The sequence below is a fragment of the Streptomyces sp. NPDC050121 genome (assembly GCF_044460385.1).
Lineage (GTDB): Bacteria > Actinomycetota > Actinomycetes > Streptomycetales > Streptomycetaceae > Streptomyces > Streptomyces soliscabiei.
Window position 1 is genome coordinate 1 of sequence record NZ_JBITJV010000017.1, and the last position, 56,049, is coordinate 56,049.

The window sequence follows — 56,049 nt, forward strand, 5'->3', positions numbered from 1 at the left end:
GTACGCGGACGACCCTCCGCCTTGCGATGCACCGCACCAGACGCCGCGGGCCCCGCCCTCCGGGCGGACGACGCTACTTTCGAAACACGCCCTAGGACCTGTCCGGCGGAGCGTCACGCGTCCTTGAACTCCTGGCGTTGCCTGCCCAGCCCGGAGATCTCCAGCTCGACCACATCCCCGGCCCGCAGGAACGGCTTGGGCTCGGGTGCGCCCAGCGCCACCCCCGCCGGCGTCCCGGTGTTGATGACGTCGCCGGGGTACAGCGTCATGAACTGGCTGACGTACCGCACGACCTCCCCCACGGGAAAGATCTGCTCGGCCGTCGTCCCGTCCTGCTTCAGCTCCCCGTTGACCCACAGCTTCAGGGAGAGCGCCTGCGGGTCGGGCACGTCGTCCGCCGTCACCAGCCAGGGCCCCAGCGGGTTGAACGTCTCGCAGTTCTTGCCCTTGTCCCAGGTCCCGCCCCGCTCGATCTGGAACTCCCGCTCGGACACGTCGTGCGCGACGGCGTACCCCGCGACATGCGCGAGCCCCTCCTCCGCCGACCCCAGGTAGCGGGCCGTGCGCCCGATGACGACCGCCAGCTCCACCTCCCAGTCGGTCTTCGCGGACCGGCGGGGGACGAGCACGGTGTCGTACGGCCCCACCACCGTGTCCGCCGCCTTGAAGAAGATGACGGGCTCGGCGGGCGGCTCGGCCCCCGTCTCCCGGGCGTGGTCGTGGTAGTTCAGCCCGATGCACACGATCTTGCCGATCCGGGCCAGCGGCGGCCCGACCCGCAGCCCGGCCGGGTCCAGGACGGGCAGCTCACCGGAGTCGGCGGCGGCCCGGATCCGGCCGAGGGCCTCGTCGTCGGCGAGCAGCGCGCCGTCGATGTCGTCCACGACACCCGTCAGGTCGCGCAGCGTGTCGTCGGCTTCGAGCAGTGCGGGGCGCTCCACGCCCGCCGTACCGACTCGCAGCAGCTTCATGGTCCGTCACCGTCTTCCTAGATCGCGGAGCGTCCGCCGACGGGTGCAGCCATCGGATGACTGGCCGATCCTCCAAGCTGGACGTCCGCTCCGCAATACCCGGTTCACGTACTGGACCGTCACCTGTACAGGACGGCTCGTTCGACGGCGCTCCAGGTCGAGCTGGTGATCACGTACAGCGCGGCGGCCAGCGGTACGACGGCCACGGTGATCAGGGTGAAGAAGGACATGAACGGCATCACCTTGGTGAGGGCGCCGACCCCGGGCACGTCCTGGCCGCCGGTCTCGGGCAGCGGCGTCCGCTTGGCGCGCACGTAGTTGAAGGAGGCGACGGCGGCGACGAGGGCGAACAGCACGAGGTAGACCACGCCGGCCCCGCCGACGAGCCCGGCCCCGGCGAGCGCGTCGGTCCAGCGGTCGCCGAGGGGTGCGGCGAGCAGCCGGTGGTCGAGCAGTTCGTTGCCCGCGCCGTCGATCGAGGAGCTGGAGAAGAGGCGGTAGAGCACGAAGAACGCGGGGAGCTGCAGCAGACTGGGCAGGCAGCCGGACAGCGGTGACACCTTTTCCTCGGCGTGCAGTTCCAGCACGGCCTTCTGGAGCCGGGCGGGGTCCTTCGCATGCTTCCTGCGCAGCTCGGCGACCTTCGGCTGCAGTGCCGTCCGGGCCTTCTGACCGCGGGCGGCCGCCCGGGAGAGGGGATGGACGAGGAGTCGTACGAGTGCCGTGAACAGGACGATCGCGGCGGCCGCGGCGGATGCGCCGAACAGCGGGTGAAGCAGGTCGGCGAGGTGACCGACCAGGTCGGCGAAGACGGACATGAGTACGGACATGGGTGAGGAGCCCTCCGGGGGTTCTCGTCGTGCCGGGATGGGTGCCGGAATGTTCCGGGCATGGCGGCAGGACGACCCGCGCGGGGCCACTAGGTCGGGAGTGAGGCCCTACGCGACGGTCGTCGGGAGGGCGTGGCCGGGCGCCCTGGGGCGGGGCCGGCCGGAGGCGTCGGGGTCGCGTTGCGGCAGGAAGGCCGTACGGCGGGCCCGGTCCCTGATGGCCGTGCGCACCCGGGTGGGCGGGACGGCGGGGGCGCTGCGCGCGGCGACGAGCGTGCAGACGGCGAGCGCGGAACCGGCCGCGGCGGTCGCGGCCAGCGCGACGGCGGCGGAGAGGCTGCCGGCGTCGAGGAGGAGGACGTCGAGCACGAGGAGGAGCAGGAGCGGCGCGGAGCGCGCGGTGAACCGGTTGCGGATCACGCTGCTTCCCCCCTCCTTCCTCGATCTGATCTCCCTTCGTTTATACCTCAGTTGAGGCATCCGAGGGATGACAGCCGGCGGGATGAAGTCCTCGCTTGTATCAAGTGTTTGACACAAGGTGCGGTCGACGGCATCTTGTACTCACCACTTGATACAAGCGTCACGCTCATCGTTCGCATGACTCACCGGGGGACTCGACATGCTCGACACCGTCTCGCCCGAAAGACTCCTGGCCCGCGCCGATCTCTGCGCCCGCTGGGCCGGGCTGGCGTTGGGCGTCGTGGTCGCCCAGGCGCTGGCCACCATGGACAGCGACGACATGGCTATGCCGTTCGTCTCCGCCGTCACGGCGTTCGGCCTGTGCGCGGTCGGCGGGGTCCTGCTCGGCGACTCCCTCACCCCCGCCCCACTGGAGGCGGTCCGCACCGCCGTCCTCGCCCCGCGCCGGGTCCGGGACCACGTACCGCCCCGCATGGCCCCCCTGCTCGTCTTCCAGACGGCCTGCATCGCCGTCCTGCTGACGATCGGGGCCGCCGCGGCCTCCCCCGACAGGGCCGGCCGGACGGGCCGCACCCTCGCCGTCACCTGCTCCACCGTGACCAGGCACCTCGGCCCGTGGCCCGGCCTCTACTACGCCACCCCGGTCCTCGTCTCCCTCACCCTCGGCACCGCCGCCTGCGTCTGGTCGCTGCGCCGCATCGCCCACCGCCCCGGGGACAACCAGCAGCGCCACGACCGCAGTTGGGCGATCACCGGAGCCTGGGGACTGCTGGTCTCCAGCCAACTGCTGCTCGTCGTCGGGATGATCGCCAGAGTGCTGTTCTACTCGAAGTGCGCCGGAATGCTGGGCAATGTCACGGCCCTGGTGATCTACCCCCTGGGGCTGCTGAGCCTGTTCGCCCTCGGCTGGTCCCTGTTCACCATCGTCGCGCCCCGGGCCGTGGACGATGAGTGAACCCGCCGTCCGCGTCGACACCACCAGCCAGGTGCCGCCGTACGAGCAGATCCGCGCCCAGCTGGCCTCGTTCATCGTCACCGGCCGACTGGTGGAGGGTGAACGACTGCCGACCGTACGGCAGTTGGCCGCCGATCTGGGCCTGGCGCCCGGCACGGTGGCCCGCGCCTACCGTGAGCTGGAGGCCGCCGAGCTGATCCGCACCCGCCGGGGCGCGGGCACCCGGGTCGCGGCCCTCCCCGCCGAACCCCAGCACCCCGACGCCGACCGACTCACCACCCTGGCCCGCGACTTCACCTCGGCGGCCCGCGCCCTGGGCGCCGGCACCGAGACCATCCTGAACGCCGTACGGGAGGCGCTGGAGCAGCGATCGTAGGCCGGGTTCGGGTTCGGGTCCGGGTCCGGGTCCGGGTCCGGGTCCGTGAGCCTAGGATTTCGGCTTCGTGGAGGTCAGTTCGCCCCAGACGACCAGCCGGTACCGGGAGGTGTACTCGGGGGTGCAGGTGGTGAGGGTGACGTAGCGGCCGGGGGTGTCGTAGCCGTAGGCAGGCTTGGTGAGGGAGCGGGGCACGGGTCGGATGACGCCCGAGTCGCGCGGTGAGGTCTGCGGCAGGATCTTGTCGACGGTGTAGGTGTAGGTCGCGTCGCGGGTCTCCACCTCCACCTTGTCGCCCTTCCTGAGGTGGTTGAGGTACCGGAACGGCTCACCGTGGGTGTTGCGATGCCCGGCGACCGCGAAGTTCCCGCCCTGGCCCGGCTGTTGGGTGCCGGTGTAGTGACCGACGTACCCCTTGTTGAGCACGTGCTGCTTGCTGGTCCCCTCGGCGACGGGGACCCGCAGGTCGAGGCGGGGGATGCGGAGGACTGCGTAGGCCTGGGAGGAGCGGGGGGTGACGGCGGACGACGACCCGTTTCCGTCCCCGTTCCCTGTGCCGTCGCCGCCACCGGACCGCCCGGGCGAGCGACCGTCGTCGGCGCCGTCGGCAGCCGAGCCGGAGCCGGAGCCGGATTCACCGCCGTCGCGCCCGTCGCCGCCGGCGTCGGCGGCCCCCCACTCCCGTTCCAACGCCTCCACTCTCCGCTCGGCGCCGTCCTTCGCCTCCCGGTTGGTCCACCAGAGCTGGTGCACGACGAGGAGCAGGACCAACACCCCGGCGGTGACGAGCAGTTCGGCACCGCTCCAGAGCACCCGCCGGTACCGGGCGCGCCGTCGCCGGGTGCTGTGCCGTACGAGGGGAATCCGCACGCGGGGCACCATAAGGGGTAGGGGACAAGGTCTCCAGAGCCGTACATACGAGACCTGTCCCGTTCGCCCTGCCGAACCCCTCCCCGCCCTTTCTCCACAGGTTTGAGAAAGGGCTGTCAGAACTCTCGACAACCCCAGGCGTCGCACCTGATGCTTCGTGTCGGCCGAACGGGACCGGCCTCGACTCGAAGCGGAGAAGCCATGATCCGACGCAGGACACTGCTGGCGGCCACGGGCGGCGCGCTCTTCGGAAGCGCCCTGGCGACGGGCACGGCCCACGCCGACGCGACGATTTCCGTCAATCCGTCGACGACGTACGGCACGTGGGAGGGCTGGGGCACCTCCCTGGCCTGGTGGGCGAACGTCTTCGGCGCCCGGGACGACTTCGCCGACATCTTCTTCACGACCAAGTCGGTGGCCTACAACGGCAGGACCCTCCCCGGCCTCGGCCTCAACATCGCCCGCTACAACCTGGGCGCGTGCAGCTGGAACACGGTGAACGGCGCGTCGATGGCGGTCTCCGCCAACATCCCCGGGTTCAAGCAGATCGAGGGCTACTGGCAGGACTGGAACAACGAGGACCCGACGTCCTCGGCCTGGGACTGGACGGCAGACGCCAACCAGCGGGCGATGCTGCAGAAGGCGACGTCGCGGGGCGCCACGACGGAGCTCTTCGCCAACTCCCCCATGTGGTGGATGTGCCTGAACCACAACCCGTCGGGCGCCTCGGACGGCGGCAACAACCTCCAGTCCTGGAACTACCGCCAGCACGCGTCGCACCTCGCGGCGGTGGCGCTGTACGCCAAGAACAACTGGGGCGTGAACTTCGCGACGGTCGACCCCTTCAACGAGCCGTCGTCGTCCTGGTGGACGGCGACCGGCACGCAGGAGGGCTGCCACATGGACGCGACCGTCCAGTCGGCCGTACTGCCGTACATGCGCAGCGAGTTGGACAAGCGCGGCCTGACGGGGACGAGGATCTCGGCGTCCGACGAGACGAGCTACGACCTGGCGCGTACGACGTGGAACTCCTTCTCGTCGACGACGAAGGGGTACGTGAACCGGGTCAACGTCCACGGCTACCAGGGCTCGGGCGGCCGCCGCGACCTGCTCTACACGGACGTGGTGACGACGGCCGGCAAGGCCCTGTGGAACTCCGAAACCGGTGACAAGGACGGCACCGGCCTCACGATGGCAAGCAACCTGCTCTACGACTTCCGCTGGCTGCACCCGACCGCGTGGGTCTACTGGCAGGTCATGGACCCGTCGGCGGGGTGGGCGATGATCGCGTACGACCCGAGCACGCTGGCGGCCGGCGCGGTCACGACGAAGTACTACGTGATGGCCCAGTTCAGCCGTCACATCCGCCCCGGCATGACGATCCTCGACACCGGCGTGAGCTACGCGGCGGCGGCGATCGACAGGACGGCGAAGCGCCTGGTGATCGTCGCGGCGAACACGTCGACGTCGGCCCAGACCCTGACGTTCGACCTGTCCCGCTTCACGACGGTGAGCGGCGGGTCGGGCGGCCTGGTCCCCCGCTGGAACACGGTGACGAGCGGCACGGGCGACCTCTACACGTCCCACTCGGACCTCCACCTGAGCGGCAAGACGATCAGCGTGCCGTTCGCGGCGGGCGCGGTGCAGACGCTCCAGGTGGACGGGGTGACGATCTAGACGACCTGGAGGATCTGGAGGATCTGGAGGATCTGGCCGATCTAGCGGTGACCGTGAGGTGATATGGGCCTCTGGCCTGCAGATACCTCTCTTTCGTCACCCGGCGGCGCTACGGTGTCCCCCATGCGCCCCGACACGCCTGCCGAGAACGTCGACCACACCGCCGAAGCGGCACGCCTGGAGCGGACCGCCGGCCTGTATCCCGAGGACGCCGAAGCCCTGCTGCTGCAGGCCGCGGCCCATCTGGAACTGGCCGGCGACCGCCCCGCCGCGACGACCCTCTACGACCGTCTGCTGTCCGCCCCGGGCGGGCTGGACACCCCCCACCTGGTCCGCGCCCTGAAGGCCTCCAACCTGTGGGAGTACGGCCACGAGGCCGAGGCCCGGGCGATCATCGACGGCATCCGCGCCGCGGCCCCCCGCGACCCGGCCCCCTGGGTGATCGTCGCCGAGTCCCTGGAATCCCACGACGAGCTGGAAGCGGCGCAGAAGACGTTCACCGAGGGCGTCAGCCTGCTCCTGGCGGACGCGCCGGAACCCCCGCACGCGTCACATGCGCTGCTGTTCGGCCGCCACCGGGTCCGCAGGATGCTCGGCGTGGCCCACGACGAGTGGGACCTGCTGGCGGACACCCTGCACTCGCTGCCCGTCTCCCTGGACGAGCTCCACGACCCGAAGCGCGTCTGGTCCCTCGGCTCGGACAACCCGGCGGAACTGGAGGCCGAGATCTCCCGCCTCCGCGCCGAGCTGGGCGCCTACCGGGAGGAGCTGTCCCGCCCGTTCCCGGTGGCGGTCCTGCACTGGCCGGCGAGCGAACTGACGGAACTGGTCACCGCCTACCCGACCCTGGAAGCGGAGTACCCCTCCCACGAGACCCACCTCGCGACGATAGAGGCCTCACTGAGGGAACTGTCGGCCTCGGGGACGGGCAACCTCGGCATCGTCACGGGCACGGTCCCGTCGTACGAGGCCTTCGCGGCCTCGGAGGCGACCTCCCCGGGCGACGCCGACCTGCTGCCCCAGTACGCGACGACGCTGGCGGCCCGGGGCCGGGCGGTCGGGTGGCCTCCGGAGCGGGGCGCTGGATGCTGGTGCGCGTCGGGGACGGCTTACCAGGCGTGCCACGGGGTGGGGGCGTAGAAAAGGCTCAGGCGACGCTCGGTCCGTCGGGCCGCAGCGCGTCCGAGATGGACTTGACGCCGCCGTGCGCGCTGAAACCCCCGTCGACGGGGATCTCCGCTCCCGTGATGAAGGAGGACGCCTCGGAGAGCAGGAAGACGATCAGTGGCGCGACGTCGTCGACGGTGCCGCTGCGACCGAGTGGCGTCTCCCGGATGGTCGTCTCACGGAAGGCCGGGGTCGCGGCGGCGGTCATCTCCGTCTCGATGTAGCCGGGGTGCACGGTGTTGACCCGGATCCCCCGCGGCCCCAACTCCGTGGCCGCGACCTTCGAGACACCCCGCAGCGCCCACTTGCTGGCGGTGTAGGCCACCGGGTAGTAGCCGGTGTACGCGGTGGACGACCCCACGTTCACGATGGACGAGCCCGGCGGCATCAGCGGCGAGAGGTACTGAATGCCCAGCACCGGCCCGACGGTGTTGACGGCATGAACCCGCCCGAAATCCTCCGCCCGCACCTCCCCGAGCCGGGCCCGATGAATCACACCCGCGTTGTTGACCAGCCCGTGAACATGCCCATACGTCTGGCGAAGTTCGGCGGCCAGATCCGCCCAGTCCTCTTCACTGGCAACGTCGAGCCGCCGACAGTCCCCTTCGGGACGAACGTCAGTGGCGATCACCGTGGCGCCGGCGCGGACAAGGGCCTCGACTTCGGCGGCGCCCTGGCCCCGGGCAGCACCGGTTACCACTACGACCTTGCCGGTGAGGGGGCGAGAGGGGTCATCGCCTTCGGGGGTGCGCGTCATGGCGGACAACATAGCTTCGGCATCGACGCCACCGGCGACCGGACCGCCACCCCGTCACGGTCAACCACCGGAGGGCACCCCTTGACCTCCGGCCCGTTGCCGGATTCGTCGGTCTCTCACCCGGGGAGACCTGTTGAATGGCGTGGCTGAAGGTCCGTCACTCGACTGGTCACAGGGGGCTGTGGATGTTGTCGGAAATCTTGGTCGCGCTTGCCGCTTCGGGCGGAACGGCGGTGGTGACGGCGGCGGGAACCGACGCCTGGATCGAGACCAGAACCACGGTGGCCCGGCTCCTGGGCCGAGACGGCCAACGCGAAGAGGTGGTGCTGCAGCGCCTCGACCAGACTGCCGCCGACCTCGCACGGGCAGCCGCCGGCGACGACGCGGAGAGAGTGCTGGTGCGCATGCGCGCCGACCAGGCGGGCTCCTGGACGACGCGCTTCAGGGACCTGCTCCAGGACCTCCCCGAACGGGAGCGGAACGAGGCCGCCAGGGAGCTGGAGTCGCTGGTCGAGCATGTCCGACGGCACGGTCCCGGCTCCGGCGCCTCGGCCGGGACCGGCGGTGTCGCGGTCAACGGCGATCTGCACGTCGAGGCCACAGGCGGATCGGTGGCTGCCGGTGTGATGCAGGTGCAAGGAGGCGTACACCTGGACCCTCCCAGGCCGGGGGCGGCCCAGGACTGACCGCCCCCGGCTTGTCAGGTCCACAGCAGTCGAGCCGCAGCCGTACGCCTTCCGGAAGGCTGCGGCACGCTTGGGGCTTCGGCGCGCACGACGACGGCGGCCGGGCCCCGCGCATCACCGCCCACACCGCCGTCACCGCCTCCCGCGGGGGCGTGGCGATCGGCCACGCCGAGAACGTCGCCATCACCGAGAGCGTCGCCGGCCGGGACCGGCGCGTACGCCGCCTGCGCATGGTGATCGTCCCGGTCGTCGTGGTGGGCGGCACGATCACGGCCATCGTCCTCCTCCCAGGCCTCCCGGACTCATCCCCCGGATCATCAGGCCCCGAGCGAACTCTCCCGACGCCCTCTCTGTCAGCCTCCACGTCGGCCTCCCCGTCGCCGTCGCCTTCCGGATCACCGCCCGCCACCCGCTCCCCGTCGGCCCCGGCCGCCGCCGGCTCGAGCGGCTCCGCGAAGCCCGTGGTCCAGCCCGTCCAGACCAGGACCAACCCCAGGTCCAACACGGGGAGCACTCCCGACGCGGGGACACCGCCCCCCGCGAAATCCGAGTCCGCCGCACTCTCCCCGGGGTCCGTGTCGACCCTCCGGAACGCCTCCAACGACCAGTGCGTGTACGGCACCGACGGCGACGTCTACCCCGGCTTCGGAACCTGCAGCTCCAGCGACGCCTACACATGGACGCTGCGCTCCACCGGCGGCGGCACCTTCGAACTGGTCAACCGCGCAAGCGGAAAGTGCCTGTCGGCGCCCTTCAACAACGACTACACGACCCAGCTGGAAGCCTGCGACGCCCCCGGCGGAACCGGTTACGTCAAATGGAGTCTCGGCACCTCGACCTCGGCAGGCCGGCTCCTGAAGAACACTGCCACCGGCCACTGCCTGGAGATCGCCGCCCCACCCTTCGGCGGCACCAAGCAGGTCATGGTGACCACCTGCAACAGCACCCGCCGGGAACAACTGTGGAAATAGACCGGAGCCAGCCCGTGCGGGCCGAGCCGCAACCGCCTGCGGCCACCTCGGCCGCTAACGGGTCTCGGCACCCCTGAACGATCTCGTCGAGGTGTAAAGAACCGAACCGGCCCGTCACCAAGGCTCAGGCGACGCTCGGTCCGTCGGGCCGCAGCGCGTCCGAGATGGACTTGACGCCGCCGTGCGCGCTGAAACCCCCGTCGACGGGGATCTCCGCTCCCGTGATGAAGGAGGACGCCTCAGAAAGCAGGAAAACGATCAGGGGCGCGACGTCGTCAAGGGTGCCGAGAGGGCTGATCGCCTTCGAGGGAACGAGTCATGCGGGACAACATAGCTTCGGGTGACGTGGGGGTGGTCCCGTCTTGTCCGACAGCTTGGACCTACGTGTCGGATCCACTGCAATCTCTGACCCACGGCAGGCAGAGTTTGGGCATGACCGACAGCACGCCGGCAGAATGCTGCTGTGTCTGGTGCTGTCCCATCCTCCCCGTCCGTCTCCGCCCGCATGAGCCGCCAGGGCTCCCGCGATACGGCCCCGGAGGTCGCGGTCCGACGACTGCTCCATGCGGCAGGACTTCGCTACCGGGTCAATGTTCCGGTCCCGGGCATGCCCCGCCGCACAATCGACATCGCGTTCACGAAAGCCAAGATCGCCATCTTCATGGATGGTTGCTTCTGGCACGGTTGCCCGCAGCACGCGACCCAGCCCAAGGCAAACGCAGAGTGGTGGCGGGCCAAGCTGGACAAGAACATGGCTCGGGATCGGGAGACGACCGAGCATTTGCAGGCGGAAGGATGGACCGTCCTTCGCTATTGGGAGCACGACGTGCCAGTGATGGTGGCGGGAGAGGTGCAATCCGTCGCTCTGCGGGTGTCGGGCAAGACGTGATCAGGCCAGTTCACCGATTCCCGTACACCTGCCATCGACACTGCGGACGATCACGCCTATCGTCTTGGCATATTCGTTGATCCATCAGGGCGGGGAGACTGTATGAGGAGACTGACATCGGTCGACGTGTGTTCCGGCGCAGGAGGCCTCGCGCTAGGCCTGGAACGCGCTGGATTCGACCCGGTTCTCCTTCTGGACAACAAGCCGGTGGCCTGTGAAACGCTACGCCTGAATCGGCCGCACTGGAACGTCGCCGAGATGGACCTCCTGGAATTCGACCCGATCGAGGACCCGGAGCCCTACGATCCCGATGCCTTCGAGGTCGACCTGCTGTCCGCCGGGTTGCCTCGCGTAAAGTCGTCGGCGACGACAAAGCGAGTGGAAACCGGCTTGGAGTTGCGCCTGCTGAAGGCGACGGTTCTCTTGGCCGCCCACGTTGTCCAGCCCAAGGCCCTCCTGATCGAAAATGTGCCGGAGCTCGTCACAGCGCCAGAATTCGAAGAAGTTCGCGACTTCATACAGAGTGAGCTCGTACACCTCGACTACAAATTCCACTGGTTCGTCATCAATGCTGCCGACTTCGGCGTTCCGCAGGACCGGAAGCAAGGTGTGCTCGTCGCACTCAAGAGTCGCTTCTTCGACCATTTCCACGCTCCGGCGCCCACCGTCACCCGCCACATAACAGCGGGCGAGGCTCTGCTGCCGTCGATTTCTGCCCGCGGTTGGATAGGTGCGGCGGAGTGGGCGGCACAGGCGAACCGGGTCCCCCCGACCCTCGTCGGCGGGTCCGACAACCGAGGCGGCGCCGACCTCGGTCTGACGGGGAGCAAGAAGATCTGGGCCCAAATGGGGATCAACGGCGGGGCACTGAGCGACGAGGTCCCGGATCGGGACGGCATCCAGGAGTCGGACACGTCCGGCTCGCCCCTCAAGAAGCTGACTGTGAAACAGACAGCGATCCTGCAGTCCTTTCCGGACGACTGGACCTTCGCGGGCAAGAAGACGCGCCGTGCCCGGCAGATCGGGCACGCCTCGCCGCCCCCGGTCGGTGAGGCTCTGGGTCGAGCGATCGCCGAGGCCCTTCGGGATTGATCGCGCCGTGCCGACGGTGCCCGCATCCTGAGTCCGACCCAGACCACCACCCGTGCCGGCTACACTTCGGTGCCATGACCCCCGTACAGCCTCAGTCACCTCAGCCTGCACTTTTCCGCGTCGTGGACCTCTTCGCAGGTCCGGGCGGGTTGGACATGGCGGCCGAGGCACTTGGCGTGGGGAGTATCGGCGTCGAGTGGGATGCCGGCGCGGTCGCCACTCGGACAAGGGCAGGACTGCACACCGTGCATGCGGACGTCCGCGCGGTCAAGCCGACCGACCTCGAATTCGAGGGAGCCAACGTCTTGGCGGGGGGACCTCCCTGTCAGACGTTCACCGTCGCCGGCACCGGTGCGGGGCGTCGTGCCCTGGACCTCGTGTTGAAGTTCGTCCAGCGGCTCGTGGACCGCGACAAATGGTCCAACATCGAGGCGGATCTGGCCGAGCTCAAGGACGAGCGCACCGGACTGGTGCTGCAACCCCTCCACTGGGCCCTGGAAGCAATCGACAACCCAACTCTCAGCCCCTACCACGCCATTGTGCTGGAACAGGTCCCGGCGGTTCTCCCGGTATGGGAGGCCTACGCCAAGGCGCTCAGCGACGAATACGAAACCGATTACGGGGTCCTGCACACCGAGGAATTCGGTGTGCCGCAAACACGTAGGCGCGCCGTCCTTGTCGCACGGCGCCGCAACGGAGACGCCAACCTGCACAGCCATCACCCGCTGAGGCTGCCCAAGCCGACCCACCAGCGCTATCGCGGAGAGAACAGCCGGGAGGACGACGAGGGATTCGCCTTCGTCGACTCCATGCCCAGGAAGTGGGTGAGTATGGGTGAGGCGCTCCCGAAGCGCCGCGCCCCCTTCACCGTGATCTCCAATTACGGCACTGGAGGCGATCCCAAGGCCCGCGGGCAGCGCCGATCCGATCAGCCTTCGGCGACCGTCACCGGAAAGGTCTCCAGGAACCGGGTCGTCGGGCCCGACGGCAAGGACGACCGTTTCTCCGTCTACGAAGCAGGCCGTCTGCAGACGTTTCCGGCGGCGTACCCGTGGAGCGGCAAGGACGTCTCTCAGCAGATCGGCAACGCGGTGCCACCGCGTCTCGGCATGCACATCATCAGTGCGGCCCTGGGACTCGGGTGCCCCTCGAAGGAGGCGTTGGACCGGCTCGCCTCGTGGAAGCCTCCGACGCCGGGGGACGACGGTGACACGGAGCCGACCGGCTCATAGGCTCACGAACTCCTGACTGCTGCGTAGTCGTCGAAGAGCTCTTCGAAACGGACGACGAGGGTGTCGATCGAATCCGAAGGGACAGGGCCGTCTTCGGGTCCCTTCGGAAGGAACTTGCGCGGCACGGGCGGTGCCGATTCGGCCTCGCGGATCCACTCCTCCAGAAGGCTGCCGTCCACTCCGTCGTCCTCGGCGAGCACGTCGTACATCAGAGTGCTTGCCGAGGCGTTGACCGCCCTCGCCAAGGCGTTCACTTCACGTCCGGTCCGCACCTTGTTGCGTGCCACCATCCGTATCAACGCCTGGGCCGTGGGCCGGTGGTCGATGACGTCGAGGCGGAGAACGGTGTTGAGCACATCCTGGTTCCCACAGGCCACCTGTACCGGTCCGTAGTCGCTACCGTCCCTGAACAACTCGGCTGCCCACCACAGACGGGAGAAAGCCTGCGTGTAATGGGCCCCGCGAAAACGGCTCGCGGCAACCATGGGGGGAAGTCCGTCCTTGGCCTTGGCCGGTAGGTGGCGCCAAACCACGTAATCGGGAGCCACCGCAAGCGCAAGGAAGTTCCACAACCTGCTGTCGGCCGCTTCTCGGCGCGTCAGACGCAATGCGGCGTGCAGCCTGGGAGCAAGCCAGGCATCCGCCTTCGTCGGAGTGTCGTGACGATAAAGGTGCATCACGTCGTCGATGAGGTCCCTAACCGGAACGACCTCCGAGCGCACCTGAAGGTCGTCGAGCGGCTCGGTGACCTTGTTCAGCGCGATGTACGGCGGTGACTCCTGCCCGGAAAGCACTCCCGTGCTCAAGTACTTCGCCGCATTGATATCGGAGAGCAGTGCCAGTCGCTCCGGCAGGTGTTCGGGCTTTTCCGTCATGTTCAGCTCTCCCGCTGGGACACATCGAGGGTTCGAATCGCCGTACCCAGGTTCCTGGCCACTTTCGCACGGCGGCCCGCCGCGTAGTTGATGCGCGGCTGAAGCTCGTTCCAGGCTGCCGACTCAGCGCGGCGAACATGGATCTCTCGCAAGGCGTCGACTTCGGAGTGGTCGGGAAGTATGTCGGCGAGCATGCCCTGCAGTACGCCGTCGCGCCAGCCTCCGGGCCACAGCGGCTCACCACGTTCGTCCGTTTCCAAGTCACTGACGAGGGAGTGGAAGACCGCTGTCCAGACGTCGGAAGCGATCTGCGCCGCGAGCATGTCGCGAACCGCCCTCTCCAAGGGGCTGCCCGTGGAATTGATCAGCTCCGAGACCCCTTCGAACCCTTTGTTCAGATGCACGGTGGGAAGGTCACCCGAGGTCTCGACAATCCAGGGCGCGTCCTTGAAAGGACGCAGCCACTCCGGCCCCACGGTGAAGTCGATCTCGTTGACCACCATCTCGCGCTGACGAGTGGGGGTGGTGGCCGTCAGGTCGACGACCCACGACTCCTCGGCTTCGCCGATCATCCGTCCCGATACGCCATCCACCGTGGCCACGGCCACGATCGTCAGCTCGGCCCGGCTGCGGTAGGCCGACCGCCAGAAGCGCAGGTGTCCATACCAGTTTGCTTCTGCGCCGTCGCCCTCCCGCATGAGCCGGACCGTCGTCCGCGAATTGGTCGCCTTCTCCGTCAAAACCGCGACGACCGAGACGTCGGACCACGGGCCGTCGGCAAGTTCCTTGACCGGTAGTGCAGCGGAAATCGTGAGGCGGACGCTTTCCCAGTCGTCCCGATCCACCTGGTGCAGTGCCACGACACGCTCCTGGGTGGAGAAACTCCGGGTGTCCAGGTCGTGTTGGTAGCGACCTTCGAGCTCCTGGCGAACACCCGTCACTTTGAAGGCGATCTCGCCGGTCAGCCGCCGGTACGGATAGACCTTCACTGCGAAACCTCCCTCGACTTCTGCAGCTCGACGATCAAGCCGGCCAGTTCGGCCCGGACAGGATGTGTGGACACCTCGGTAACCGCGCTGAAGGAGGCACTGCGGGCACCTGCCTTGAAACGCAACTTGCCTTCGACGAGTTCGCAGTTCTGCCCCGGTACGACTTCCGCCCACCCGACGGAGGGCCGTCCGCCGGAACGAACATCGAACTTCGCGACGGGCACCAGGAGCCAGGGGTCCTGACCGGCCGGCAGTTTGACCTCAGCCCTTACTCGCCAAGCACCCGACGCGTCGAGTTCCGCGTCCAGGCCACGAATCGTCGGTACTTTTCCTCCACGGACCGTCGAAGGTGCCGATCCTGTGTCGAGTCCCAGGAGGTCGCGCAACACCTTCGAACCGCTCTTGTTTCTCTCCCGGGAACGTCCCACGAGTTCCCGCACAGCCGTGTTGGCGGCCCGCGTGAACTCGCTGATCCTTCGATGAGCAGTCGCCGAATACAGGGCACGCAGCTCATCGGTCTGCCCCCACTTGTTGTGCTCTGGAGGTTCCGACGCCCGGAGAAACGCCTCCGCCAGATCCGCGTTCTCGGAGCCGTCTCCTGCTGCGTGACCGACGAGCAGTACGGCTTGGAAGGGGTTCGTACCCAACGGCAGGTCCGGCACCCGGGCCGACCTGATCACCATGCGGTTGCCGCGCATGCCGACGATCTGGTTCGGCTTGCCGTCCATATCCTCGGCCGAGGTGATCAGGAGAACGGCCTCGTGCTCGACCACTCCGCCCTGGCCGCGCAAGGGCGGCACCTTCAGCGGCACACGCACTTGGGCGACCTGCCCGGTTTCGGTCAGGCGATCGACGGTCTCCCCGTCCAGGTATGCCTTGAGCGCGCGCGTGCGGGACGGCTGTACACGCTGTGGCTCGACACGTTCCTCGTCGATGACCACGTGTCCGTTGCGTAGGGTTGTCACCGATGCCTCCAGGAGAGGGGTCTTGTCCCTGCCCACCGTCATGGCGGCCCAGAAGTTCCGGCCGAGCGCCTCCACGAGGCGCTCGTGCATCGACTGCACCGTCTCTTCTTCCTCCGCGGTGTCCGCGCCGTTGGGCGATTCGGCGACCAGGCTCGCCGCATCGTGCGCACCGACGATCAGGAAGGACGTGCCGGGATCTGCGCTCTCCCGGGTGAGGTGCAGCCTCGCCACCGTCTCCTCGTCCGCCCACCAGGAACGAGCCACGCCCTCGTTGCCGGGTGACGTGTCGGGCTCACCGAGCCAGGCGGGTCCGGCCCAAGGCTCATCGTCCACGATGCGCCACGGCAGTTCGAGGCGCCCGATCAGGCGACGCTCCGTCCGCCCCTCGTGCTGCTCGGAGAGGGTGGAGTTGACGAGGACCATGCCGAGCCGGCTGGTAGCCCAAAGGGTGGCCTTGCCCAGGCCGTACGAGCCACCGGCGCTCGCGTCGGACTTCCGACTGTCGAGCTGCCGCCGCATGACGGCGGCGAACCTGCCGTCCTCATAGTCGTCACCGGTGAGGCCCGAGGCGTTGTAGTCGTCGACCCTCAGCAGAACGAGGCGGTCACGCTCGTACATGTCGCGCAGGCCTTCGGCGATGACGCGCCCCACCTTTTGCTCCTGCGCGGCAGCCGCCTCGTAGTGAGGGAAGAGGTCGTCCCAGCCGATGGCCTCACGGAATCGGGCGAGGGACTCACCCGTCAACTCGTGCAGGGTGTAGCGGACGCGGACGGGCTTGGTTCGATCGAGCCGCTCGTCAAGGCTGTTCTGCGTGGCCTCGCGAGCCAAGACCTCCACATCAGCCTCAAAAGCGAACGTGGCAGCGTTCCCGAAGTCCCGGCCGCCGTCGGCGTAGGCGGGGCGGTGGTACCAGGTGACCGGACGGCTGCCCACCACGTCGGTCGTGCGCGTGTGCACGCTCACGTAGTCCACATCGAACACGGCGGCGATGGCTCGCATGGTCTCTTCGCGAGGGGTGGCTCGTCCTGTGATCCAGGCCGAGACAGCAGCTCGGGTGAGGCCCACCTGCTCCGCGAGATCCGCTTGATTCATGTTCGCCCGGCGCAACTGCCGAGCAAGCCACGGACCGAAGTCCTCTCCACTGACCACGTACGGCTCCCCCACCACATCAGCTCCAGGTCAGAGCACTCTAGCATGCGCCATTTGACATCTGGAGATTGCGACAATATTTGTTGACAAGCCTCGACGGGTCACCCCGCAAGGGCCTCATGGGTTAACTTCTCCCCGTTTGTCCATTCCTGACGCTTTAAGTCCACTTTCGCCGCCCCATGCCCCAAGATTCGGAGTCAAGGATTCCGAATGTAGAGATCCGAGAGGCTGCAGAATCGATGTTGCGGCACTCTTGTCGGCGCCGCTACGGTTTGAAACATGGCCCCCGTAGCCCCACGGGAAACAACCGTCACGATCTGCGGGTGCCTAGTTTGCTGTGCCCACACCCCCGGCACGCCAACAAGATCGTAATTCCGCACCGCCCAAGCACGAATAACCGATCTCAACAACACCCATAGGGGGCCTGCCGTGAGCAGTGACCTTGACGACCCTTCCGGGTCAAATTCCGATTCGCCTGAAATCGCGAGAATGCGTCGAATCCTCGCCGAGTATGACGCGATTGAGGATCCCGTCCTGAAGTCCGAATACCTGGACGCGCACGGGCGGAGCTTCGCGACCATCATGACCTACCGGAAGATCGTCGCTCGCGCCGACCGTCGTTCGGCCCCGGCGCCCGTCACTGCCACGGTCCGTATCCGCGCGACCCGCCGTCGCACCCGTCGCGGCCCCACGTCCCCCTCCTCGCGTGCGTACGAGACCACTCGGCCGGGCGACTCGCCGCGGAACCGCGGTGGCCGTGACCGCGTCACTGTCGTCATCATCTTCGACTTCCCGTCTCCCTAGCCCCTCGGGCTGGTCATCTGGATCTTCTCTCTCCCCCCACGCCTTCCATCGGCCGGGGTCGGCTGTGCCGTCGTGCACGAAATCCGCCGGCCCCGGCATCGTCGATCACCAACAGAACGGACTTCTTGTGAGCCAGCAGCCGTTGTCGAGCGCTTCGTCTGCAACCCCCGTGATCGCCAAGATTCTCGAACAGTCGGAACGCGTTCTGGAGACCTACCGTGTGGACCCCGGGCTGGTCCAGGAACACGCCAATGGGGAACGTCGCATCGCGCAGGGTGGATACGGGGACAGGCAGCTTTTCGAGCTTGTCCAGAACGCCGCTGACGAAATCGCAAACGAACCGGGCGGGAAGGTTCACGTCGTACTGACCGAGTCCCATCTGTACTGCGCCAACACAGGAACGGAAGTGACACCCGACGGCGCCGAGACCATCCTTCGGATGAGCGTCTCCCGAAAACGCGGTGGCCAGATCGGTCGATTCGGTGTTGGTGTGAAGTCGGTGCTCGTCGTAACGGACGCGCCTCAGTTCTTCAGCACGTCGGGAAGTTTCGGTTTCGACCGCGACTGGTCCCACTCCGAAATCTGTCGGGCCATCGGTGTCCAGTCGGACCCCGACGTGGAGACCCCCGTTCTCCGCATGGCCCGCCCCCTGAACGAAGCCGAGGAACGTCGCTCCGACCCCGTTCTCGACGAGCTGCTGGGCTGGGCGACCACTGTGGTTCGTCTTCCTCTGCTGCAAGGCAAGGCCGACCGCCTGGGCAAGGACATCTACCTCGCCAAGGACGACCCCCAGCAGGAGGAGTTCCCCGCTCTCTTCCAGCTCTTCTCGCCGCACGTGAGCACGGTGACGTTGGAAGACCGTCGGATCGGCAACGGGCGCAGCAAGGTGCGGCGTGTGATCACGGTGGAGCAGGACGGCTTCCACCGCACGATCCAGGAGTGGCGCCCCGGGGGAGGAGCAGCCAGCAGCCGCTGGAAGGTCTTCGGCCTCACGCACAGACCGACCGACGAAGCCCGTCGAAGCGCCGGCGAGATGCACGACCGGGGCACGATCGACATCGCCTGGGCTGTCCCGGAGTACATGGGAGAACCTCCGTTCTCCACGCCCAAAGGACGCGGACGGTTCTGGTCCTTCTTCCCGACCAAGTACGAGATGACGCTGAGCGGAGCGCTCAACGGCGCCTGGAAGACAAACGAGGATCGCCAGAACCTGCTCGACTCCACGGCATTCAACAGAGAGTTGATTCAGGTGGCCGCCCGCCTGGTCGTGGAGTCGCTGCCTCACCTCTCGCCGCCGAGCGATCCCGCCGCGTATCTGACACTTCTGCCGGGCCGCCCACGCGAGTCGGAGACCGTCAGTTGGGCCGACCTCCTGCTGACCCGGAAAATCTGGGAGTTGGCCGCACAGCTCCCGTCCCTGCCGGACCAGGAGGGTGTTCTTCGCGCACCCCGCGATCTGCGCTTCCCGCCGGTCGAGGGCAAGGATGCCACCAAGATTCTCAAATCCGACTGGCTCCGCATGTGGAGCGCCTACCCCGGTCGCCCCTCGAACTGGGTGCACCCGTCCGTGGACACCACGGGCCGCCTCCGGTCCGGCAAGGTCGAGCACATCCTGAACGAGGCGAAGCACCCGCGTGCCACGGTGCGCGAATGGCTGGAGGCCCTCGTCGGCGATGGCACAGCCGAGGCTTCAGCCACCGCAATCCGCATCTTCGCCGAGATGGTCGCGGCCGGCTCGCCGTTCGTGGAGGAGGCCCGGAGGGCACGTTTCGTCCTGACCGAATCCCACGGGATGGTGCCTCCGGTGCCCAACAAGGTCTGGCGCCGCGTCGTGCAGGACGGCCTCAAGGACGATCTTGTCTACGTGGACCCGAAGCTCTCCGACGATCCGACATTGCAGAGTGCCCTCAGCAACATCGGGATCCGCGAGGCAGACGACCGAGGTCGTTTCTCCGGAGTCCTGGACCAGGGGTTCGAGGCATACGGACCGCGTGACTGGACGCGTTTCTGGGAGCTCTTCCGCAGCGCAGGCGGCACGCACGTCACCGCCGAAGTGCGGCGCCGATTCCCGGAGCCGCTGAAAACCCTGCGCGTACAGACGATCGACGGGCGCTTCCACCCCATGTACGACTGTCTGCTGCCGGGGCCGATCGTTCCTGACGACGGCTCGCGCGACACGTCCATCGCGGTGAACGTGAAGTTCCACTCGGACGACTTGGCAGTCCTGCGTGAGTTCGGCCTGCACGACCGCCCGGTCGGTGGACATGGGCCGGAGGAGGAAATCTGGTTCGAGGAGTACCGCAACTACCAGTACGAAAGCTACTGCCGGACCCTCGGTCCCCGGGACAACCGCCCCCAGATCATCCGGATGAACCTGAGCGGGTCACCCGTCGCCAGGTCCCTGCACCTGTTGCTGCGGCTGTCCGACGAAGGGAAGGCGGCCTTCGTGAGGGCCCTCCCGGACGCGTATGTCGTAGACGCGTGGACCATGCAGTTCGGTGCCCAGGCCCAGACCCGCCGAGCCATCTCGTCACCACTGCGTTGGATGGTCCGCCGGTACGGTTTGGTCCCCACCTCTCAGGGCGTGAAGCGCCTCGCGGAAGCCGTCGGGCCCCAGCTCACCTCGTACTCCGATGTCCTTCCCGTCGCCGACATCAGTCCCGAGAAGGCGCGCAAACTCCGGTTGCCTCTCACGGTCGACGCCGTCCCGGAGGACCAGTGGGAAAGGCTCATCGAACAGCTCCTGCGCAGCGAGGACGATGTCTTCGTGGGCAACACCTACGTGCTGTTGAATCGTTTGGACGTTCCCTTCCCCGAGAACGTCCTGACCCGCTGCCGCATCGGCGACGAGTGGGGCAGCCGGGAGGACGGCGAGATCGCGGTCGCCGCAACGGCCGACGAGTACCGGGCGCTCCGGGCCGAGGGGTTGCCGGCTCTGCTCACTCAAAGGGCCGAGGACGCCGAACTCCTCATCGAGAAGTGGGGAATGCTGCGGTACACGGACGTGATCACCAAGGAGATCCGTCATGTTCCGGCGGGCGAGCCGATCCCGCTGCGTGACGCCTACCCGGCGTTGCGGCAACGCCTCGGCAGCCAGATCAACAACTACTCCCTTTTGAACTGCTCCGAGCTGGAACAGGTGACCCGCACGCCCAATGGCATCAAGTCCAGTCCCTTGACGAGTGCCATGCAGGGCACCACCGTCCTCGTCCTTGAACCGAAGTCTCCCTTGGAAGCGCTGGTGGCCGCCGACCGGGAACTCCGATGGAACCTGGGCGAGGCCGGTTGCCGCGCCGTGCTCGAAGCACAACGGCAACAGGAACAGGACCGTAAGGTCCAGGCCGCTCTCCAAGCCGTGCGGGACGCCGAAACGGTCGTGGAGAAGCTGGCCCTGCTGCTGGGAGCCGAGACTCTGCGCGACCGCCTTCCCGCCGGCCTCCTCGCCAGCGAGCAGAGCGAGTCCGACGGAGAAGAGCCCACTCCGGAACGCATCGCGCAGATGGCGTACAACGCGCACGGCGACGGTGTTCTCCAGGTCCACGCGAAGGATCTCCAGGCGGCCTATCCGAACCACGCGCCGTCGTCGTTCACCGGCATGACTCCCGCCGTGAAGTTCGTCTCCGACCTCCGCTTCCCCGACTCCTTCGCGGGCTCTCGTGCACCGTCTCTGGCGCCGCGCATCGATGTGGACGGCCCGAGCGAGTTTCCTCGCCTGCACGACTATCAGGAGCGTCTGGCCACCAACGTCTTCGCCATGCTCGATCGCGTCCAGCCCCAACGGGGAATGCTGTCGTTGCCCACCGGTGCGGGTAAGACCCGTGTGGCCTCGGAAGCCGTCATCCGCTGGATCAAGCAGGACGGTGACATCGGAGGCCCGATCCTGTGGGTGGCGCAGACGGAAGAGCTCTGTGAGCAGGCAGTCCAGAGCTGGAAGTTCGTGTGGTCCAAGGTCGGCGCGGACAACCCTCTCGCGATCAGCAGACTCTGGTCGTCGAACGAGGCGGGTCCGGTGAGCGATCGGCCCCACCTCGTGGTCGCCACGGACGCCAAGTTGCGAAGCTGCCTGGACACCGACAGCTACGCGTGGCTACGCGATGCTGCGCTGGTCATTGTCGACGAAGCTCACGTTGCGATTGCCCGGCAGTACACGGAACTCCTCGCCTCCATGGGTATCACGGCCTCTCGCACGGATCGCCATCTGCTGGGCCTCACCGCGACGCCGTTCCGCAATACCAACGAGGACGAGACCCGTCGTCTGATCCGGCGGTTCGGCGCACGGCGGCTCGACGACGGTGTTTTCGCGTCCGGCGATCCGTACGCCGAACTCCAGGAGCTGGGTATGTTGGCTCGGGTCGAACATCGCGAACTGACCGGCGGAACGATCGAGTTGACCGAAGACGAAATCGAGCGTGCGGACCAGTTGAGCGTTCTGTCGAAGGCCGCCGAGCAGCGCCTGGCAGAGGACCACGACCGCAACCGACGTATCGTCGAGGAAATCGCCGGCATGCCCTCGGACTGGCCTGTCCTGGTCTTCGCCACATCCGTCGCACATGCCAAGTTCCTCGCCGCCAAGCTCAACGACCGAGGTATCCATTCGGCGGCCGTCGATTCGGCGACCAGTCCCAACGACCGGTTCAACCGCATCACGGACTTCCGGCACGGTCGGCTTCGCGTCCTCACGAACTACGGCGTTCTCACCCAGGGCTTCGACGCGCCCGCCACCAAGGCCGTCGTGGTTGCCCGACCGACGTACAGTCCGAACGTCTACCAGCAGATGATCGGGCGCGGTCTCCGAGGGCCGCGCAACGGTGGCAAGGACACCTGCCTGATCCTCAACGTCCGCGACAACATCAGCAACTACGGCAAGGCACTGGCCTTCACGCAGTTCGAGTATCTGTGGAGCACCAAGTGATCAGCGCGTACGCCGAAAGCCCGCCGCTCACCGCGGAGCAGCAGGCTGTCGTCGACCAGCCGTGGGACGCACGGGTTCTCGTCACCGCAGGACCCGGAGCGGGCAAGACGCACACGCTGATTCGGCGGCTCGATGCCTTGATGAGTCGTGAGGACGACGCCCTCGAAGCCCGGGAGATCCTGGTCCTGAGCTTCTCGCGGGCCGCGGTGCGAGAGCTCAAGGAGAGGATCCGCAGGCACGCCCATCACGCGAGGAGAGTGAGGGCTCAGACTTTCGACTCCTGGGCCTACGCCCTGCTGACCTCTGCATACCCCGACGAGGACTGGAGCCAGTACTCCTTCGACGAGCGCATTCGGAAGGCGGAACAAGCGATCCTCAAGGGTGCTGTGGAGTCCACCGAGGCCGGCGCGCCGGCTCATGTGGTGATCGACGAAGTTCAGGATCTCGTCGGCGATCGGCGCAACATGGTCGAGGCGTTGCTGGACCACTTCCAGGACTCCTGCGGCTTCACCCTGGTCGGCGACGCCGCCCAGGCGATCTACGGCTTTCAGGTGTCCGATCCCGATGCGCGAGCCGCCGAGACCAACGAGTTCTTCGCCTGGCTGCGCGCCTCGTACTTCGACGACTTGGCGGAACTCCGTCTGTCGGCCAACTTCCGCGCGGCGTCGGAGGAGGCACGGATCGGGCTGCCAGTCGGCGCGTCCCTTCAAGAATTGTCCCCGAGGGCTGCCGACAGCGATTCCGCGGGCGAGTCGCTGTACCAGGATCTGAGGTCGCGTCTGCTGACGCTGCCGTCCTTCGGGGAGCTCGATGCACCCTTCACACTCGACTCGCTCCGGAACCATCCCGACACCACGGCCATCCTGTGTCGGGACAACGCCCAAGCGCTTGTCATCTCGCAGACACTGTCCGAGCACGATGTGCCGCACCGAATGCAGCGCTCTCTGCGTGAGAGGCCCGTGCCTTCGTGGGTGGCCGGAGTGCTGCGTCGTACCGGCACGGCGGCGCTCGGTGAGGAGCGGTTCCGGGAACTCGTCGCGGAGGTCGGTGTTCCCGCAGACACCGATGTCGACCTCCTATGGCGTTCCCTGCGTGGCGCCGCACGTGACCGTCGTGGACTGGTGGATCTGGCAAGGGTGCACCGGCTGATTGCCGAAGGCAGGTTCCCCGACGAACTCTCCGCTCCGGAAACGGCCCATCTGGTCGTGTCCACCGTCCACCGCGCCAAGGGTCTGGAGTTCGACCGGGTCGTCGTCGTCGAACCGCCGCCCCTGGCGGAGCTTCGCAAGCGACACACCCACATCGATCCCGCCGCCGAGGCCCGCGCTCTGTACGTCGCCGTGACCCGTGCTCGGTACGACCTGTACCGGCTCGCCGCTCCCGAGACCTCACGCTTGCGTCGCCACCGCGTCATCGACCGGTGGTACGTGGGCGGTTGGAAGCCCCACGAGCGCTACGGCATCGAGGCCGCGGCACCGGACGTGTCCACCGAGCACCCTCCGGGCACGGACGTCTTCCAGGATGACGCCGTCGCTCTCCAGGACTACTTGGCAGGCACGGTCCGCTCCGGGGACGCCGTCATTCTCCGTCGCGAGCACGACATGCCACTGGGCGCCGAGCAGAGCCCGCCCTACGTCGTCCTCCACCAGGGACGTTCCATAGCCGTCGCCTCGGAACGCTTTCGCCGCGACCTCCACACCCTGCTCAAGATCAACAAGACATGGGACATCCGCTGGCCGGACGAAATCCACGGCCTTCGGATCGACGCCGTGGAAAGTGTCGCCGGAAGCACGGCGTCCGGTGCCCGCGCCAGCCTCGGGGATCATGGGGTTTGGCTGGTCCCGCGCCTGGTGGGGCTGGGGCGCTACAAGTCGAACGGAAACGCGTAGGAGGACAACGGTCGATGACGAACACCGAGAGTCGGCACGCCGCGCACTACGCGGCTCGACAGAGCCTCGTCGACCAGCTTCGAAGGGATCTGCTCGGACCCGGCGCCGAGGACGAGGTACTCACTCAGGACCCGCCGATCACGACGTACCCGATCGGTGTCCTCTTTCCGCGCCCGGCCGACGACGACGCAATGGACGAACAGGTCGCAAGCCTCCGCGAGACGGACGGGCTCGACGAGGTCCCTGTCCTGGCTCACTCGGACGCCGAGGACACGGGGTACGAGCTGGGCGTTTCGCTCGCCAACGACCGCCGGCCCTCTTCCATGGGCCTCACCTTCGCTGTCGATCCGTGCGCCTCCTCCGCGGTGGTGGTCCGGGCGGAGGCCGCCATGTACGACCCGATCGACAACGAGGGTCGCGTCGTCTCGGCGAAGCGTGCGCAGGCTCGCAGCACGGAGGATCAGTCCGAGCACTGGCGCCGACGCGGGCTGCCGCTGCGTCCCGTGACCATCGACGTGACCACGCCCGGCATGCAGGAGTTCGAGCCGCTGGCCGAGGACGTGTTGCTGCGTGCACTGGTGCGCAGGCCTACAGCCCCGTCCGGGACCGTGACCGTCACCGTCACCCTCATCAACGACAAGCGCATCAGCGAACGCGAACTGCAGGATGCTTTCAGCCTCTTTCAGCCCAGGCTCACTGTGGAGACCCCTGCCGGCGAGAAGGCGTTCGTGGAGCGCCCCACCGCGCTGAACGCTGTCGACGAGGAACAGGCCGCGAGCAGACTGCTGCATCGTCACGCTCCGACGTTCGCCGTGGGGCACGGCTGCGCGGCCCAGTGGGACTGGACACCGCCGCCCGTGGGAACGCCGTACTCCAGGCGAGCGGCCGTCTCGATGGTGCGTACGGAGTTCGTGCCCGCACACGAAGTACTCCTCACCGATTCCAACGAGGAGATCAACAGCGACGCCCTCACCATGCATGGCCTCGCGAAGCTACCGGACGCCGTCGTGCTCAACGCCCTCGAAGACTTGGCCGCCGGGTACGAACGCTGGATCGACGCTCGGCGTTCCGAGGCCACGGAGTTGGCAGGAACCGCCTTCGAGCAGGCTGCGGAGGATCAGCTGAAGGCGTGTGCTGCCGCTTTGGGGCGTATGAGGCGTGGCATCGACGTGCTGCGCGACGACTCGGATGTCATGCACGCCTTCCGGCTGGCCAACGACGCCATGGCGCAGCAGCGGGCTCGCAGCGCCTGGGTGAAGGGCGGACGCGCCGGTACTCCGGACCCGGCCTCCAGTCGATGGCGCCCCTTCCAGATCTCGTTCATGCTGCTGTGCCTCGAAGGGATCGTGGACCCTGATCACCCGGACCGGAAACTCGCCGACCTGCTGTGGTTCCCGACCGGTGGCGGCAAGACCGAGGCGTACCTCGGGCTGATCGCGCTCACCACCTTCCTGCGGCGCATCCGCAGGAAGGAACAGGGCGCCGGGGTGACCGTCCTCATGCGCTACACGCTTCGGCTTCTCACACTGCAGCAGTTCGAGCGTGCCACGATCCTGATCTGCGCCATGGAACTCATGCGTCAGGCGGACGAGACCCTGTTGGGGTCGGAGCCCATTTCCATCGGCATGTGGGTCGGCCAGTCCGCGACTCCGAACAAGTTGAGCGTCGCCGAGGACAGCATCCAGCAACTCCGCAAGGGAAAGGTTCTCCAGGAGAAGAATCCTGTGCAGTTGCACGCCTGCCCGTGGTGCGGCACCCGTCTCGACGCCCACCAGTACGAGGTCGACCACCACGCGACGCGGATGCACGTCCGCTGCCCCGACCCGACGTGCGACTTCACCGGTGGACTCCCGGTGCACCTGGTCGACGAAGCCGTCTACGAGGCCCGTCCGACCCTGATCATCGCCACTGTCGACAAGTTCGCCTCCATGCCGTGGCGCGAACAGACGGCGGCCCTATTCAACCGGGACCGGTCGGACGACACCCCTCCCCCGGAACTGATCGTCCAGGACGAGCTCCATCTCATCTCCGGACCTCTCGGGACGCTCACCGGACTCTACGAAACCGCGGTGGACGCACTTGCCGACCGACCGAAGGTAATCGCTTCCACCGCGACCATCCGCCGCGCCTCAGAACAGGGACGGGCGCTGTTCGACCGGGAGGTCCGTCAGTTTCCGCCCGCGGGCCTGGACGCCCGCGACTCCTGGTTCGCCGTCGAGACACCACGCGAGAAGAAGGCCAGCCGCCAATACGTGGGCCTGCTCACCCCCAGCACGAGTCAGTCCACGCTGCTGATCCGCACCTACGCTGCTCTCCTGCACCAGGCACTGCGCATGGACACGTCCGAGGCGGTCCGTGACGCTTACTGGAGCCTCGTCGGCTACTTCAACAGCCTGCGTCTGCTCGCCGCTGCCGAACTACAGGTGCACGACGACGTCGAGGCGTATCTGGAGTACTTGGCCGAACGCGACGGCACGCCCAGGCGGAAGGTCCTGGAGCTCACCGAGCTGACCAGTCGCGCCAACTCCAGCGAGATCCCGAGTCGACTCAAGCAGATCGAGCGGGGACTGCCGGACGAGGAAACCGTGGACGTGCTCCTGGCCACAAACATGATCTCTGTCGGCGTAGACGTTGATCGGCTGGGGCTCATGGCAGTGATGGGACAGCCTCAGACGACGGCCGAGTACATCCAGGCGACAAGCCGCGTAGGACGAAGTCATCCCGGACTGGTTGCCGTGATGCTCAACTCGACGCGTTCCAGGGATCGTTCGCACTACGAGAACTTCCTGCACTTCCACTCCGCGCTCTATCGCGAGGTCGAGTCGACGTCGGTCACACCGTTCTCCGCACGGGCCCGCGACCGCGGGTTGCACGCCGTCGTCGTCGCTCTCGCGCGAATCCTGATCCCCGAAGCCCGGCCGAACGACGGAGCGGGGCGCGTCGATCTCTTCGAGAACGAACTCCGAGGGCGGATCCGCGAGATCCTCCTCGGCCGAGTCGAGGGCACCATGACCGGGCAGGCCGGGGTCCGTGACAACAGGGAATACGAGGCGACGGCCCAGGCCTTCGACGACTTCGTCGACTATTGGATGGACGAGGCCGAGGCACACGGTGGCCTCTACTACGAGCCCGTGCGCGGCAGAAAGGTGCCATCTCTGCTCTGCGCTTTCGACGACGAGTCCAACGACGAGGCGTGGCCCACCCTGTGGAGCCTGCGCGACGTCGACGCGGAATCCGCGCTCTTCATGGAGGCATCCCGATGACCCCGCCCCCTGCTCGTCGCCGCCGTGGTTCGGGCGCACCCGAGCGCAGCTACCAGCGCAAGGGATCCGTCCGACGAGCGCAGATGATCACTACGTACGGGGTCGGCTCAATGGTCGCCGTCGACGGCGAATCGTTCATCGTCGCGGGTACGGACTCCTGGAACATCACCGAGGCTCCTCGCATCCACGAGCCCCGACTCGCTCGCATCCTCGGCGTGAAGTCCTTCCGGCTCCCTCCGGCCTCCGACGACACGAGCAAGGACGGTGTGCATGTCCGCCGCTTCCCGCTCTGGCATTCGTGCCCCAGTTGCAACGCCCTTCAGCACGTCCGCGCTTTCAACTCGCCTCCGGGAAAGAACGAGTGCGGTGACTGTCAGGAGGACCTGGTGCCGTCGCGCTTTGTAGTTGCCTGCTCCAAGGGCCACATCGACGACTTCCCGTACTGGAAGTGGGCCCACCGCAACAACCGGCAGGAGGGCGCATCAGGACTGTGCGGCGGTGAAATGCGGCTGCGTACGACTGGCCGAACCGCCTCTCTGCGCTCCGTGCTGATCTCGTGCACCTGCGGCATCCCCGAAGTCTCCATGGAGGGCGCCTTCAGGCGGAGTGCCCTGGCGAAACTGCATGTCCGCTGCTCGGGCGCGCGGCCGTGGTTGAAGGACGCGCCGGCAGAGACCTCCTGCACCGAGGTTCCTCGTACGCTCCAGCGTGGTTCCTCAATGGCTTGGCAACCCATCGTGAAGTCGGCGTTGTCCATTCCCCCGTGGAGCGACGGTCTGGCCGCCCGCCTCGCAGACCGCTGGGACGACCTGCGTTCCCTCGACCGGGCGGGGCTGGAGATCTACCTCAAGGCCCTCGCATCGAGAGAAGGCGAGGTAATTCCCGTCGAAGCCGTACTTGCCCTCCTGGAGGCCGAACGGCACGAGGAGGCCGACCTCGAAGAGGATGCCGACCACAACAGCGGGTACTTCGCCCTGCGCAAGCAGGAGTACGAACGACTCCGTGCCGGCAACGCGGAACGGGACAGTACGCGCGAGGAGCAGTTCATCTGCGAAGCCCCGGCGGAGTCCTCCAACGCCCTGGAGCCGTTCGGGCTCACCACGCCCATGCTTGTAAAGCGCCTGCGAGAGGTCCGCGCTCTCAAGTCCTTCTCACGCGTCCACACTCCCGACTCCAATATCGAGGTCCACGAAGCACCGCTCTCGCTGGTCGAGTTGGACTGGCTACCGGCCATGGAAGTGCAGGGCGAAGGGGTGTTCTTGCGGTTGGACGTGGAAAGAGTGGATGCCTGGGCACGCAATGCGGCCGTCGCCGTCCGCGGAGAGCGCATACGCACCAATCACACGCGGCTACTGCGCGAAAGGGCATCCGACCCGCAGTCGGCGCCGACCTCGCCCGCGACGCCACGCATGATCCTGCTGCACACGTTGGCGCACATACTCATCAACGAGTGGAGCTTGGAGGCCGGTTACCCGGCCGCCTCCCTACGGGAGCGCCTGTACGCCGACGAGACCATGGCAGGCCTGCTGATCTACACGGCAACCAGCGACTCGGCGGGCAGTCTCGGCGGGCTGGTCGCACAAGGTGAGCCGAATCGTTTGGTTCGCACGCTGCGGTCGGCGTTGCACCGCGCAGAGTGGTGCAGCGCCGATCCCTTGTGCATCGAGTCGGAGGCGGGGGGAACGGGCAGCGTCAATCTCGCGGCCTGCCATGCGTGTGTCCTGCTTCCCGAGACCAGTTGTGAGCAGAACAACGGCCTCCTCGATCGGGCCTTTTTGGTTGGTACGCCCGAGGACGCGTCTGTGGGTTTCTTCCGGCAGGTACTCGATCTGTAAGCCAATCGGTCAGCCACTACCGCCTAGTTCGGCGTCGTAGCGGGTCTGAGCACGATCCAAGGCCTCGTCCACGTCGCAGCCGTGCGCACGAAGCCAGTGGAGGAAGTCCGTGATCACCGTGATCGCCGAGTCCTCGGCCACGGCCCTCCCCAGTCTTCCCTGGCCAGGTCGGAGAGGCTGTTTCACACCCGAGTAGAGCTCCAGCAAGGCCTCGGCCCGTCGCACACCAGGGCCTTCCACATGGCCGTTCGGCGATGTGAGACCCGTTGCCAGCTCGCACCATGTGACCTTCCGGTCAAGACCGAGCTGCACGCCCCAGCGTGCGGCGATCGCATCGACGAGGGCCATGCCTCGCCCTCCCTCCGAGTCGATGTTCGCGTCGAGGAGGGTGGGCAGGGCGCGCGTATCGGGGTCGTGGACCTCGATACGCAGATGCACCCCGTTCATCGACACCGCGAGGGTGGCCGGTGTTCCGGTGCCGACGTGCGTGATGACGTTGGACGCCAACTCGCTCACACAGAGCTGGGCTTCGTCGGTGACGTCGTGCAGGCCCCAGATGCCCAGATGCAGCCGCATGATCCGCCGCAGGGCGGCCACCTCCGTCGGCTCGGCCGTGAAGGCGAGGTCCCACGGTTTGCGCATCACGCATGCTTCCTTACCCACGGAAATCCCTCTCGTCGCAGGCGACACCCCAATGAGCCACACAGCGTCACGGGGAATCACGATGAGTTGCGTTGCCATCAGAGTGCAGCCGGCGGATCCCTTCGTGCAATGTGCACGGCGAGATTCCCACTTCTGAGTGATTGGCAAGTGCACCCCTTGGCGCGAGACTGAACGCCCGCTATTTGAAACGGGGTTGATATGGCCGGATCGCCCACGGCACGCCGTCGTCGCCTGTCGTACGAGCTGAAGAAGCTCCGCGAGCAGGCCACTCTCACCTGCGCCCAAGTCGGCGCGGCCCTGGACTGGAGCGGTTCCAAGGTCAATCGAATGGAGACGGGCAGCGGGCGCGTGCAGCCGTCGGACATCGACGCCCTCTGCCGGTTCTACGGCACCAGCGATGAGCTGCGCGAGTTCCTCAAGTCGCTTGCCCGGCAAGCCAAGATGCGCGGCTGGTGGCAGGTGCACGGCTCAGGTGTTCCGGAGTGGTTCAACATCTACATCGGCCTGGAGCAGGAGGCATCCACCTTCCGCCAGTACCAGTGCGAGTTGGTGCCCGGCCTCATGCAGACCCATGCCTACACGTCCGAGCTCCACAGGACCGGCGCGCACATGTCTGCCGAGGACATCGACAGGGCCGTACAGGTGCGCATGGAACGTCAAGCTCTACTGAAGGGGCCCGACGCCCCCGAAGCCTGGTTCATCGTGAACGAGGGCGCCCTGCGCAATGTCATCGGGGACCGGGGGCTGATGCGCGAGCAGATCGAACGCGTCCTGGACACCGCCCAGTTGCCAGCCGTGACCCTTCAGGTCCTCCCCTTCGACTCCGGCACCTATCCGGCCACGGGCTCCTTCACCATGCTGGGCTTTCCCGCGCTGGAGGATCCCGACATCGTCTATCGGGACGGCATCACCGATGCCGTCTACCTGGAGGGCGAGCATCATGTTCGTGAGTACACCCGAGCGTTCGACGGCCTACGAGCCGCCGCCCTGAGCCCTCAACGTTCGGCCCAGTTGATCGAAACAATCTTGAAGGAATACGCACGGTGAGCATTACAACGCCCAGCGGGAAGAGCCGTCCGGTGTGGTTCACATCGTCGTACAGCAATGGTGCAGGAGGGGAGTGCGTCGAGTGCGCGCTGCTGGATGACGGTGCCCTCGTTCGTGACTCGAAGAGTGTGGGAGGGGCTGAGATCGCTGTGCGAAGCGGGGCTTGGTTCTGCTTTGTGCGCGCTGTGAAGCAGGACGCGGAGGGCTGAGGGTTCCTCAGGTCGTTTCGCAGCCCCATCCCCCGTCACCAAGTCGCCACGGTCGACTCATAGTGCTCTGCCAGAGCGCTCCGGTCGATCAGGTCCGTATCCGGGATCCGTAGTGAGGTGCCGGCCAGTTCGCTGTACGTGGCGTAGCCGCCGAGGCTCGGGGCGACTTGGACGATGAAGTCTTCGGGTCTGATGGCCAGGAGGCCGCTGTCGAAGAGGTGGTGAATGTCCGAGCGGAGGAGAAGGCCTTCCTCCTCTCTGTGCTGCTCGGTGACCGCGAAGGCCCGGAGATGGGCGGCTTGGAGCACTTCCGCGGGAGCAGGCCCCGTGACCGCGCAGATCATCCCGTATCGACGGACCAGCGCCCGGCGGAACGCATCCTGACCCCGTCGCACTGCCAGCGTTGTGCGCCGACGCCCGCCGGGCAACTCGAAGGGACGAGGCCGCACGCCGGCGGATGCCCGCCTTCTGCGGGGAAGCCGGACACCCCTGAAGGCCACGGCTTCAAGGACCCCGGAGTAGTCCAAGGCTTTGATCGACTGTTGGTCGGAATTGGTCAAGCTGAGTTCGGAGAGCAGGGCCTTTTCGAGGCACCCCTCGAGGGCCTGCCAGGTTCCTCCGTAATGAGCCCGATAGGAGGTCACCTCTATCGTCTCTGTCGAAGGGTCGTCGAAAGCTTCTCCGCACGGACTGCACCTGAATCTGGGGAGCGTCGTGGTCCGCTCCTTGAAGCCGGTGCTCCCGCAACCAGGGCATCTGCTCCGGAGCTTCTCCTGATTCGGGAAGATCTCCAACTGCTCGACGTAGCCGATGCCAAGAGCCTCGCGTCCGCTGCGGACCACCACCAGGTCGTCCAGCGCGACGCGTCGATGATTGCCCACGGTGGAGTCGTAGCTGTAGGACTCCTCGATGACGTCCTCGTAGCCGGCGTTCCCCTGGAACTGGCGGTCCTCGCCCGCGATCAGGAACGACCAAGCCCTGCCGACCGCTTCCCCCGTGACAATCCCTGTCTCGTCCATGACACGAGCTTATGAGGCGGCAACTGACATCCGCTCTGGACGTGGGTATCCCGGCCGGGGGCGTATTCGGCTTGCGCGCAATCACAGGGCCTCGCTCGGTAGGCGCAATCCGCTGCAATCCTCGGGCGCACCTGGGGCCCGCATGCGCATCCTGTATCTCCATCGACCCCAGACGGAGGGTGAGCATGACGCTCAGGTTCATCGGTACGACCAGCGACGACGGTGACTGTCCCACCCTGTACGAGATCGAGGGAACGGACGAGATCCTCGTCCAGGGTGAGCGAGAGGCCGACCCGGAGCACCTGGTCCAACTACGGGACGTCAAGGAGTCGGAGACCTTCGTTCGTGTCCCGCGCAGCCTGCTGACCCGATACGCGCCCAAGAGCGACGCCCCTGCACTCCAGCCGTTCGCTTCCATTTCCGGCCTCTTCCGGGACTTCAAGCACACCGCTTGGCGCTTGGAGACGCGCCGTGGATATGGCTCCGACCGCACCAGCCCCAAGTGGGCCCGGTTCCTGGCGGGCGAGGACGTCTCTCGTGGGCCGGACAACGCCTGGCGGGAGAACGTCCGCGCCCAGACCGCGCAAGGCAAGCGGTTCGAGCGCGTACGGCTCGTCGACGAACCACCGACCCAGGGCCAGGAGTTCCTCCTCGGGTCCGCGCCCGGCAACGTGGCCGCAGGAGAGGACATCCGCAACCTGACCCGCGCCCAGGCGCTGGAACTGCGGTTGCCCGACTATGACTTCTGGCTGTTCGACTCGAAGATCCTCGCCCGTTTCGCCTTCGATGACGAGGACACCACCCTCGGCGTGTACATCACCGAGCAGCCGGCCGACGTCCTCGTCGCCTGCCAGGCCAGGGACACCGCCTGGCACCATGCCGTACGTACCGAAGAGTTCGCCAGGCGGGTACGTTCCATCATGTGAGCACGGACTACCAGACCGCCAGAGAAGCCCTCGGCGCGCGACTGCGCGAGCTGCGCACCGAGGCCGGTCTGGAGGGCAAGGACCTTGCCGCCAAGCTCGACTGCCAGCCCTCCAAGGTCTCCCGTCTACAGAACGGCAAGCAGTCCCCGTCCGCCGACGACTTGACGGCGTGGGCACTTGCCTGCGGCCGACCGGATGTCGAAGCAGAGCTCCAGGGCCTTCGGGCCGGACTGGAGATGAAACAGCGGCACCGCTCGTGGCGACGCCAGCTGGCCGGCGGACACCGTGGCCGTCAGGAGATCGCTGTCCGGCAGACGGAGGCCACGAAGTCCATCCGCGGGCTTGAGGTCTCACGCGTGCCAGGGCTGTTCCAGACCCCGGAGTACGCCCGCGTCATCTTCGACGCCAACGCGGAATTTCGGGGCATCACGCCGACCACAGAGGCAGCGGTCGAAGCCAGGATGCGCCGCCAAGAGGCCCTGTACGACCCGGCGAAGACGTTCCGGTTCCTCGTGTGCGAGGCCGCCCTGTACCACCGCTTGTGTCCTGCGGACGTGATGGCCGAGCAACTGGACCGGCTGTACAACCTGGTGGGCCAGCGCCGGATCGAGCTCGGCATCCTGCCCTTCGGCGCGCAACTACGGCGTACGGCCCCGCATGCCTTCTGGATCTACGACCGCCGGTTGGTCATCGTCGAGACAATCAGCGAGGAGTTGTGGCTCAACGGCGATGACGACATCCAGCTGTACGAGCGGGCGTGGGACTGGCTGGCCGAGTCCGCCGAGTACGGTGCCCCCGCGCGTCGGCTGATCGGCCGGGCGAGGGCTTCTTTGGATCTCTCGTAGCCAATCAGGTGCAAGCGCCGTACCGGCAGACGCAATCACGCGCAATCGACGCGCAGTTGCGCAATTGCCCCATCTACCGTCCTGGTCATGGCCCCCCAACTCGCCCGGTCCACTCGGCAGGCAGGCCAGGACTGGCTCCTGGACTGCGTTCGAAATCCCACTGACGTATGCCGTGCATGGGCTGCTGAGGAGTTCGCTCGCATTCCGAGCGGCGAGCACTGGCGCGTAGCGGAGGGGTCGTTACTCCCCTCCCTTCGAGCGATGAAACACCTGGGCAGCCGACAGCTCGGCCCCGTTCTGGTTGATGTGGCGGCGGGGCGGGCCTGGTGGCTTCTGCCTACAGGCCTCCGTGACGAACTGGACGGCGTCCCACAGCTGATCGTGCATCCGCCTGGCTGGCTGCTCGTCACTCCACCCGTCCTGTGTGCGATCGGCGATCGCTGCTGGCTGGAGCGACCGGACGGCTCTGGCCGCCTCACCGACCCGAGAGCTCTCGGCGTCGCGTTCGGTGCCGCTGGACAACTTCTCGCGGAGGCCCGCGCATGACGTCCACCGCAGCGTCGGCGGGTATGCCGTCAGACGAACCTGACACCCCGCCGCTCAGCGAACTTCTCGTACGCTCAGCGGCTGGCCTCCGCGAACGAGTCGCGGCACAGGCCCTCGTCGAAGAGGAAGAACTCCTCACCCGGGACAACGTCCGAACCGCGCTCGTGACGAAGCACGGCGGTGTCATGACCTGCCGGTGGGAGAGCATTGCGGGACGCCTCTACACCCTTGGGCTCGACGACGGCGAGCGCATCTTCCTCGGGTTGGTGCTGTCGATCGTGGGTGTGCGGCGGAGTTCCCTCGCTGACGTTCGCTACCTCGACGAGCATCGTTTGAAGATCGTGCTTCAGGCGCTGATCCGACTGGCCGACGCTGACTGGATCGCGATCGGCATGCGGCTGTGAGCCGTCGTCGGCCGTCGGATTGATCCCATCCTCGCTGCTTCCCGCTGCGCATGGCCTTCGCCAACGCGGCGGGTCCAGATCCCCCCTGTCCGGAGGACGCGACGACTGCCGCGCTCCGGGAGAGGGCTGTCCGAAGGTCCTCCAACTGTGAAGGAGCCCGTCCCATGACCCTCACCGCGGTCGCCGCCAAGCCCCGCACCGGCCGTTCCCTCGTCACCGACACGGAGTTCGAGATTCTCGCCGCGTTCTGCGCCGACGAGTACGGCCTGGAACGCTGCGTGGCCGACCGGGTCGTCGACCAGGCCCTCGCCCTCGTCTTCGTCATGGGGAGCAGTGGTGACGGGGCGAGCATGGCACCGTCGCAGCAGGTCGATCCCGGCTGGCACACGCTCATCCTGCACACCGGCTGGTACGCCGACTGGTGCGAGCGCAGCTTCGGCTACTTCCTGCACCACCAGCCCAACGCCAAGGTCCGCACGCGTGGGCTGATGGTCGACGTCGTGGGCCGGTTGCGTACCGCCGGGTTCGAGGTCGACGAACGGCTGTGGGGCACGGCCGCCGAATGCAACCCGCCCACCTGCTGCGGCGACGGCGACGGCTGCTGACACCTCTTCCCCCTCACTGCGGGTCGGCCGTCCTCCACGACCGGCCGGCCCGCCCCTCCCCGTGCCAGAACGGACCCACCGACGTGTCCCTGACCGAGCTGACCGCGACCAGCCGCGTCACCGTGTTCCCCCTCGACAACCTCACCGTCGCCTACACCACCCACTCCAGCGACACACGCGGCCTCGGGGACATCGGGCTCGTCGCCGTCGTCGACGAACAGGCCGACGGCGAGGAGCTGTGGCGGCTCGCCCGGGACCTCGGCGGCCGACCCCACAGCTCGGACCAGGCCCGATGGATCCTCACCCAGGCGAGCCGCGCCCGCGTGGTCGCCGCGTACACGAACCTCCCGGACGCCAAGTGGACGGCGAACGTCCGCCGGCGCTTCGAACTCGACGCGCTCTTCGCCAACCACGAAGTCCTCATGACGGGCCGGATCACTCTCAGCGGATCCGACGAAATCCGGCGCGGTTCGAAAACGCCCCGAGGGGACGCGGGGCCGTGACATGCGCGGCTCCGCGGCGGGCAGGGGCGGCCTGAGGCGGACCTCCCGGCCGAAGGCCGGGCTACCTGCGGCGCCGATGTGCCGGACCGGTCTGGCGGTCTTCGGGGGGAACGGTGATCGGCGGTGGCGTTTCGATGATCAGACGCGGTCGTGGAGCGTGACTTGGTAGCCGTCGGGGTCGGCGAAGGTGAATGTCCGGCCGAAGGGACCGTCGATCGGTGCGGAGACGATGGTGTGACCGTCGGCGACGAGAGCGTCGTGGATGGCCTGGACGTCGGTGGCGTGGAGCCAGATCGCGACGCCGATGCCGGGCTGGGCAACCGATGCGAGATCGGTGCCGGGAACGACCTCGCGGAGTGCGAACGCGATCGGCTTCGTCTCGAAGACGACGGCGTGCGGAGGTCCGGCCGGCGAGCGGACGAGGCCGAGGTACTGCTCGTAGAACGCCTGCGAGGCGTCGAGGTCGCGCGCCTGGAGCGAGATGAAGTCGGGACCGGTGGCGGGCATGATGACTCTCCTTCTCTTCGTGTCAGATTCCTGACACGGGCCAACGTATGTCAGAATACTGACATGAGTCAAAGCGGTGACGGCGTCGACCTGGACAAATCACTGGGCTACCTGCTGAAAGAGGCTTCGAGCGCCCTGCGCGCAGCCATGGAGGAGGTGCTGCGGCCACTCGGGATGAGCGTGACGCACTACTCCTGCCTCGAGCTGCTGGCTCAACGGCCGGGGTTGTCGAACTCCGAGCTCGCGCGTGGCGCGTTCGTGACACGACAGTCGATGAACGTGCTGCTCCAGACCCTGGAACGAGAGGGCTACGTGACCAGGCCTGCGGAGGCACCCGTCGGGAAGGTTCTTCCCGCGCGGCTCACGCCTCGCGGCCGACGGAGCCTGGAGAAGGCGACCGTAGCGGTCCGGTCCGTCGAGGTCAGAATGCTGGCCGGCCTGACCGAGGCCGAGCAGTCGGGCGCGTTCCGGATCCTGCAGAGCATGATTCAGTCCCTGCGCGATGGCAACGACGGCGCATAACTCGTTCCTCGCACACGTCTCGCCGCGCCCGGACAGGAGTGCCGGTCGAGCATGAAAATCCGTACAGGCGACCTCGAAAACCGACAGCCCGGCTGACCGCCAATCATGGTCCAGTTCTTCTTGGAGGTGCAGGGCGACCGCGGTTCCGACGTTTGAGGAACTGTTCCGCGACTGCCGTGAGTCGGCAGTGCATCTGGAGATGCGGGACTCCTACATGAAGTCGGACCCGGCGTACAGGGATTGGGATTCCGAGGCGCACGGCAGCCCCGCGAAAATTGGGGATCGGGGCAGGTGCCGCAATTGCTACCTTCGACGCAACTGGCCACTCGCCGAAAGAACCGAAGGAAGAGGAAGCCCCTCATGCATGATGCCCGCGCCCTTCTCGACATGGGTGCCGAAGCGGTTCGTCGCCTTGCACGACGCGGATACTCGCTGGACCTGTCCGCGCTGGAGAGTCTTCAGGCGCAGCGCAACCAGAACATCCGCTCGGCCGACGAGCTGCGGGCAGAGTCCAAGCGCGTGGCCGGCGAGGTTCAGCAGGCTGCGAAGCAGGGCGGGGACATCTCCAAGCTGAAGGAGCGCGCCCGCGAGATCAAGGATCAGGTCCGCGAGATCGAGGCCGATCAGGATCGGGTGCAGGAGGCGCTCCGCACGCTGCTTCTCACCATCCCGAACCTCCCCGACGACAGGGCGCCCGATGGCGACTCCGAGGAGTTCGCGGTCGAGGTCCGCCGGGTGGGTACTCCGCCGTCGTTCCCGTTCACCCCGAAGGACCATGTCGATCTCGGGGAGGCCACCGGCATCCTCGACTTCGCTCGGGCCACGAAGCTGTCGGGCCCCCGCTTCGCCGTATCGCGAGGAGCTGGGGCCGCCCTTGAGCGGGCGCTCACCACGCTCTTCCTCGACCTCCACACCCGTCGGCACGACTACGTCGAGCACTCGGTGCCGTTCCTGGTCACGCGCAAGACGATGACGGGCACGGGCCAACTGCCGAAGTTCGAGGAAGACCTGTTCAAGACCGGCGTCGCCGACCGTGAACTGTTCCTGATCCCGACGGCCGAGGTCCCGCTCACCAATCTCTACGCCGACGAGATCATTCCGCCCTCCGACCTGCCGGTCGCGATCACCGCACAGACTCCGTGCTTCCGCTCGGAGGCCGGCTCATACGGCCGCGACACCCGGGGCCTGATCCGCCAGCACCAGTTCACCAAAGTGGAGATGGTAAGGATTTGTGATCCCGAGGAGGCGGACGCCGAGCTGGAGAAGATGCTCGGCCACGCCGAAGCCTGTCTGAAGGAGCTGGGTCTCGCCTACCGCGTAGTCGCCCTCGCCGCAGGTGACACGGGCTTCTCCGCCCAGCTCACCTACGACCTGGAGGTCTGGTTCCCCAGCCAGAGCACCTACCGCGAGATTTCGTCGGTCTCGAACTTCGGCACCTTCCAAGGACGGCGCGCGAACATCCGCACCCGCGGTGCGGACGGAAAGCCGAAGCTGGTCGCCACACTCAACGGTTCGGGTCTCCCTGTCGGCCGCACCCTGGCCGCGCTCCTCGAACAGGGCCAGCAAGAGGACGGCTCGATCGTTCTGCCCGAATCACTCGTCCCGTACCTCGGCTTCCGCCGTATCTCGGCGGACGGATCACCGGAGGCATAGTGCTCGTCGGCGTCCGCGACTTCATCCGCCGGACGCCGTGGCGACTCCCCGGCGACCTCGGCGGTCGAACCCAGGGCTCGGATCAGGCCCGATGGATCCTCCGCGGGCGAGCCGCGCGTTCGGCTCTGCCGCGGGGCTGCCGTAGGCCTCAGCAGCGCTGCGGACCGGACGTAGGGGTGAAAGTGTTCGCGTCGCGGGCTTCGTCGGTGTCGTGGCGGCGCCGGCCTGGTATCGCGGACTGAACAGGGCAGGCCGTGCTCACTAGCATCGGTCTTCATGGTCGCAGTGGTCGTCACTATCGGGCTGACGTTCGTCGGCTATGTCGTCACCTACCTCAACGGGTTGCGCCTGTCGCAGCGCCATGAGCGCCTCGCTCGGGTGAATCGCCAGCTCAGCGACTTCTACGGCCCTTTGTTCGCCCTTACTGAGGCCAACAGCCGTGTCTTCGGTGCGTTCATGGAACGCAACGCTCGTGCTGACGGCAGATCGCCCTTCGCTCATGAGACGCCGCCCACCGAAGCGGAGTTGGCCGAGTGGCGGCTGTGGGTTACAACCGTCTTCCTTCCGAACATCCAGGCCATGCGTGACCTCGTCATCAAGCACGCCGACCTGTTGAGCGATGCGGACATGCCGCCGCTCCTGCTTCAACTGTGCGCGCATGTCTCGGGCTACGAGATCACAGCCGCCCGATGGGCCCAGGGCAGCTACGACCAGCACCTCTCGGTCGTGTCGTTCCCCAGCGAGGAGATCGCCGCGTACGCGCGCCAGGGGTTCGCGCGGCTGAAGCGGGAACAGGCCCGCCTGCTGGGTCGACGGCACGAAAGCTGACCAGATCGGCATGACTGGTGCCAGAGGTGGCTGTCGGGTGGGCCGGCTTCTGGCCGCGGGCCTCGCCGCCGGGGACGCACCGGTCGCCGCCACAGCGCAGGCTGGGCGGCATGCCTCTCAGCGAGCGTGCTGTTCGGGGGCAGGGCTTGCCTGGTCGGGGATTCGTTGGGCGGCGTACCAGCCGAGGGCATTGATCATTGCCTTGTGCTGTGTCGGTGGCAGCAGGGGGCCCAGGATCGTCCAGGCTTGGTCGATCATCTCGCGGGTCTCGGCCAGACAGGCTGTCAGGGCCCCGCTGTGGGTGATGAGGGTAGCTGCGCGGGCGGCGCCGGCAGGGGTTTGGAGATAGAGGGCGTCACGCAGGCGGCCCCTGTCGGTGGGGTTGAGAAGCGTGATGGCGTGGGCGACGGGGTAGGTGACTTCGCCGTTGCGCAGGTCTTCGGCCGGGACCTTGGGTGTGCGGTCCTGCCTGCGGTCCTCGGCGGTGCTCACTCCGTCCAGGTCCGCGACGTCGTCACTGATCTGATAGGCGGTCCCGACCGCCTCGAAGTAGTGGCCGACGGCTTGGATCTGGGCTTCGGTGGCGCCGGCAAGGACGGCGGCGGCTTCGGCGATGCACCGTACTGGTACGCCGGTCTTGAGCCGGTGGGCGGTTCGGATCTGCTCGAGGAGGCGATGGTTGTCGCCCGTGGCGACAGCATGGTCGAACGTCTCACGGTGCCCGGCGAGGTCGAGGGCCTGGCCGGCGTGGCCAGCGCGCAGGGCGCGCAGGAAGATCCTGTGGACGCGCAGCATGGTGGCCGGGTCCGACTGGGGGATGCGTTCGAGGACGGGGCCGAAGGCGAAGTAGGCGGTGGTTCCGGTGGTGATGGCGGCGGAGGTTCCGATGAGCTTGTGGACGGGGGCGCGGCCTCGGCGCAGAAGCGAGTCGTCCTGGATGTCGTCGATGATCATCGATGCGGTGTGGAGGAGTTCCGGGGCCGCGGCCAGGGGGCGGTAGGCCTCGGGGTCGATGCCGAACAGGCACAGGACGGCCAGGGCGGCGTAGGGGCGCCAGGCCCGGCCGGGTACGTCCAGGAGGTGATGAACGGGCTGGACGAGAAGGTCGTGCAGTCGTCGGCGGGTGGCTTCGTCGAGGGCCGGTCCGTCCTCGGTTCCGGTCAGGGCCGAGAGATCGTCACCGGGCCGGGTGGGGTAGACAGCGGCGGCCTCCTCGCGGGCGATGGTGTAGGCCCGCCGTGTGTACTGCTCGATGTCGGCGACGGTGCTGCCCGGGAAGGTTTGCAGGAACGCTTGTCCCTGGACGGGGACTCCGCCCATGGTGCCGGTCACCGTGGCCGGGCTCTCCCACCAGCCCCGGCCGTTCAAGATGGTGCGGATCTCATGGCCGGCAGGCGGTGCCGTGACCTCAAGGTCGAAGTCGAACTCGGGGATCTGAAGGCGGACGGCCGTGGGGAAGGTGTCGAGCGTGGCTGCCGACGTCCACTCACGCAGGGGGCTCCACACCATCTCGCAGTGGCGTACCGACCCGTCAGGAGCGGACACGGTGACGGACCTGGCCTCACTGTGACGGGCACCCGTCCCGGCGTCACGGACGTTGCTGTACCCGGCACTGATGTCCCAGCCGTTGTCCAACTGGACACCGGCCCATTCCCAGCAGCGGTCCCCGATGCCCGCCCGGCGCTCCGCGCGAACCCACGCACCTCCCCATGTGTGTTCGAACCACGCTTGCCCCTGCATGGTGACCTGCTCCCCGTGCACGGTGGTCACCGTTCCCAGCGCGTCGAGCCGCGGGATCAGGCGCGTCGTCAGCTCGTCCGCGCCATCGGAGAACCGGCCGGGGACGTGCCCCCGCTCGTTGAACTGGGGACGAGACGGCTTCCGGGGCACGAGGAGAAGTTCGAGATGCGGGTGCCCCGCGCCGCGGAAGCTGAGGCTGTAGCTGCCGTCTTCATCCGCACGCAGCGCGACGAGACCGGTCAAGGAGATGTCCAGCGCGGTGTCGCAGCTGCGGACCGGGCTGTCCAGGAGCCGGTCGGGCAGCGGAACGCCCTCAGCGAGGACCTCTTGCATGGCCTGCCGAACACGCGGGTCGACGGCTCGGTCGCCGTCGACCATGTCGCGCAGCATCTGGTGCCAGCCCGGTGTCACCCACGTTCCCGAGACCGTGCCTGCGTCGCCGGTGCAGACCACCGCGCAACCGTAGCCCGGCTCCGTGTCACGGTGGTGAAGGGCCTCATGACGGACGATGAGCACCATCCAGTGGTGCTCACGCCCGTCGTCCGCCCGCAGGTGCCCATTGAGGTACCACCACTCCAGGCCGGCCGAAGGATGCGGTGTGCCGTGCGGAGCAGCCGGGGCCGGCGACGTCCTGCCAGGCTCGGGCACACGGATACCGGACGTTGAGGGAGCAGGGGAGTTGATCACGGAGCCAACGTAGGTCCGCCCGGCGCCCGCGTGGCTACGTCGTCCGGACGATCACCCCATCCGGTGGTTCGATTGTCACACGGCTGACCGGCCGTGCCCTGAGGCTGGGCACTGTCGTTGGGGGCCGAGTAGCCCACGTGCTGACAGGAGGAACAGAGGAACAGTGGAGGTCATGGGTCTGCATCACGCCTACCGCCGTCGCGTCGTCCTGTGCGGCATCGACCTCGACCTGCCTGCCGGCACGCTGGCCGGCGTCGTCGGAGAGAACGGCGCGGGCAAGTCGACCCTCCTGAAGATCCTCTCCGGCGAACTGCGGCCCGACCGCGGCTCCGTCCGCCACAACGGGCGCTTCGGCTACTGCCCCCAGGAGGCCCTCCTCAACGACGCCCTCACCGTGCGCCAGCACCTGGAGTTCTTCAAGGTCGCCTTCGACCTGCCCGACGTGCGTCACGCCGAGGAGATCACCGAGGTCCTGAACTTCGCGGAGTACGCCGACGAACGCGCAGGCGCCCTCAGCGGCGGCACCCGCCAGAAGCTCAACCTCACCCTCGCCCTCATGCACGACCCCCAGGTCCTGCTCCTGGACGAGCCCTACCAGGGCTTCGACTGGGACACCTACCAACGCTTCTGGGACCTCGCCGGCCGACTGCGCGACAAGGGGCGGTCCGTCCTGGTGGTGTCCCACCTCGCCTACGACGCCGACCGCCTCGACCTCCTGTGGCGCCTTCACGGCGGCATCCTGCACTCCCGGGAGAAGGCGGCATGAGGAGGCACTTCACGCTCTTCGCCACCGCTGCCCGGTACGACCTGACGGAGCACGCCCGCAACCGCTTCGCCATGCTGCTCGTCGTCCTCTACGTTCCGACCTGGATCACCCTCGCCTACCTCGTCATCCCCGACAAGCCCGCGCCCTTCCAGCTCGCGGCGACCGGCGAATTCCTCGCCCCTGCGGGCAACGAGCTCACCCAGATCACCGGCGCGATCAACGCCGCCACCCTGATCACCGGCTTCATGATGTTCTCCGCCACTTTCTCCGGCGGACGCTTCGACCGCCGCCTTGCCATGGCCGGCTACCCCCGCACCCACCTCATCCTCGCCAAGACCGCCTCCCTCACCGTCGCCTCGGCGACCGTCGCCGCCTACGCCACCGCCGTCGTCTGCGCGACTTGGACACCGCGCCAACCCGCACTGCTCGCCGCCGCCCTGTTCTGCGCCTCCATGACGTACGGGGCGATCGGAGTGGTCTACGGATCCTTGCTCAAACGTGAGGTCGAGGGCATGTTCGCGATGGTGATGACCAGCGTCGTCGACGTCGCACTGCAGAACCCCATCTCCAGCTCCGGTGCCGAGAGCCCCGTTGTGCGTCTCCTGCCCACCTACGGCACCGTCCAGGCCGCCACAGCCGCAGGCTTCTCCACCACGCCCGCGGTCGGCCACCTCGCTGTCCAACTCCTGTGGTTCACCGCGGCAGGACTCCTGAGCCTGCTCACCTTCCACCACCGCACTCGCAACGCTCTCACCGCGGCAGTACGCATTCCCCGTCAGAAGCCCCCGCAGGCAGGCGACGCAAAGCTCATGTCGACGAAGCAGCGATGAGGGCCACCCGGTCAGCAGATCGCTCTGTCGTCGAGGCGCGGCACGCTCAAGGACCGCGACGCTGTTTCGGCGGACCGCGCATGTGTCTGACAGTGCGGGATGTGACGTTCCGTCGGTCTTCCGCGCAGTCGAAGCGGGAGCAGGCCCACCTGTTGGGGCGACGGCACGACAGCTGACCAGGTCTGGGAGTGGGCTTCGTCAGCGTGACCGTCGCCCCGTGTCGAGTACTCCAGCGGCCGAACCCGTCTGCTCCTCCTCGACGAGTGGCTGGGGGCCCAGTACCGCGAGGAGTCCGAGGCGTTGCGCGTCCTCCGTGGCCGGTTCGGCTGTGTAGATCATGATGCGGAGGTCGCTGCCCGCGACGGTGAGGACGTCGCAGTCCAGGGTGAGCGGGCCTACCTGGGGGTGGTCGACGGTTTTGCGGGAGGCCTGGTGGTGGCCTACGGCACCCGAGGTCCACAGGTCGGCGAAGCGGGGGCTGTTCGCTCGTAGGTCCGCGATCAGGGTGCGCAGGCGCTGGTCCGCCGGGTAGCGGGTCTGTGCTGTGCGCAGGTCGGCGACCACCGCGGACTCCATTGCCTGGCGGGCCTGGGGGGTGTGGCGGATGCGGTCGCCCGAGCCCAGGAAGGCGCGCCAGGCGCCGTTGCGTTCGCGGCCGTGGCGTTCGCCCATGAGGGCCGTGTGGAGGGGGTTGGCGAGGAGCAGCGTCCAGGCCGCGTCGGAGACCGCTACCGGGGTTCCGGTGAGGCGGTCGAGCATGCGGTGCACGCTCGGTGCGATGTACGCCGGGACCGTGCCCCGGCCCGGCGGTACGAGGCCGGCGGCGTGGAAGAGGTGTTCGCGTTCGGTCGGGGACACCCGCAGCGCCCGTCCGAGGGCTTCGACGACCTGCTCCGAGGGGTTCGCGGCCCGGCCCTGTTCCAGGCGGGTGACGTAGTCGACCGAGATGCCCGCCAGCATCGCCAGTTCCTCGCGGCGCAGGCCGGGGGCGCGCCGGTGGCCGCCCGAGGGCAGTCCCGCCGCGGCCGGGGAGACGCGGTCCCGCCATCGTCGTATCGTCCGCCCGAAGTCCGTGGTCGCCATGTCACCACTGTGCACCGCCCGGCCCGGGTCTTCCTGGTACTGGCAGTCCCAGGAAGACGGGGCTCCTGGCTGATGCCCCGCCCTCCGACGCAGCTTGGGGTCATGACTACGACGACCACCACCACAACGACACTGATCACCGGGGCCAACAAAGGGCTCGGTTTCGAGACGGCTCGGCGGCTCGTCGCCGCGGGGCACAGCGTCTACGTCGGCAGCCGTGACGCCGAGCGTGGGCGGCGGGCCGCCGAGCGGCTGGGGGCGCGATGGGTGCGGCTGGACGTCACCGACGACGTCTCCGTCGAGGCCGCGGCCAAGACGATCGAGGCGGACGGCGGACTGGACGTGCTGATCAACAACGCGGGCATCGAGAGCCGGGGCGTCGGCAACAGCGTGATCGGTGCGGCGGAAGTGACCGCCGAGCACATGCGGGAGGTGTTCGAGACGAACGTCTTCGGCATGGTGCGCGTCACGCACGCCTTCCTGCCGCTGCTGCTGCGCTCGCCCGCGCCGGTCGTCGTCAACGTCGGCAGCGGTCTGGGCTCCCTGACGCGGGTCGCGGACGCGAGTACGCCGACGTACGGCTATCCCGGCGTCGCCTACCCGGCCTCGAAGGCGACGGTCAACATGGTCACCGTGCAGTTCGCGAAGGCGTTCCCGGCGATGCGGATCAACGTGGTGGAGCCCGGGTTCACGAAGACCGACCTCAACGGGAACACCGGCGTCCAGAGCGTCGAGGAGGGCGCGGAGATCATCGTCCGGATGGCGCAGGTGGGCTCCGACGGTCCGACCGGCGGGTACTTCGACGCGGCGGGGCCGCTTCCCTGGTAGGACCGGTGCGGGCCGGTCCGGTCTGGTCTGGTCTGGTCCTCACCTGCCCGGTCCGGTGGGCGAAGGCCGGGCCCGTGGGGCGGCGGCCTTCGCCCACCGGTGGCTACCGGTGGTGTCAGGGGGCGCAGACGACGTAGATCGTGCCGCTGCCCGCCCTGCCGTTCAGCCTCTGCTGCACGTTGCCCTTCCAGCCGACGGGCTTGCCGGAGGAGTTGCGCGTGGGCTCCGTACGGGCGACGTACATGCTGGCGACGATGTCGGCTCCGACGCCGCCGCCCGTAGCCGTCCAGCCGGACGGGCAGGAGATCGTGGTTTCGCCGCCGGTGAAGTACTTCGACTTGACGACGGGGCTGGCGACCGCGGCGTCGGCCGAGGACGAGGAGTACGAGTCGAACGCGACCAGGGAGAGCAGGACCGAGGTGACCGCGGCCAGGGCGTAGACGCTCCGTCGGACAGCAGCGCTCATGTGTTTCCTCCGGTGGGGTGGAGAGTGACGGGTGACACGGGAATGCGCACGCCATCCCGGGTCACGCCACCAGGTCACCAGCGCCGTGCACGCGACACGCGGTCATCTCCGCAGGTGATCACAACTCGCCGGAAGGTGATCAGTCGACGTCGCGGAGTGGATGGTCCCGTCATGTCTGCCGAAGCCGGCACCGGGTGTACGTTCGGTCCGCGCGGTGGCGCGCCTGCCCGCGCTGCGCCGAGTGCCGGAGGCGTCGCACGCAACGCCGACCGGAGTCTTCGGCGGCGGCTCGCCTTTCTCGCCCGGCGGTCCGAGGCCGCGGCCGAAGCCGGAGCCGGTCAGGCTGTCGACGACTTCGCCGAGGACGTCGGCGGAGTCAGCCGTCGGTCTCTGCCTCCTCCGTGCGCCTCGCCGCAGCCGCCGCAGCCGTGCGGACCCTCCTCGTGCGGCCGTGCTCGGCCAGGAAGGCGAGTGCGGGGGCCGGGACGCCGGGGGTCTGCGTGAGTCTGCGTTGCAGCCAGTCGGAGGCAGCGGCCAGCGCCTCGGCCGTCGCCGGGTTCCAGGAGGGGTCGGCGGTGACGGTGTGCAGGACGGTCCACTCCTGGAGGCGGGCGGTGAGGAAGGGGTCGTCCCGTACGACCTCGGTCAGCGGGGCCGTCCAGGCCTGCCAGGTCGCGTGGTCGGAGCGGTGGAGCGTCGCCGCCCTTCGGTCCAGGTGCCGGAGCACCGCCGAGCGGGCCATCTGGCGGTCCGGGTCGGTGAGGATGCGACGGACCAGGGTCGCCTCCTCTGCGGGCGGGACCCGGTCGAGGGCCCGCAGGTGCTCGGCGAACCGCGCGTGTTCCGGGGGTTCGCCGGATTCGGCTTCAGGGAGTTCGGGGACAGCGCCCAGGAAGGTCGTCACCGCCTCGTGCAGGGCCTTTGGGCGGTCCAGGTGGACGTCGTGGGAGGCGTCCGGGATCACCGTGACGTGGGTGTCGGCGGGGCGGCGGGTCTGCATCCGGCGTTGTTCCTCGGCCGGCATCATGCCGTTCTCGCCCCGGACCACCAGGGTGGGGCAGGTCACCCGGGACCACTCCTCCCAGTAGTCCCGCGCGGCGAGTTCCGTCACCGCCGCGACCATCGTGTCGCGGTCGACACGGGCGTACCCGCCCGCATCCGTCCCGCCCGCATCCGTCCCAGTGCCGTCCGTCCCGCTGCCGTCCGGTCGCCAGTCCAGGCCTCTCGCCCAGGCCTCGTGGCCGAGGAAGGCGACGGCCTGTTCGAAGGTCGGGAACGGGGTCGGCCAGCCGTCCAGCCAGCTCCTTATCTGCTCGGGGAGGTCCGGGTCGCCGCCCGCCGGGCCCGCCTCCACCAGGATCAGGGCGCTGACGCGGGACGGCTGCGCGGCTGCCGTCAGCAGGGCCGTCAGGCCGCCCAGGGACTGGCCGAGGAGGATCGCCGGGGGGAGGTCGAGCTCGTCCAGGAGCGCTACGGCGTCCCGTACCGCCGCCGCTCTCGTCATGTCGGCCGGGGTGCGGGTGCTCGCGCCGTGGCCTCGGGCGTCGTATCTCACCACGCGGTGGCCGTCGGCGAGGAGACGGGCGGTCAGGTCGTCCCATTCGCCCAGGTGGCCCGCCAGTCCGTGCAGGAGCAGGACCGGGGGTGCCGTCGCGGGGCGGGGAGGGGTCTCGTCGCGGTAGGAGAGGTGGATTCCGTCGGAGGTGGTGAGGATGCCGGGCGTCAAGTCAGGGGTCCGTCCGTCCTGCGGGTGGGTTCTGGCGCGGCTGGCCTGGTCTCTTGTATAGCCCGCAGGCCGGCTCGACGGGCCGGCCGGTTAGCCTCGGGGGCGACGGACCAGGAGGCAGGCGGGCATGGCGAAGATGGCGAAGATGGTGGAGACGGCCAGGATTCCCAGTGCGGCGATCGCCGCGGGTGGGCTGGTCGGCGGGTTCGGTGTGGCCCGGTGGACGAAGAAACGGCAGCTCGGCGGGGTCGTCCTCGCCGCCGCTGGGGCCGCGGCCGCGCAGCAGTGGCGGCGACAGGCCGGCGGGAAGGCCGCGGGCGCGTTGACGGCGGCGTACGTGGCCGCCTTCGCGGGGTCGCATCCGCTGGCGAAGAAGGTGGGCGCCTGGCCGTCGGTGTTCGGCGTGGCGGGCGCGGTCGCGCTCGCGTCGTGGGCGGTGGCGGACCGGCGCGCGTAAGGACCCGTCCTGAGCGCGGCAGCGGGCGGCTTCAGGAGGAGTGCGGCGAGTGCGGAGGGGTCGGCGGGTACGGAGGGGTCGGGCCCGCGGACACCGTCGCCGCCTCCGCCGCCCGCCCCGCCCCGCCCCCGGCCGGCGCCCCCGTCCTCGACCGGAACGCCCGTCGATAGCCCTGCGGGCTCGTGCCCACCACGCTCCGGAAGCGTTCCCGGAACGCGGTCGGGGAGCCGAACCCCGCCTGGGCGGCGATCCGTTCCACCGGGTACGCCGTCGACTCCAGCAGGTACTGCGCGTGCCGCACCCGCGCCCGGTGCAGCCAGCGCAGCGGTGTCGTGCCGGTCTGTTCGCGGAAGCGGCGGTTGAGGGTGCGGGTGCTCAGGCCGGCCTGCCCGGCGATCCGGTCCAGCGTCAGATCGCTGCCGCAGTTGTCCTCCAGCCAGGTCAGCAGGGGTTCGAGGGTCGCCCCGGCGGGCGCGGGCGCCAGATCCTGGACGATGAACTGGGCCTGGCCGCCCTCCCGTTCGAGCGGCATGACCGACATCCGGGCCGCCTGCGCGGCGATCGCCGAGCCGTAGTCGTGGCGGATCATGTGCAGGCACATGTCCAGTGCCGCCGCCGCGCCCGCCGAGGTGAGGAACTGGCCGTTGTCGACGTAGAGGACGTTCGGGTCGACCGTCACCTTCGGGTAGCGATCGGCGAGGTCCCGCGCCGCGCACCAGTGCGTCGTCACGCGCAGCCCGTCGAGCAGGCCGGTCGCGGCGAACAGGAACGCCCCGACGCAGACCGAGGCGATCCGCGTGCCGTTCGCCGCCGCGTCCCGCAGCGCCTCCGCGACGCCGTCCGGCAGCACCTCCGGCGGGTCGTCCACGCCGGGCAGGATGATCGTGTCCGCCTCGGCCAGCGCCTGGAGCCCGTACGGCGCCCGCACCGTGAACGCCCCCGCGCTCACCTCCCCCGAGGCGGCCGGCGAACAGACCCGCACCCGGTACGCCTCCCGCCCGTCGGGCAGCCGCGCCCAGCCGAAGGTGTCGATCGGCGCGGACAGATCGAACGGAACGACCCCGTCCAGGGCCAGTACGGCGACGGTATGCATGGCAAAACCGTACCCATGCGACGAATTCTCGCCGACGTCGGCCCTGGCGGAAATCCGTTGACCTCTGGCATTTCCGCCACTTCCGGGAGATCGTCGTGCCGCCTAGCGTCGGGCCGTGACCAAGTTCCTCCTCGCTGTCCATGTCCTTGCCGCGATCGTCGCGATCGGGCCCGTCACCGTCGCCGCGAGCATGTTCCCGCCGGCCGCGCGTCGCACCCTGGCCGCGCCGGACGACGTGCGCGCGGGCGAGACCGTGCGGCTGCTGCACCGCATCTGCCAGGTGTACGCGGCCGTCGGTATCGCCGTCCCCGTCTTCGGGTTCGCGACGGCGGGCGCGATGGGCGTGATGGGCGATGCCTGGCTCATCGTGTCGATGGTGCTGACCGTGCTGGCCGCGGGGGTGCTGCTGGTCCTCGTGCTGCCCCGGCAGGAGGTCCTCGTGGAGGGGCGGGGCGCGCGGGAGACGACCGTCCGACTCGCCATGTTCACCGGGGTGTTCAACCTGCTGTGGGCGGCCGTGACGGTCCTGATGATCGTGCGGCCGGGGTCGACGACCGGAGCGTAGCTTCCCGAGCGGGACGGGCACAGGCGCAGGCGCACGCGCAGGCGCACGCGCAGGCGCACGCGCAGGCGCAGGCGCAGGCGGCCCGGTTTTCGTTATCGGGCCCGTCCCCGTCCGTCTCCGTGGCATGCATGTCACACGACAGATCAGCCGCCGCACCATGCTCAAGGCCACCGGTGCCGCCGCCGGAGCCGTCGGGATCGGGGCGGCCGTCGGTTCGGCCCCCGCAGCGGCCGCCGGTTCGTCCTACGCGCATCCCGGGCTTCTCCACACCAGCGCCGACCTGGCCCGTATGGCCGCCAAGGTGAAGGCCGGCGCCTCCCCCTACACCGCCGGGTACGCGAAGCTGACCGCCAACCGGCATGCGCAGAGCGACTGGACGGCCCGTCCGCAGACCATCGTGTACCGGGGCGCGGAACTGCGCCCCCCCAGCACGTGGAAGCAGAACTACGGGATCCTCTACAACGACATCCACGCCGCGTACCAGAACGCCCTGCGCTACCACGTCAGCGGCGACAGCGCCCACGCCGACACCGCCGTCGCGATCCTCAACGCCTGGTCGGCCAAGCTCACCCAGGTCTCGGGCAGCGCGGACCGGTTCCTGGCCGCCGGGATATACGGGTACCAGGCTGCCAACGCAGCCGAACTGGTCCGCGACCACAGCGACTTCGCACTCGAGAGATTCCAGAAGATGCTGCTCGACGTCTTCTACTCGGTGAGCGAGGACTTTCTCGTCAAACACAACAACGGCACCCCCGCCCCCCATTACTGGCCCAACTGGGACCTGTGCAACATGGCCTGCACGCTGGCCACGGGCATCTTCTGCGACGACCAGGCCAAGGTCGAGCGGGCCGTCGAGTACTTCAAGCACGGCGACGGCATGGGCTCGATCAAGCACGCCATCCCGGTCGTGCACGACGACGGGCTCGCCGAGTGGATGGAGGCCGGGCGCGACCAGGGGCACTCGCTGCTCGGCGTCGGCCTGATGGGCACCTTCTGCGAGATGGCCTGGAACCAGGGCATCGACCTGTATGGCTACGACGACAACCGCTTCCTCAAGGGCGCTCAGTACGTCGCCAAGTGGAGCCTGGGCGGGAATGTGCCATACACGCCCTACGCCCAACTGGACCGTCGGCCGGGGATCCAGTCCACCACCAAGGTCGCCCCCGTCAGCCCGACGCAGGTGCGGCCGGTCTGGGCGATGATCGCCAACCACTACACCAAGCGGCGCGGGCTGTCCGCCACGTACCTCACGCAGATCGCCGCCAAGGCCGCGCCCGAGGGCGGCGGCGGGGACTACGGCCCCAACAGCGGCGGCTACGACCAACTCGGCTTCGGCACCCTGGCGTTCACCCGGGACAGGTCGACGACGAACGCCGCGGACACCCCGGCGGCTAGCGGCGCCTCGGCCGCCCCGTCCGCGTCCGGGTCCGCCCCCTCCGCGTCCGCGTCCTCGCCGACCCCGGCCAACGCGGCGTCCGCCGCCGGAGGGCGCGGCGACCTCGCCGCCACCGGCTCCACCGACGTCGTCGCCTGGACCGCCACCACCGGCCTCACCGCCCTGGCCGGCGGCCTGCTGCTGCTACGCCGCCGCGGCCGCACCCGGGGCGAGACGGAGTAGAGAACGCCCCGAGGCGATGAACGCCCCGAGGCGAAGAGCCCGGGTCTCTCGGCCGGGTGGTTCCCGTGACCAGCGGTGTTACGCCACCGGCGGTGTCACGCCCCCACCCCTCCGCGCCACCGGCGGTGTCACGCCCCCGGGCCCCCGCGCCGGCGGCGGTGTCACGCCGCCGGGCCGCGCCCGCCACCAGCAGCGTCACGCCCCCGGCCCACACGCCACCGGCAGCGTCACGCCCCCAGCCACCGCGCCACCGCATAGATGACCAGCCCGGCCAGCGAGCCCACCACCGTGCCGTTGATCCGGATGAACTGCAGGTCGCGGCCGATGTTGGCCTCGATCTTGCGGGTCGTGTGCTCCGGGTCCCAGCTCGCGACCGTGTCGGTGATCAGGGAGGTGATCTCGCGCCGGTACGTCGTCACGACGTGCACCGCCGCGCCCTCGACCCAGTTGTCGACCTTGTCCTGGACCTTGCGTTCGGTGGCCATCCGCGCACCCAGGGACAGCAGCGAGGCCCGCACACGCAGGCGCAGCTCGCTGCGCTCGTCCTCCGCCGCCGCGACGATCATGGAGCGGACGGCGCTCCAGGCGGACGCGATCAGGTCCTGGACCTCGCCCCGGCCCAGCACCTCGCCCTTGAGCCGCTCCACCCGCGCCCGGGTGTCCGTGTCGGACTGCAGGTCGGAGGCGAAGTCGCTGAGGAAGCGGTCGAGGGCGCCGCGCGCCGGGTGGGTCGGCATGTCCCGCATCTCCGCGCAGAAACGCAGCAGTTCCTTGTAGACGCGTTCGCCGACCTTCTTGTCGACGAACCGCGGGGTCCAGCCCGGCGCCCCGCCCTGCACGGCGTCCATCACCGAGTCGGCGTGCAGCACCAGCCAGTCGTGCGCCCGGGTCACCACCAGGTCGACGGCCCGCCGGTGGCCGCCGTCCGCGACGACCTTCTCCAGCATCTTGCCGATGCCCGGCGCGATCTCCTGGGCGTCCGCCCGGCGCGTGATCGCCTCCCCCACCACCGCCTGCACGTCCGAGTCGCGCAGCACGGTCAGCGCGCCCCGCAGCGCGGTCGCCAGCTCGGCCGTCACCCGGTCGGCGTGCTCGGGCTCCGCGAGCCAGGAGCCCAGCCGGGTGCCGATGCCGACCGCGCGCAACCGCTGCCGTACGACGTCCTCGGAGAGGAAGTTCTCGCCGACGAACTCGCCCAGCGAGACGCCCAGCTGGTCCTTCTTGTTCGGGATGATCGCGGTGTGCGGGATGGGCAGGCCCAGCGGGTGCCGGAAGAGGGCGGTGACCGCGAACCAGTCGGCGAGCGCGCCCACCATGCCCGCCTCCGCGGCCGCCGCCACATAGCCCGCCCAGGCGCCCGCGCCCCGGTGGGCGGCCCACTCGGCGAGGACGTAGACCACGGCCACGAACAGCAGCAGCGCGGCCGCGGTGAGCTTCATCCGGCGCACGCCGCGCCGGCGCTCCTCGTCCGCCGGAGTGAAGGAGGTCATGGCGCGATAGGACGTGGTCCCGTCCGGCGTCGCCGCTTCGCTAGGTTCCATTTGCTCCACCCGTTCGGTGATCCCGCACACATTGTCCCTTCCTGACCGACTCCCGGAACGGAACAGGAGTTCCCGGCGTCTGTAAGGCGGGAGGTCAAGGATGAGCTCCCGGCCCCGTTCCGGAGCCTTCCGCTCCCCTCGCCCAGGAGAACCGCGCCCGCATGACCAGGCGTCACGGTGGTGTGCTGCTGTCCGCGATCACCGCCCTGATCGTGGCCCTGTCCGCCGCCATATACGTCGGAGCCGCCGCAGGCCACGGCCCCGGCCTGCGCACGGACACCGCCCTCGCCGCACCCCCCGGCGCCCACGACGCGGCCCCTGTCTCCACGGGCGTCTGGGTCGGCGCCTGGGCCGCCGCCCCGGCCGGCGCCGAACCCGGCACCGAGTCCGACGGCATGGCGGGCCGCACGGTCCGCAACGTCGTGCACACCGGCGTCGGCGGGACGAGTGCCCGCGTCACCCTGTCCAACCTCTACGGCACCGGCCCCCTCACCGTCACCCACGCCACCCTCGCCGTCGCCGCCGACGACGACAGCGCCGCCGCCGACCCCGACACCCTGCGCCGGCTCACCTTCGGCGGCGCCACGACCGTCGTCGTCCCGGCGGGCGGGCAGACCGTCAGCGACGCCGTCGCCGTCGCCGTCCCGTCCGACGCCGACGTCCTGGTCAGCACCTACTCCCCCACCTCCGCCGGCCCGGTCACCTTCCACCCGCGCGCCCGGCAGACCAGCTACGTCGCCGAGGGCGAGTCCACTGAGGACGTCACCGGCGCCGCGTTCACCGACACGAGCCCGTACTGGCGCTATCTGACCGCGCTGGACGTGCTCAGCGACGAGGCCGACGGCACCGTCGTCGCCCTCGGCGACTCCATCACCGACGGCGTCACCTCCACCGCGGGCGCCAACCGCCGCTGGCCCGACGTCCTCGCCGACCGGCTGCGCACAGCCGGGACCTCCCGTGGCGACACGCCCCGCTACGGCGTCGTCAACGCGGGCATCAGCGGCAACCGGGTCCTCGCCGACGACCCCCGCCGCGGCGCGAGCGGCCTGAACCGCTTCGACCGGGACGTCCTCGGGGTGACGAACGTGAGGGTCGTCGTCATCGACCTCGGCATCAACGACATCCTGCGCGGCAAGCAGCCCGCCGACCCGCGGAGCATCGTGGACGGCCTGCGCACCCTCACCGACCGCGCCCACGCCCGCGGCGTCAAGGTCGTCGGCGCCACCCTCACGCCGTTCCGCGGCCACCGCGGCTACACCGCCGCCCGCGAGGACGTACGGCAGCGCGTCAACGCGGCGATCCGGGCGGGCGGGGTGTTCGACGAGGTCGTCGACTTCGACAAGGCGCTGCGCGACCCCTACGACCCGCGCAGCCTGCGCGCCGAATACGACTCCGGCGACCATCTGCACCCCAGCGACCGGGGCTACCGCAAGCTGGCGCAGACCGTCGCCCTGCCGAAGCCGGCGGGCTCGGCGCCGGCGGCGCTGTAGGCGCAACCGCGCAACCGCGGGACGCGCGGGGCGGTTCTCAGTAGTCGCCGTGGCGGCGCCTGTCCCGCTCCTCCCGGCGCTCCCGGTGTCGCTCGCGCCGCTCCTCGTGCCGCTCCCGCTGCTCCTCGCGGCGGTCACGCATCATGTCCCGGTGACCGTCCAGGATCCGCCGGTGGGCCTCGTGGACGTCGTCCCGAAAGCCGGCGTGCAGCTCGCGCATCGCCGCCTTGCGGTCCAGCTTCTCCTGCCGCCGCGCGGCCTTCGTCTTCTTGCGCTCGACGCCGACCCCGCCCCAGAACGCGAACCCGGTGACGACCACCCGCGGCGCACCCGGATCCTCCGCCGCGCCCGTCGCCCCGTCGTCGAAGCCGCCCATCACACCGATGCCGCGGACGACGACCTCGACGCCCGGCGGCACGATGATCTGCACCCCGCCCATGATCGCCACGCAGTTGATCACGACCTCGCCGGCCGCGAAGTCCGCCTCGCGCAGGTCGATCTCCCCGCCGCCCCAGAAGGCGAAGCAGTCGAACCGCCGCGGGACCGTCCAGCGGCCCCGGCGCTGGAAGCCCGACATCACGGCCACGGCCCACGTCGACGAGCCCTCGCCGCCCACGATCCGCCCGGCCCAACTGCCGTCCGCCGGCGGCTCCTTGCTCAGCGACACGACCGGCGGGGGCGTGACCCCGGCGACCGGCAGATCCCGGGTGATCGGCGCCAACTCCCCGTACGTGCGCGCCTTGTACGTCTGGTCGAGCCGCTCCTCGAACTCCGTCATGTCGAGCCGGCCCTCCGCGAGGGCGTCCCGCAGGACCTCGGCGACCCGCTCACGATCGGCGTCGGAGGCGCGGAGTTCGGCGGGACCCGGGACTGCGTCGGGGAGACCCGGGACTCCTTCGGGAGAACCGGGGACTGCGTCGTCGTCGGTCATATCAGCAGCCTACGAGGTACCGGCCCCGGGCACTACGGTCTCCCGTCCCACCGCGCGTCCCGCCGCCCGCTCGCCCTCGCGCTCACCCTTCCGCTCACCCTCGCGCTCGGCGTACATCTTCGCGATCACGGCCTCGATGTCGGGCTCCCGCACCGACAGGTCCACCAGCGGATACTCCGCCGCGATCCGCGCGACCAGCGGAGCCGCCGACTGCGCCGCAGGGAACGCCAGCCACTGGCGCGGACCGTCCACCTTCACCACCCGCGCCGCCTCCCCCACCTCGATCGGCGGCAGCTCCCGCTCCAGGTCCACCACCAGCGTCCGCTCGCTCTCGCCCGCCTCGTGCAGCCCCGCCAGCGCACCGTCGTAGACCAGCC

50 protein-coding genes and 2 pseudogenes (1 of these 52 only partly in view) are annotated in these 56,049 nt (G+C 68.6%); 32 read left to right on the forward strand and 20 right to left on the reverse strand.

Annotated features, from left to right (window positions below):
- Positions 1-113 precede the first annotated feature (113 nt).
- From ACIBTS_RS24970 to ACIBTS_RS24980, 3 genes are all read right to left on the reverse strand, one after another.
- Positions 114-971 (reverse strand): fumarylacetoacetate hydrolase family protein, encoded by an 858-nt coding sequence (locus ACIBTS_RS24970; protein ID WP_399322277.1) that lies wholly within the window; start codon positions 969-971, stop codon positions 114-116.
- A gap of 119 nt (positions 972-1,090) precedes the next feature.
- On the reverse strand, positions 1,091-1,789 hold the full coding sequence (locus ACIBTS_RS24975; RefSeq protein ID WP_399322464.1) for a YidC/Oxa1 family membrane protein insertase: 699 nt from the start codon (positions 1,787-1,789) through the stop codon (positions 1,091-1,093).
- A gap of 120 nt (positions 1,790-1,909) precedes the next feature.
- Entirely contained in the window at positions 1,910-2,221 is a 312-nt protein-coding gene (locus tag ACIBTS_RS24980; RefSeq protein WP_399322278.1) for a DUF6412 domain-containing protein, read from the reverse strand.
- 199 nt (positions 2,222-2,420) lie between these two features.
- On the opposite strand from ACIBTS_RS24980, the gene ACIBTS_RS24985 reads away from it, so the two are divergent.
- Together ACIBTS_RS24985 and ACIBTS_RS24990 are read left to right on the forward strand one after the other, a co-directional pair.
- Entirely contained in the window at positions 2,421-3,176 is a 756-nt protein-coding gene (locus tag ACIBTS_RS24985; protein WP_319676156.1) for a hypothetical protein, read from the forward strand.
- Positions 3,169-3,552, forward strand: a complete 384-nt coding sequence (locus ACIBTS_RS24990) for a GntR family transcriptional regulator (RefSeq protein ID WP_319676157.1) — start codon at positions 3,169-3,171, stop codon at positions 3,550-3,552. The genes ACIBTS_RS24985 and ACIBTS_RS24990 overlap by 8 nt, the downstream gene beginning before the upstream one ends.
- Positions 3,553-3,603: 51 nt before the next feature.
- On the opposite strand, the gene ACIBTS_RS24995 is transcribed toward ACIBTS_RS24990, so the two are convergent.
- Positions 3,604-4,422, reverse strand: coding sequence for a class E sortase (locus tag ACIBTS_RS24995; RefSeq protein WP_399322279.1), 819 nt, complete (start codon positions 4,420-4,422; stop codon positions 3,604-3,606).
- Between the two features lie 201 nt (positions 4,423-4,623).
- On the opposite strand from ACIBTS_RS24995, the gene ACIBTS_RS25000 reads away from it, so the two are divergent.
- The gene (locus ACIBTS_RS25000) at positions 4,624-6,099 is read left to right on the forward strand and encodes a beta-1,6-galactanase (protein WP_399322280.1); all 1,476 of its coding nucleotides are present in this window, start codon (positions 4,624-4,626) and stop codon (positions 6,097-6,099) included.
- Positions 6,100-6,222: 123 nt separating this feature from the next.
- Positions 6,223-7,239, forward strand: a complete 1,017-nt coding sequence (locus ACIBTS_RS25005; protein ID WP_399322282.1) for a hypothetical protein — start codon at positions 6,223-6,225, stop codon at positions 7,237-7,239.
- 7 nt (positions 7,240-7,246) lie between these two features.
- Here ACIBTS_RS25005 and ACIBTS_RS25010 read toward each other — a convergent pair whose 3' ends face one another.
- Positions 7,247-8,023 carry an SDR family NAD(P)-dependent oxidoreductase gene (locus ACIBTS_RS25010; RefSeq protein WP_399322283.1) on the reverse strand — a complete coding sequence of 259 codons (777 nt, stop codon included), beginning with the start codon at positions 8,021-8,023 and terminating at the stop codon, positions 7,247-7,249.
- 185 nt (positions 8,024-8,208) lie between these two features.
- Here ACIBTS_RS25010 and ACIBTS_RS25015 point away from each other — a divergent pair, with 185 nt between their 5' ends.
- Together ACIBTS_RS25015 and ACIBTS_RS25020 are read left to right on the forward strand one after the other, a co-directional pair.
- Positions 8,209-8,709, forward strand: coding sequence for a hypothetical protein (locus tag ACIBTS_RS25015; RefSeq protein WP_399322285.1), 501 nt, complete (start codon positions 8,209-8,211; stop codon positions 8,707-8,709).
- A gap of 11 nt (positions 8,710-8,720) precedes the next feature.
- Entirely contained in the window at positions 8,721-9,680 is a 960-nt protein-coding gene (locus ACIBTS_RS25020) for an RICIN domain-containing protein (RefSeq protein WP_399322287.1), read from the forward strand.
- Between the two features lie 124 nt (positions 9,681-9,804).
- Here the strand turns inward: ACIBTS_RS25020 and ACIBTS_RS25025 are convergent.
- Positions 9,805-9,966: pseudogene (locus tag ACIBTS_RS25025) on the reverse strand (SDR family oxidoreductase); the annotation flags it as partial.
- A 219-nt stretch (positions 9,967-10,185) separates the two neighbouring features.
- On the opposite strand from ACIBTS_RS25025, the gene ACIBTS_RS25030 reads away from it, so the two are divergent.
- The 3 genes from ACIBTS_RS25030 to ACIBTS_RS25040 all read left to right on the forward strand — a co-directional run bounded on the left by ACIBTS_RS25030 (position 10,186) and on the right by ACIBTS_RS25040 (position 12,893).
- Positions 10,186-10,569 (forward strand): very short patch repair endonuclease, encoded by a 384-nt coding sequence (locus ACIBTS_RS25030; RefSeq protein WP_399322288.1) that lies wholly within the window; start codon positions 10,186-10,188, stop codon positions 10,567-10,569.
- Between the two features lie 102 nt (positions 10,570-10,671).
- Positions 10,672-11,661, forward strand: coding sequence for a DNA cytosine methyltransferase (locus ACIBTS_RS25035; RefSeq protein ID WP_399322290.1), 990 nt, complete (start codon positions 10,672-10,674; stop codon positions 11,659-11,661).
- Between the two features lie 122 nt (positions 11,662-11,783).
- Positions 11,784-12,893, forward strand: coding sequence for a DNA cytosine methyltransferase (locus tag ACIBTS_RS25040; protein ID WP_399322292.1), 1,110 nt, complete (start codon positions 11,784-11,786; stop codon positions 12,891-12,893).
- Between the two features lie 2 nt (positions 12,894-12,895).
- Here ACIBTS_RS25040 and ACIBTS_RS25045 read toward each other — a convergent pair whose 3' ends face one another.
- From ACIBTS_RS25045 to ACIBTS_RS25055, 3 genes are read right to left on the reverse strand one after another with little or no spacing between them, the layout of a single operon-like run.
- The gene (locus ACIBTS_RS25045; protein WP_399322294.1) at positions 12,896-13,768 is read right to left on the reverse strand and encodes a DUF6339 family protein; all 873 of its coding nucleotides are present in this window, start codon (positions 13,766-13,768) and stop codon (positions 12,896-12,898) included.
- A 2-nt stretch (positions 13,769-13,770) separates the two neighbouring features.
- Positions 13,771-14,757: a hypothetical protein gene (locus ACIBTS_RS25050; RefSeq protein WP_399322295.1), complete on the reverse strand. Its 987-nt coding sequence runs from the start codon at positions 14,755-14,757 to the stop codon at positions 13,771-13,773.
- Positions 14,754-16,871, reverse strand: a complete 2,118-nt coding sequence (locus ACIBTS_RS25055) for a helix-turn-helix transcriptional regulator (RefSeq protein WP_399322296.1) — start codon at positions 16,869-16,871, stop codon at positions 14,754-14,756. Before ACIBTS_RS25055 ends, ACIBTS_RS25050 begins: the two co-directional genes overlap by 4 nt.
- A 489-nt stretch (positions 16,872-17,360) precedes the next feature.
- Between ACIBTS_RS25055 and ACIBTS_RS25060 the strand changes: the two genes are divergently transcribed.
- From ACIBTS_RS25060 to drmB, 5 genes are all read left to right on the forward strand, one after another.
- Entirely contained in the window at positions 17,361-17,675 is a 315-nt protein-coding gene (locus ACIBTS_RS25060) for a hypothetical protein (RefSeq protein WP_399322297.1), read from the forward strand.
- A gap of 127 nt (positions 17,676-17,802) precedes the next feature.
- Positions 17,803-22,587: a DEAD/DEAH box helicase gene (locus ACIBTS_RS25065; protein ID WP_399322299.1), complete on the forward strand. Its 4,785-nt coding sequence runs from the start codon at positions 17,803-17,805 to the stop codon at positions 22,585-22,587.
- On the forward strand, positions 22,584-24,476 hold the full coding sequence (locus ACIBTS_RS25070; RefSeq protein WP_399322300.1) for a UvrD-helicase domain-containing protein: 1,893 nt from the start codon (positions 22,584-22,586) through the stop codon (positions 24,474-24,476). Before ACIBTS_RS25065 ends, ACIBTS_RS25070 begins: the two co-directional genes overlap by 4 nt.
- A 14-nt stretch (positions 24,477-24,490) precedes the next feature.
- Entirely contained in the window at positions 24,491-27,739 is a 3,249-nt protein-coding gene (locus ACIBTS_RS25075; protein ID WP_399322302.1) for a helicase-related protein, read from the forward strand.
- Positions 27,736-29,574 (forward strand): DrmB family protein, encoded by a 1,839-nt coding sequence (gene drmB / locus ACIBTS_RS25080; protein WP_399322304.1) that lies wholly within the window; start codon positions 27,736-27,738, stop codon positions 29,572-29,574. The genes ACIBTS_RS25075 and drmB overlap by 4 nt, the downstream gene beginning before the upstream one ends.
- A 9-nt stretch (positions 29,575-29,583) precedes the next feature.
- On the opposite strand, the gene ACIBTS_RS25085 is transcribed toward drmB, so the two are convergent.
- Positions 29,584-30,216, reverse strand: a complete 633-nt coding sequence (locus ACIBTS_RS25085) for an ATP-binding protein (protein ID WP_399322305.1) — start codon at positions 30,214-30,216, stop codon at positions 29,584-29,586.
- Positions 30,217-30,435: 219 nt separating this feature from the next.
- Here ACIBTS_RS25085 and ACIBTS_RS25090 point away from each other — a divergent pair, with 219 nt between their 5' ends.
- Entirely contained in the window at positions 30,436-31,284 is an 849-nt protein-coding gene (locus tag ACIBTS_RS25090) for a helix-turn-helix domain-containing protein (RefSeq protein ID WP_399322307.1), read from the forward strand.
- Positions 31,285-31,316: 32 nt separating this feature from the next.
- A complete protein-coding gene (locus ACIBTS_RS25095; protein ID WP_399322465.1) occupies positions 31,317-31,493 on the forward strand; it encodes a DUF397 domain-containing protein in 177 nt (58 codons plus the stop codon).
- A 35-nt stretch (positions 31,494-31,528) separates the two neighbouring features.
- Here the strand turns inward: ACIBTS_RS25095 and ACIBTS_RS25100 are convergent, their stop codons facing one another.
- The gene (locus ACIBTS_RS25100) at positions 31,529-32,512 is read right to left on the reverse strand and encodes an HNH endonuclease (protein WP_399322308.1); all 984 of its coding nucleotides are present in this window, start codon (positions 32,510-32,512) and stop codon (positions 31,529-31,531) included.
- A gap of 185 nt (positions 32,513-32,697) precedes the next feature.
- Here ACIBTS_RS25100 and ACIBTS_RS25105 point away from each other — a divergent pair, with 185 nt between their 5' ends.
- From ACIBTS_RS25105 to ACIBTS_RS25125, 5 genes are all read left to right on the forward strand, one after another.
- Positions 32,698-33,438: a DUF6879 family protein gene (locus tag ACIBTS_RS25105; RefSeq protein WP_399322309.1), complete on the forward strand. Its 741-nt coding sequence runs from the start codon at positions 32,698-32,700 to the stop codon at positions 33,436-33,438.
- Entirely contained in the window at positions 33,435-34,283 is an 849-nt protein-coding gene (locus tag ACIBTS_RS25110) for a helix-turn-helix domain-containing protein (protein WP_399322310.1), read from the forward strand. Before ACIBTS_RS25105 ends, ACIBTS_RS25110 begins: the two co-directional genes overlap by 4 nt.
- Before the next feature lie 542 nt (positions 34,284-34,825).
- A complete protein-coding gene (locus ACIBTS_RS25115; protein ID WP_399322311.1) occupies positions 34,826-35,233 on the forward strand; it encodes a hypothetical protein in 408 nt (135 codons plus the stop codon).
- A 164-nt stretch (positions 35,234-35,397) separates the two neighbouring features.
- Positions 35,398-35,838 carry a hypothetical protein gene (locus ACIBTS_RS25120; protein WP_399322313.1) on the forward strand — a complete coding sequence of 147 codons (441 nt, stop codon included), beginning with the start codon at positions 35,398-35,400 and terminating at the stop codon, positions 35,836-35,838.
- A gap of 83 nt (positions 35,839-35,921) precedes the next feature.
- Complete coding sequence (locus ACIBTS_RS25125; protein ID WP_399322314.1) at positions 35,922-36,341, forward strand: hypothetical protein; 420 nt, start codon at positions 35,922-35,924, stop codon at positions 36,339-36,341.
- Positions 36,342-36,479: 138 nt separating this feature from the next.
- Here the strand turns inward: ACIBTS_RS25125 and ACIBTS_RS25130 are convergent, their stop codons facing one another.
- Positions 36,480-36,848 carry a VOC family protein gene (locus ACIBTS_RS25130; RefSeq protein ID WP_399322316.1) on the reverse strand — a complete coding sequence of 123 codons (369 nt, stop codon included), beginning with the start codon at positions 36,846-36,848 and terminating at the stop codon, positions 36,480-36,482.
- A 63-nt stretch (positions 36,849-36,911) separates the two neighbouring features.
- Here ACIBTS_RS25130 and ACIBTS_RS25135 point away from each other — a divergent pair, with 63 nt between their 5' ends.
- The 4 genes and pseudogenes from ACIBTS_RS25135 to ACIBTS_RS25150 all read left to right on the forward strand — a co-directional run bounded on the left by ACIBTS_RS25135 (position 36,912) and on the right by ACIBTS_RS25150 (position 39,851).
- Positions 36,912-37,370 carry a MarR family winged helix-turn-helix transcriptional regulator gene (locus ACIBTS_RS25135; RefSeq protein WP_399322319.1) on the forward strand — a complete coding sequence of 153 codons (459 nt, stop codon included), beginning with the start codon at positions 36,912-36,914 and terminating at the stop codon, positions 37,368-37,370.
- A 160-nt stretch (positions 37,371-37,530) separates the two neighbouring features.
- A pseudogene (locus ACIBTS_RS25140) lies at positions 37,531-37,614 on the forward strand (hypothetical protein); the annotation flags it as partial.
- A 116-nt stretch (positions 37,615-37,730) separates the two neighbouring features.
- Positions 37,731-39,023, forward strand: a complete 1,293-nt coding sequence (serS, locus tag ACIBTS_RS25145; protein WP_399322321.1) for a serine--tRNA ligase — start codon at positions 37,731-37,733, stop codon at positions 39,021-39,023.
- A gap of 276 nt (positions 39,024-39,299) precedes the next feature.
- Positions 39,300-39,851 carry a hypothetical protein gene (locus tag ACIBTS_RS25150; RefSeq protein WP_399322323.1) on the forward strand — a complete coding sequence of 184 codons (552 nt, stop codon included), beginning with the start codon at positions 39,300-39,302 and terminating at the stop codon, positions 39,849-39,851.
- A 117-nt stretch (positions 39,852-39,968) separates the two neighbouring features.
- Here ACIBTS_RS25150 and ACIBTS_RS25155 read toward each other — a convergent pair whose 3' ends face one another.
- Complete coding sequence (locus ACIBTS_RS25155) at positions 39,969-42,239, reverse strand: polyprenyl synthetase family protein (protein ID WP_399322325.1); 2,271 nt, start codon at positions 42,237-42,239, stop codon at positions 39,969-39,971.
- A 211-nt stretch (positions 42,240-42,450) separates the two neighbouring features.
- Between ACIBTS_RS25155 and ACIBTS_RS25160 the strand changes: the two genes are divergently transcribed.
- Together ACIBTS_RS25160 and ACIBTS_RS25165 are read left to right on the forward strand one after the other, a co-directional pair.
- On the forward strand, positions 42,451-43,044 hold the full coding sequence (locus ACIBTS_RS25160; RefSeq protein WP_399322326.1) for an ABC transporter ATP-binding protein: 594 nt from the start codon (positions 42,451-42,453) through the stop codon (positions 43,042-43,044).
- Positions 43,041-43,874 carry an ABC transporter permease gene (locus tag ACIBTS_RS25165; protein ID WP_319675393.1) on the forward strand — a complete coding sequence of 278 codons (834 nt, stop codon included), beginning with the start codon at positions 43,041-43,043 and terminating at the stop codon, positions 43,872-43,874. Before ACIBTS_RS25160 ends, ACIBTS_RS25165 begins: the two co-directional genes overlap by 4 nt.
- A 198-nt stretch (positions 43,875-44,072) precedes the next feature.
- On the opposite strand, the gene ACIBTS_RS25170 is transcribed toward ACIBTS_RS25165, so the two are convergent.
- Positions 44,073-44,957: a helix-turn-helix transcriptional regulator gene (locus tag ACIBTS_RS25170; RefSeq protein ID WP_399322329.1), complete on the reverse strand. Its 885-nt coding sequence runs from the start codon at positions 44,955-44,957 to the stop codon at positions 44,073-44,075.
- 102 nt (positions 44,958-45,059) lie between these two features.
- On the opposite strand from ACIBTS_RS25170, the gene ACIBTS_RS25175 reads away from it, so the two are divergent.
- A complete protein-coding gene (locus ACIBTS_RS25175) occupies positions 45,060-45,785 on the forward strand; it encodes an SDR family NAD(P)-dependent oxidoreductase (RefSeq protein WP_399322331.1) in 726 nt (241 codons plus the stop codon).
- 115 nt (positions 45,786-45,900) lie between these two features.
- Here ACIBTS_RS25175 and ACIBTS_RS25180 read toward each other — a convergent pair whose 3' ends face one another.
- Both ACIBTS_RS25180 and ACIBTS_RS25185 read right to left on the reverse strand, forming a co-directional pair.
- Positions 45,901-46,251, reverse strand: a complete 351-nt coding sequence (locus ACIBTS_RS25180) for a hypothetical protein (RefSeq protein ID WP_399322332.1) — start codon at positions 46,249-46,251, stop codon at positions 45,901-45,903.
- 376 nt (positions 46,252-46,627) lie between these two features.
- Positions 46,628-47,977 (reverse strand): alpha/beta fold hydrolase, encoded by a 1,350-nt coding sequence (locus ACIBTS_RS25185; RefSeq protein ID WP_399322333.1) that lies wholly within the window; start codon positions 47,975-47,977, stop codon positions 46,628-46,630.
- A gap of 136 nt (positions 47,978-48,113) precedes the next feature.
- On the opposite strand from ACIBTS_RS25185, the gene ACIBTS_RS25190 reads away from it, so the two are divergent.
- Positions 48,114-48,434: a hypothetical protein gene (locus ACIBTS_RS25190; RefSeq protein ID WP_399322467.1), complete on the forward strand. Its 321-nt coding sequence runs from the start codon at positions 48,114-48,116 to the stop codon at positions 48,432-48,434.
- 31 nt (positions 48,435-48,465) lie between these two features.
- Here ACIBTS_RS25190 and ACIBTS_RS25195 read toward each other — a convergent pair whose 3' ends face one another.
- On the reverse strand, positions 48,466-49,527 hold the full coding sequence (locus ACIBTS_RS25195) for a GlxA family transcriptional regulator (protein WP_399322334.1): 1,062 nt from the start codon (positions 49,525-49,527) through the stop codon (positions 48,466-48,468).
- Positions 49,528-49,642: 115 nt separating this feature from the next.
- Here ACIBTS_RS25195 and ACIBTS_RS25200 point away from each other — a divergent pair, with 115 nt between their 5' ends.
- Both ACIBTS_RS25200 and ACIBTS_RS25205 read left to right on the forward strand, forming a co-directional pair.
- Positions 49,643-50,092 (forward strand): hypothetical protein, encoded by a 450-nt coding sequence (locus ACIBTS_RS25200; protein ID WP_399322335.1) that lies wholly within the window; start codon positions 49,643-49,645, stop codon positions 50,090-50,092.
- Between the two features lie 124 nt (positions 50,093-50,216).
- A complete protein-coding gene (locus ACIBTS_RS25205) occupies positions 50,217-51,710 on the forward strand; it encodes an alginate lyase family protein (RefSeq protein ID WP_399322336.1) in 1,494 nt (497 codons plus the stop codon).
- 227 nt (positions 51,711-51,937) lie between these two features.
- On the opposite strand, the gene ACIBTS_RS25210 is transcribed toward ACIBTS_RS25205, so the two are convergent.
- The gene (locus ACIBTS_RS25210) at positions 51,938-53,251 is read right to left on the reverse strand and encodes a DUF445 domain-containing protein (protein WP_399322337.1); all 1,314 of its coding nucleotides are present in this window, start codon (positions 53,249-53,251) and stop codon (positions 51,938-51,940) included.
- A 161-nt stretch (positions 53,252-53,412) separates the two neighbouring features.
- Between ACIBTS_RS25210 and ACIBTS_RS25215 the strand changes: the two genes are divergently transcribed.
- Complete coding sequence (locus ACIBTS_RS25215) at positions 53,413-54,741, forward strand: SGNH/GDSL hydrolase family protein (RefSeq protein ID WP_399322338.1); 1,329 nt, start codon at positions 53,413-53,415, stop codon at positions 54,739-54,741.
- A gap of 37 nt (positions 54,742-54,778) precedes the next feature.
- Here ACIBTS_RS25215 and ACIBTS_RS25220 read toward each other — a convergent pair whose 3' ends face one another.
- Positions 54,779-55,672: a DUF1707 domain-containing protein gene (locus tag ACIBTS_RS25220; protein ID WP_399322339.1), complete on the reverse strand. Its 894-nt coding sequence runs from the start codon at positions 55,670-55,672 to the stop codon at positions 54,779-54,781.
- A gap of 9 nt (positions 55,673-55,681) precedes the next feature.
- On the reverse strand, positions 55,682-56,049 hold the final stretch of the coding sequence (locus ACIBTS_RS25225; protein WP_399322340.1) for an ATP-binding cassette domain-containing protein. The gene runs 730 nt beyond the window's last position; only the last 368 of its 1,098 coding nucleotides appear in the window; its start codon lies off the right edge, out of view; the stop codon is at positions 55,682-55,684.

What these genes read in the sequence shown, in the direction of transcription:
- ACIBTS_RS24970 (WP_399322277.1), bottom strand. Translation starts at nt 971, where the DNA reads ATGAAGCTGCTGCGAGTCGGTACGGCGGGCGTGGAGCGCCCCGCACTG.
- ACIBTS_RS24975 (WP_399322464.1), bottom strand. Translation starts at nt 1,789, where the DNA reads ATGTCCGTCTTCGCCGACCTGGTCGGTCACCTCGCCGACCTGCTTCAC.
- ACIBTS_RS24985 (WP_319676156.1), top strand. Translation starts at nt 2,421, where the DNA reads ATGCTCGACACCGTCTCGCCCGAAAGACTCCTGGCCCGCGCCGATCTC.
- ACIBTS_RS24990 (WP_319676157.1), top strand. Translation starts at nt 3,169, where the DNA reads ATGAGTGAACCCGCCGTCCGCGTCGACACCACCAGCCAGGTGCCGCCG.
- ACIBTS_RS25000 (WP_399322280.1), top strand. Translation starts at nt 4,624, where the DNA reads ATGATCCGACGCAGGACACTGCTGGCGGCCACGGGCGGCGCGCTCTTC.
- ACIBTS_RS25005 (WP_399322282.1), top strand. Translation starts at nt 6,223, where the DNA reads ATGCGCCCCGACACGCCTGCCGAGAACGTCGACCACACCGCCGAAGCG.
- ACIBTS_RS25010 (WP_399322283.1), bottom strand. Translation starts at nt 8,023, where the DNA reads ATGACGCGCACCCCCGAAGGCGATGACCCCTCTCGCCCCCTCACCGGC.
- ACIBTS_RS25015 (WP_399322285.1), top strand. Translation starts at nt 8,209, where the DNA reads ATGTTGTCGGAAATCTTGGTCGCGCTTGCCGCTTCGGGCGGAACGGCG.
- ACIBTS_RS25030 (WP_399322288.1), top strand. Translation starts at nt 10,186, where the DNA reads ATGAGCCGCCAGGGCTCCCGCGATACGGCCCCGGAGGTCGCGGTCCGA.
- ACIBTS_RS25035 (WP_399322290.1), top strand. Translation starts at nt 10,672, where the DNA reads ATGAGGAGACTGACATCGGTCGACGTGTGTTCCGGCGCAGGAGGCCTC.
- ACIBTS_RS25045 (WP_399322294.1), bottom strand. Translation starts at nt 13,768, where the DNA reads ATGACGGAAAAGCCCGAACACCTGCCGGAGCGACTGGCACTGCTCTCC.
- ACIBTS_RS25060 (WP_399322297.1), top strand. Translation starts at nt 17,361, where the DNA reads ATGCGTCGAATCCTCGCCGAGTATGACGCGATTGAGGATCCCGTCCTG.
- ACIBTS_RS25075 (WP_399322302.1), top strand. Translation starts at nt 24,491, where the DNA reads ATGACGAACACCGAGAGTCGGCACGCCGCGCACTACGCGGCTCGACAG.
- drmB (WP_399322304.1), top strand. Translation starts at nt 27,736, where the DNA reads ATGACCCCGCCCCCTGCTCGTCGCCGCCGTGGTTCGGGCGCACCCGAG.
- ACIBTS_RS25085 (WP_399322305.1), bottom strand. Translation starts at nt 30,216, where the DNA reads ATGCGCAAACCGTGGGACCTCGCCTTCACGGCCGAGCCGACGGAGGTG.
- ACIBTS_RS25090 (WP_399322307.1), top strand. Translation starts at nt 30,436, where the DNA reads ATGGCCGGATCGCCCACGGCACGCCGTCGTCGCCTGTCGTACGAGCTG.
- ACIBTS_RS25100 (WP_399322308.1), bottom strand. Translation starts at nt 32,512, where the DNA reads ATGGACGAGACAGGGATTGTCACGGGGGAAGCGGTCGGCAGGGCTTGG.
- ACIBTS_RS25105 (WP_399322309.1), top strand. Translation starts at nt 32,698, where the DNA reads ATGACGCTCAGGTTCATCGGTACGACCAGCGACGACGGTGACTGTCCC.
- ACIBTS_RS25115 (WP_399322311.1), top strand. Translation starts at nt 34,826, where the DNA reads ATGACGTCCACCGCAGCGTCGGCGGGTATGCCGTCAGACGAACCTGAC.
- ACIBTS_RS25120 (WP_399322313.1), top strand. Translation starts at nt 35,398, where the DNA reads ATGACCCTCACCGCGGTCGCCGCCAAGCCCCGCACCGGCCGTTCCCTC.
- ACIBTS_RS25130 (WP_399322316.1), bottom strand. Translation starts at nt 36,848, where the DNA reads ATGCCCGCCACCGGTCCCGACTTCATCTCGCTCCAGGCGCGCGACCTC.
- ACIBTS_RS25135 (WP_399322319.1), top strand. Translation starts at nt 36,912, where the DNA reads ATGAGTCAAAGCGGTGACGGCGTCGACCTGGACAAATCACTGGGCTAC.
- serS (WP_399322321.1), top strand. Translation starts at nt 37,731, where the DNA reads ATGCATGATGCCCGCGCCCTTCTCGACATGGGTGCCGAAGCGGTTCGT.
- ACIBTS_RS25150 (WP_399322323.1), top strand. Translation starts at nt 39,300, where the DNA reads ATGGTCGCAGTGGTCGTCACTATCGGGCTGACGTTCGTCGGCTATGTC.
- ACIBTS_RS25160 (WP_399322326.1), top strand. Translation starts at nt 42,451, where the DNA reads ATGGGTCTGCATCACGCCTACCGCCGTCGCGTCGTCCTGTGCGGCATC.
- ACIBTS_RS25165 (WP_319675393.1), top strand. Translation starts at nt 43,041, where the DNA reads ATGAGGAGGCACTTCACGCTCTTCGCCACCGCTGCCCGGTACGACCTG.
- ACIBTS_RS25170 (WP_399322329.1), bottom strand. Translation starts at nt 44,957, where the DNA reads ATGGCGACCACGGACTTCGGGCGGACGATACGACGATGGCGGGACCGC.
- ACIBTS_RS25175 (WP_399322331.1), top strand. Translation starts at nt 45,060, where the DNA reads ATGACTACGACGACCACCACCACAACGACACTGATCACCGGGGCCAAC.
- ACIBTS_RS25180 (WP_399322332.1), bottom strand. Translation starts at nt 46,251, where the DNA reads ATGAGCGCTGCTGTCCGACGGAGCGTCTACGCCCTGGCCGCGGTCACC.
- ACIBTS_RS25190 (WP_399322467.1), top strand. Translation starts at nt 48,114, where the DNA reads ATGGCGAAGATGGTGGAGACGGCCAGGATTCCCAGTGCGGCGATCGCC.
- ACIBTS_RS25195 (WP_399322334.1), bottom strand. Translation starts at nt 49,527, where the DNA reads ATGCATACCGTCGCCGTACTGGCCCTGGACGGGGTCGTTCCGTTCGAT.
- ACIBTS_RS25205 (WP_399322336.1), top strand. Translation starts at nt 50,217, where the DNA reads ATGCATGTCACACGACAGATCAGCCGCCGCACCATGCTCAAGGCCACC.
- ACIBTS_RS25210 (WP_399322337.1), bottom strand. Translation starts at nt 53,251, where the DNA reads ATGGAACCTAGCGAAGCGGCGACGCCGGACGGGACCACGTCCTATCGC.
- ACIBTS_RS25215 (WP_399322338.1), top strand. Translation starts at nt 53,413, where the DNA reads ATGACCAGGCGTCACGGTGGTGTGCTGCTGTCCGCGATCACCGCCCTG.
- ACIBTS_RS25220 (WP_399322339.1), bottom strand. Translation starts at nt 55,672, where the DNA reads ATGACCGACGACGACGCAGTCCCCGGTTCTCCCGAAGGAGTCCCGGGT.